At 30.6% G+C, this 57,671-nt stretch carries 52 protein-coding genes and 1 pseudogene (2 of these 53 running past the window's edge); 40 read left to right on the plus strand and 13 right to left on the minus strand.

Translation table 11 applies throughout. The features are described from left to right. From LQK79_RS02410 to LQK79_RS02420, 3 genes are all read left to right on the plus strand, one after another. Positions 1–1,169, plus strand: partial view of a hypothetical protein gene (locus LQK79_RS02410; RefSeq protein ID WP_231015381.1) — the 3' portion only. It extends 328 nt beyond the left edge of the window; the window shows 1,169 of its 1,497 coding nt (coding positions 329–1,497); its start codon lies off the left edge, out of view; it ends in the stop codon at positions 1,167–1,169. Between the two features lie 260 nt (positions 1,170–1,429). Continuing rightward, on the plus strand, positions 1,430–2,110 hold the full coding sequence (locus LQK79_RS02415; RefSeq protein ID WP_053241165.1) for a DUF5680 domain-containing protein: 681 nt from the start codon (positions 1,430–1,432) through the stop codon (positions 2,108–2,110). Between the two features lie 13 nt (positions 2,111–2,123). Next, a complete protein-coding gene (locus LQK79_RS02420; protein WP_053243269.1) occupies positions 2,124–2,993 on the plus strand; it encodes a methionyl aminopeptidase in 870 nt (289 codons plus the stop codon). Between the two features lie 130 nt (positions 2,994–3,123). Here the strand turns inward: LQK79_RS02420 and LQK79_RS02425 are convergent, their stop codons facing one another. Further along, a complete protein-coding gene (locus tag LQK79_RS02425; protein ID WP_231015383.1) occupies positions 3,124–3,471 on the minus strand; it encodes a DUF4363 family protein in 348 nt (115 codons plus the stop codon). A 92-nt stretch (positions 3,472–3,563) separates the two neighbouring features. Continuing rightward, the gene (locus LQK79_RS02430) at positions 3,564–4,283 is read right to left on the minus strand and encodes a DUF421 domain-containing protein (RefSeq protein WP_053241167.1); all 720 of its coding nucleotides are present in this window, start codon (positions 4,281–4,283) and stop codon (positions 3,564–3,566) included. A gap of 370 nt (positions 4,284–4,653) precedes the next feature. Between LQK79_RS02430 and LQK79_RS02435 the strand changes: the two genes are divergently transcribed. The 13 genes from LQK79_RS02435 to LQK79_RS02495 all read left to right on the plus strand — a co-directional run bounded on the left by LQK79_RS02435 (position 4,654) and on the right by LQK79_RS02495 (position 18,552). Next, a complete protein-coding gene (locus tag LQK79_RS02435; RefSeq protein WP_053243270.1) occupies positions 4,654–5,220 on the plus strand; it encodes a MarR family winged helix-turn-helix transcriptional regulator in 567 nt (188 codons plus the stop codon). After that, complete coding sequence (locus LQK79_RS02440; RefSeq protein WP_231015384.1) at positions 5,213–6,151, plus strand: ABC transporter ATP-binding protein; 939 nt, start codon at positions 5,213–5,215, stop codon at positions 6,149–6,151. The genes LQK79_RS02435 and LQK79_RS02440 overlap by 8 nt, the downstream gene beginning before the upstream one ends. A 10-nt stretch (positions 6,152–6,161) precedes the next feature. Further along, a complete protein-coding gene (locus LQK79_RS02445; RefSeq protein WP_053241168.1) occupies positions 6,162–6,905 on the plus strand; it encodes an ABC transporter permease in 744 nt (247 codons plus the stop codon). Beyond that, positions 6,905–7,627: an ABC transporter permease gene (locus tag LQK79_RS02450; RefSeq protein ID WP_231015386.1), complete on the plus strand. Its 723-nt coding sequence runs from the start codon at positions 6,905–6,907 to the stop codon at positions 7,625–7,627. The genes LQK79_RS02445 and LQK79_RS02450 overlap by 1 nt, the downstream gene beginning before the upstream one ends. Further along, entirely contained in the window at positions 7,628–7,888 is a 261-nt protein-coding gene (locus tag LQK79_RS02455; RefSeq protein WP_231015389.1) for a hypothetical protein, read from the plus strand. A gap of 68 nt (positions 7,889–7,956) precedes the next feature. Further along, positions 7,957–9,315: an MATE family efflux transporter gene (locus tag LQK79_RS02460; protein ID WP_053241169.1), complete on the plus strand. Its 1,359-nt coding sequence runs from the start codon at positions 7,957–7,959 to the stop codon at positions 9,313–9,315. 235 nt (positions 9,316–9,550) lie between these two features. Next, positions 9,551–10,462 (plus strand): polysaccharide deacetylase family protein, encoded by a 912-nt coding sequence (locus LQK79_RS02465; RefSeq protein ID WP_231015391.1) that lies wholly within the window; start codon positions 9,551–9,553, stop codon positions 10,460–10,462. Between the two features lie 20 nt (positions 10,463–10,482). Beyond that, positions 10,483–11,274, plus strand: coding sequence for an N-acetylmuramoyl-L-alanine amidase family protein (locus LQK79_RS02470; RefSeq protein ID WP_053241170.1), 792 nt, complete (start codon positions 10,483–10,485; stop codon positions 11,272–11,274). 466 nt (positions 11,275–11,740) lie between these two features. Continuing rightward, complete coding sequence (locus tag LQK79_RS02475) at positions 11,741–12,427, plus strand: ABC transporter ATP-binding protein (RefSeq protein WP_053241171.1); 687 nt, start codon at positions 11,741–11,743, stop codon at positions 12,425–12,427. Between the two features lie 19 nt (positions 12,428–12,446). After that, entirely contained in the window at positions 12,447–14,915 is a 2,469-nt protein-coding gene (locus tag LQK79_RS02480) for an ABC transporter permease (protein WP_231015392.1), read from the plus strand. A gap of 104 nt (positions 14,916–15,019) precedes the next feature. Next, positions 15,020–15,715: a response regulator transcription factor gene (locus LQK79_RS02485; RefSeq protein WP_053241172.1), complete on the plus strand. Its 696-nt coding sequence runs from the start codon at positions 15,020–15,022 to the stop codon at positions 15,713–15,715. Positions 15,716–15,720: 5 nt separating this feature from the next. After that, positions 15,721–16,959 carry a HAMP domain-containing sensor histidine kinase gene (locus tag LQK79_RS02490; RefSeq protein WP_231015394.1) on the plus strand — a complete coding sequence of 413 codons (1,239 nt, stop codon included), beginning with the start codon at positions 15,721–15,723 and terminating at the stop codon, positions 16,957–16,959. Positions 16,960–17,055: 96 nt separating this feature from the next. After that, complete coding sequence (locus LQK79_RS02495) at positions 17,056–18,552, plus strand: leucyl aminopeptidase (RefSeq protein WP_269144038.1); 1,497 nt, start codon at positions 17,056–17,058, stop codon at positions 18,550–18,552. Between the two features lie 262 nt (positions 18,553–18,814). Here LQK79_RS02495 and LQK79_RS02500 read toward each other — a convergent pair whose 3' ends face one another. Next, on the minus strand, positions 18,815–20,242 hold the full coding sequence (locus tag LQK79_RS02500) for an MFS transporter (protein WP_231015398.1): 1,428 nt from the start codon (positions 20,240–20,242) through the stop codon (positions 18,815–18,817). A gap of 118 nt (positions 20,243–20,360) precedes the next feature. Between LQK79_RS02500 and LQK79_RS02505 the strand changes: the two genes are divergently transcribed. Then, positions 20,361–21,218: a LysR family transcriptional regulator gene (locus LQK79_RS02505; protein WP_231015399.1), complete on the plus strand. Its 858-nt coding sequence runs from the start codon at positions 20,361–20,363 to the stop codon at positions 21,216–21,218. Positions 21,219–21,600: 382 nt separating this feature from the next. Here the strand turns inward: LQK79_RS02505 and LQK79_RS02510 are convergent, their stop codons facing one another. Genes LQK79_RS02510 through LQK79_RS02520 form a run of 3 tightly spaced genes read right to left on the minus strand, consistent with a single transcriptional unit; the run spans position 21,601 to position 23,642 of the window. Further along, positions 21,601–22,821, minus strand: coding sequence for an MFS transporter (locus LQK79_RS02510; RefSeq protein ID WP_231015400.1), 1,221 nt, complete (start codon positions 22,819–22,821; stop codon positions 21,601–21,603). Positions 22,822–22,859: 38 nt separating this feature from the next. Then, positions 22,860–23,366 (minus strand): GNAT family N-acetyltransferase, encoded by a 507-nt coding sequence (locus LQK79_RS02515; RefSeq protein WP_231015402.1) that lies wholly within the window; start codon positions 23,364–23,366, stop codon positions 22,860–22,862. 42 nt (positions 23,367–23,408) lie between these two features. Beyond that, positions 23,409–23,642 carry a hypothetical protein gene (locus LQK79_RS02520; protein WP_407928500.1) on the minus strand — a complete coding sequence of 78 codons (234 nt, stop codon included), beginning with the start codon at positions 23,640–23,642 and terminating at the stop codon, positions 23,409–23,411. Positions 23,643–23,882: 240 nt separating this feature from the next. On the opposite strand from LQK79_RS02520, the gene LQK79_RS02525 reads away from it, so the two are divergent. The 4 genes from LQK79_RS02525 to LQK79_RS02540 all read left to right on the plus strand — a co-directional run bounded on the left by LQK79_RS02525 (position 23,883) and on the right by LQK79_RS02540 (position 33,118). Further along, entirely contained in the window at positions 23,883–27,113 is a 3,231-nt protein-coding gene (locus LQK79_RS02525) for a DEAD/DEAH box helicase (RefSeq protein WP_231015404.1), read from the plus strand. A 344-nt stretch (positions 27,114–27,457) separates the two neighbouring features. Continuing rightward, positions 27,458–28,681, plus strand: coding sequence for an exonuclease SbcCD subunit D (locus LQK79_RS02530; protein WP_231015405.1), 1,224 nt, complete (start codon positions 27,458–27,460; stop codon positions 28,679–28,681). Continuing rightward, a complete protein-coding gene (locus LQK79_RS02535) occupies positions 28,668–32,162 on the plus strand; it encodes an AAA family ATPase (RefSeq protein WP_231015407.1) in 3,495 nt (1,164 codons plus the stop codon). Before LQK79_RS02530 ends, LQK79_RS02535 begins: the two co-directional genes overlap by 14 nt. A 107-nt stretch (positions 32,163–32,269) precedes the next feature. Continuing rightward, positions 32,270–33,118, plus strand: coding sequence for an AlbA family DNA-binding domain-containing protein (locus LQK79_RS02540; protein WP_053241179.1), 849 nt, complete (start codon positions 32,270–32,272; stop codon positions 33,116–33,118). Between the two features lie 192 nt (positions 33,119–33,310). On the opposite strand, the gene queF is transcribed toward LQK79_RS02540, so the two are convergent. The 3 genes from queF to LQK79_RS21155 all read right to left on the minus strand — a co-directional run bounded on the left by queF (position 33,311) and on the right by LQK79_RS21155 (position 34,819). Next, complete coding sequence (gene queF, locus LQK79_RS02545; RefSeq protein WP_231015409.1) at positions 33,311–33,808, minus strand: preQ(1) synthase; 498 nt, start codon at positions 33,806–33,808, stop codon at positions 33,311–33,313. 59 nt (positions 33,809–33,867) lie between these two features. Further along, entirely contained in the window at positions 33,868–34,344 is a 477-nt protein-coding gene (locus LQK79_RS02550; protein WP_053241180.1) for a QueT transporter family protein, read from the minus strand. Positions 34,345–34,585: 241 nt separating this feature from the next. Next, positions 34,586–34,819, minus strand: coding sequence for a beta-propeller fold lactonase family protein (locus tag LQK79_RS21155; RefSeq protein WP_407928507.1), 234 nt, complete (start codon positions 34,817–34,819; stop codon positions 34,586–34,588). 236 nt (positions 34,820–35,055) lie between these two features. Here LQK79_RS21155 and LQK79_RS02555 point away from each other — a divergent pair, with 236 nt between their 5' ends. Continuing rightward, the gene (locus LQK79_RS02555; RefSeq protein WP_231015410.1) at positions 35,056–36,543 is read left to right on the plus strand and encodes an MBOAT family O-acyltransferase; all 1,488 of its coding nucleotides are present in this window, start codon (positions 35,056–35,058) and stop codon (positions 36,541–36,543) included. An 11-nt stretch (positions 36,544–36,554) separates the two neighbouring features. After that, positions 36,555–37,604: a hypothetical protein gene (locus LQK79_RS02560; RefSeq protein WP_053240734.1), complete on the plus strand. Its 1,050-nt coding sequence runs from the start codon at positions 36,555–36,557 to the stop codon at positions 37,602–37,604. Between the two features lie 40 nt (positions 37,605–37,644). Here LQK79_RS02560 and LQK79_RS02565 read toward each other — a convergent pair whose 3' ends face one another. Further along, positions 37,645–38,832 (minus strand): metal-dependent hydrolase family protein, encoded by a 1,188-nt coding sequence (locus LQK79_RS02565; RefSeq protein WP_053240733.1) that lies wholly within the window; start codon positions 38,830–38,832, stop codon positions 37,645–37,647. A 315-nt stretch (positions 38,833–39,147) separates the two neighbouring features. On the opposite strand from LQK79_RS02565, the gene LQK79_RS02570 reads away from it, so the two are divergent. The 17 genes from LQK79_RS02570 (at position 39,148) to LQK79_RS02650 (ending at position 53,702) form a co-directional block, all read left to right on the plus strand. Further along, a complete protein-coding gene (locus tag LQK79_RS02570; RefSeq protein WP_231015411.1) occupies positions 39,148–40,020 on the plus strand; it encodes a cation diffusion facilitator family transporter in 873 nt (290 codons plus the stop codon). 70 nt (positions 40,021–40,090) lie between these two features. Further along, a complete protein-coding gene (locus LQK79_RS02575; RefSeq protein WP_053240731.1) occupies positions 40,091–40,603 on the plus strand; it encodes an RNA polymerase sigma factor in 513 nt (170 codons plus the stop codon). After that, positions 40,600–41,046, plus strand: a complete 447-nt coding sequence (locus LQK79_RS02580; protein WP_053240730.1) for a hypothetical protein — start codon at positions 40,600–40,602, stop codon at positions 41,044–41,046. The genes LQK79_RS02575 and LQK79_RS02580 overlap by 4 nt, the downstream gene beginning before the upstream one ends. After that, entirely contained in the window at positions 41,036–41,560 is a 525-nt protein-coding gene (locus LQK79_RS02585; protein WP_053240729.1) for a hypothetical protein, read from the plus strand. Before LQK79_RS02580 ends, LQK79_RS02585 begins: the two co-directional genes overlap by 11 nt. Beyond that, positions 41,553–41,861 carry a LiaI-LiaF-like domain-containing protein gene (locus tag LQK79_RS02590; protein WP_231015413.1) on the plus strand — a complete coding sequence of 103 codons (309 nt, stop codon included), beginning with the start codon at positions 41,553–41,555 and terminating at the stop codon, positions 41,859–41,861. Before LQK79_RS02585 ends, LQK79_RS02590 begins: the two co-directional genes overlap by 8 nt. A 166-nt stretch (positions 41,862–42,027) precedes the next feature. Then, positions 42,028–43,032 carry a 3-oxoacyl-[acyl-carrier-protein] synthase III C-terminal domain-containing protein gene (locus LQK79_RS02595; RefSeq protein ID WP_231015415.1) on the plus strand — a complete coding sequence of 335 codons (1,005 nt, stop codon included), beginning with the start codon at positions 42,028–42,030 and terminating at the stop codon, positions 43,030–43,032. 18 nt (positions 43,033–43,050) lie between these two features. Continuing rightward, complete coding sequence (locus LQK79_RS02600) at positions 43,051–44,589, plus strand: methyl-accepting chemotaxis protein (RefSeq protein ID WP_231015416.1); 1,539 nt, start codon at positions 43,051–43,053, stop codon at positions 44,587–44,589. Positions 44,590–44,747: 158 nt separating this feature from the next. Beyond that, positions 44,748–45,638 carry a hydrogenase small subunit gene (locus tag LQK79_RS02605; RefSeq protein ID WP_231015418.1) on the plus strand — a complete coding sequence of 297 codons (891 nt, stop codon included), beginning with the start codon at positions 44,748–44,750 and terminating at the stop codon, positions 45,636–45,638. 111 nt (positions 45,639–45,749) lie between these two features. Continuing rightward, on the plus strand, positions 45,750–47,165 hold the full coding sequence (locus LQK79_RS02610) for a nickel-dependent hydrogenase large subunit (protein WP_231015419.1): 1,416 nt from the start codon (positions 45,750–45,752) through the stop codon (positions 47,163–47,165). Further along, complete coding sequence (locus LQK79_RS02615; RefSeq protein WP_231015420.1) at positions 47,162–47,602, plus strand: hydrogenase maturation protease; 441 nt, start codon at positions 47,162–47,164, stop codon at positions 47,600–47,602. Before LQK79_RS02610 ends, LQK79_RS02615 begins: the two co-directional genes overlap by 4 nt. Before the next feature lie 11 nt (positions 47,603–47,613). Next, entirely contained in the window at positions 47,614–47,985 is a 372-nt protein-coding gene (locus LQK79_RS02620; protein ID WP_269144039.1) for a cytochrome b5 domain-containing protein, read from the plus strand. A 16-nt stretch (positions 47,986–48,001) separates the two neighbouring features. Then, the gene (locus LQK79_RS02625; protein WP_231015422.1) at positions 48,002–48,262 is read left to right on the plus strand and encodes a hypothetical protein; all 261 of its coding nucleotides are present in this window, start codon (positions 48,002–48,004) and stop codon (positions 48,260–48,262) included. A gap of 25 nt (positions 48,263–48,287) precedes the next feature. Then, complete coding sequence (gene hypF / locus LQK79_RS02630) at positions 48,288–50,516, plus strand: carbamoyltransferase HypF (protein WP_331000628.1); 2,229 nt, start codon at positions 48,288–48,290, stop codon at positions 50,514–50,516. Positions 50,517–50,696: 180 nt separating this feature from the next. Next, positions 50,697–50,933 (plus strand): HypC/HybG/HupF family hydrogenase formation chaperone, encoded by a 237-nt coding sequence (locus LQK79_RS02635; protein WP_053240721.1) that lies wholly within the window; start codon positions 50,697–50,699, stop codon positions 50,931–50,933. Continuing rightward, positions 50,908–51,972 carry a hydrogenase formation protein HypD gene (gene hypD / locus LQK79_RS02640; RefSeq protein WP_231015424.1) on the plus strand — a complete coding sequence of 355 codons (1,065 nt, stop codon included), beginning with the start codon at positions 50,908–50,910 and terminating at the stop codon, positions 51,970–51,972. The genes LQK79_RS02635 and hypD overlap by 26 nt, the downstream gene beginning before the upstream one ends. Next, complete coding sequence (gene hypE / locus LQK79_RS02645; RefSeq protein WP_053240720.1) at positions 51,965–52,966, plus strand: hydrogenase expression/formation protein HypE; 1,002 nt, start codon at positions 51,965–51,967, stop codon at positions 52,964–52,966. Before hypD ends, hypE begins: the two co-directional genes overlap by 8 nt. A 154-nt stretch (positions 52,967–53,120) precedes the next feature. Continuing rightward, positions 53,121–53,702 (plus strand): class I SAM-dependent methyltransferase, encoded by a 582-nt coding sequence (locus LQK79_RS02650; protein ID WP_198149874.1) that lies wholly within the window; start codon positions 53,121–53,123, stop codon positions 53,700–53,702. A 123-nt stretch (positions 53,703–53,825) separates the two neighbouring features. Here LQK79_RS02650 and LQK79_RS02655 read toward each other — a convergent pair. The 3 genes and pseudogenes from LQK79_RS02655 to LQK79_RS02665 all read right to left on the minus strand — a co-directional run. Further along, a pseudogene (locus tag LQK79_RS02655) lies at positions 53,826–54,280 on the minus strand (flavodoxin); the annotation flags it as partial. 93 nt (positions 54,281–54,373) lie between these two features. Beyond that, on the minus strand, positions 54,374–55,003 hold the full coding sequence (locus LQK79_RS02660) for an HAD family hydrolase (protein WP_231015425.1): 630 nt from the start codon (positions 55,001–55,003) through the stop codon (positions 54,374–54,376). A 15-nt stretch (positions 55,004–55,018) separates the two neighbouring features. Continuing rightward, positions 55,019–57,671, minus strand: partial view of a sigma 54-interacting transcriptional regulator gene (locus tag LQK79_RS02665; protein ID WP_231015426.1) — the 3' portion only. It continues 95 nt past the right edge of the window; only the last 2,653 of its 2,748 coding nucleotides appear in the window; its start codon lies off the right edge, out of view; the stop codon is at positions 55,019–55,021.

Genomic DNA, 57,671 nt, shown 5'->3' on the forward strand with positions numbered 1-57,671 from the left:
AAATATATCATAGTGGAACAAAATACAATGGAAAACTAGCATGGGTTTTAGAAGATTTAAAGAATAAAAGAACTGTAAAACTTGAGCATGATAATATATATAAAGATGGCATAGACGGGATTTTTACAGATATCAACTCTAAAGTAAATATGCCTAAGAAGCTGTATATTTCAAATAATTTTAGTCTTAAATTTGATTCTAACGGAAAAATTATATCTTTTGATACATATCTTTATGGAAAAAATGATAAAGGTAAGCTCCAGAGTTATTTAATTAGTTATGATAGCATTAAGTCAGGAAATGTAACTGTACTTTTAAATGGTTATGTAAATGCGAATTATAGCAAGGATAAACTTTTAGCACCATTAATTGAGACAATGAAGGTAATTCCACTTAAGAAGACAGTTAGCAGATGGAATGAAAAACAATATGGCATTCTTTATTATGGCAAGCGAAGCTTTGGATATAACACAAATGGCATTGTTTATATTGATTCAAAGAGAAATATGAATTCAAATGTTAATGCCTACTCAGAAATAATAGGATATATTGTTTCTGTATTTGTGCCAGGGAAAGAGAGTATAGATACTCCTGTAAGATATAATTTAGTAGATAATATATATAATACTAAAACATCACAATCTTCAAAGGGAAAAGATGATATTGCTGATGAGTCTTATAATGCTACAAATCAATTTTATTTATCCAAAAAGGTTGGATATCGTTTAAAAGTAACAGCAGTAGCATTAGGAAATAGAGCTTATTCACTAAACAAAACTACTGATGGGGGAGTCACATGGAAAACTATAAATGAGGATCCATTTTCAGGAGTTATAGGTTCGGCAGCTGGAATAACTTTCTTGAATGATAAACTTGGATTTTTATGCTTATCCTATAATGGTGGAGGTAATGGACAATTATATCGTACAGAAGATGGAGGGATATCTTACAAAAAGATTGATTTTCCAGAGGTAAAAGTATCGTTAAATAATGGTCAAACTTATAATCCTTTTGATTTACCTGGAATGCCTTATAAGAAAGATGGAAGTCTTAATGTTTTAGTGGGACAAGGATCCGATGGAGATTATAATGCAGGATGCAAGGCCTTGTATCAATCAAAAGATGATGGAATAACATGGCGCTATGTAAAAGAAGTTCCTAAAGCTTAATATCTAAAATTATAAAATATTAAATATATTTTTTATATGAAAAATGGAGATAAAGGCAAAGAAACTTAGAAATATATAAGCTGTATAAAAATGGAATAAAGATTACAGAGTTTTTAAATGAATATAGCCTTTCAGAAGACAGCATAAGGAAAATTGTGTTAGACTAAGTGATATGCAACTGCTAGTTGTCAGAGTTGTTATGTTAAATTGGTAGAAATATGCTGATAGTAATAGTATACTGATTTTAGAGGTGAAGAAAAATGAGTTTTCAGAAACAGCTGCAAGCACTCAGAAAATCAAGGGGATTATCGCAGGAAAAGCTAGCTGAAGTTTTAGGGGTATCCAGGCAGGCAGTTGCAAAGTGGGAAGCTTCTCAGTCATATCCTGATATTGCTAGATTAATTGCATTAAGTGAGTTCTTTAATGTAAGTATTGATGAACTAGTGAATGATTATGAGGAAAATTGTCGTTTAAATATAGAAGAGAACAAAGTTAGTTTTACTGATGAAAAGGTAATAGATTTTTTAATAAGGGCTAAAAAATCAACGTATGCAGGAAAAGGCGATGAAACTAAACCTTCAAGGCCTAATTCCCATGACCTTGAGTATATAGAAGACGATTTGAAATATATTGATACATATTTAGGTGGAGAACAATTTTCAGGAGAAGAAGCTTTGTGGAAAAATAATGTTCCTTTTTGGGCCATGAATTATACAGGAAGAGTTTTAAGTGAAGAATTTTCTGGAAATTTTTTAAAGGAAGTATTGAGATTAGTAACTAAAGCTAATCCTTATCGCGGACCAATTATATATCAAAGAGGGCAGTATAAATATCACTGTATTATTAACGGAGATTTTAAATGGTTTCAAGGATATGAGGAAATTTACTATAATAATAGTAAGACCTATGAATGTTTTTTTCATGGTGGAAAAATTGAATAATGGAGATAATATTATGAAATTAAGTAGAAATGATTTATGTTGGTGCAGAAGTGGATTAAAGTATAAGAATTGTCACTTTGAATTTGATAAGAAGTTAAAAAATTTAAAGAGACAAGGAGTCATAATACCAACGAGAAAAATGATAAAAAATAAAGAACAAGTTGAGGGAATAAGAAAAAGTGCAATAATTAATAATGGTCTTTTAGATTTAATTAGCGAGAATATTAAAGAGGGAATGACAACAGAAGAGATAGACAAATTAGCATATGAATACACAGTAGATAATGGAGGAATCCCAGCAACTCTTAATTATGAAGGATATCCTAAAAGCATTTGCACATCTATAAATAATGTAGTATGTCATGGAATACCAAATAAAGATGTGGTGCTTAAAAGTGGAGACATAGTAAATGTAGATGCGACAACTATACTAAATGGATACTATTCAGATGCATCAAGAATGTTTATGATTGGTGAGGTAAGTAAGGAAGCTAAAAAACTAGTTGAAGTAACTAAAGAGTGTTTAGAAAAAGGACTTAAAGCAGTTAAGCCTTGGGGATTTTTAGGAGATATAGGGGCTGTAATTCAGGAGTATGCAGAAAGTGAAGGTTGCTCAGTAGTTAGAGAATTTGGCGGTCATGGAGTTGGAATAGATATTCATGAAGATCCTTATGTTTGTCATGTAGGAAAAAAGGGAACTGGAATGGTTTTGGCACCTGGAATGGTGTTTACAATTGAACCAATGATAAATGCTGGAGGACGTGAAATAGTTATAGATGAAAGCGATGGATGGACTGTTCTAACAGCTGATGGCTCGCTTTCAGCACAGTGGGAAAATACTGTTCTTGTAACTGAAAATGGCATAGAGATAATTGCAAAGTAACAATTTAAAAAACTCTAATAAATCTTGGTGAAAAAATCACAAAATACTTACATGTTTCAATTTGCATTTTTTCACTTTAGATTTATAGAATTTTTTTAATACAACGAAGCATTGTTAATTCGCAATTATTTTATTTACCTAGATCATTCCAATGTTCTTTTGCCGAACTTAATTCAATTAATGCTGAGGATTTATCTTTAGCAGCAATAGAGGCTTTAAGACGGGCAATATTTAAAGAAATATTATTTATTTCAGTTCTTTCAGTGCTGAATTGAATTCTCTTAATAACAATTTCCCAAGCAGAATCTAATTTTTTTGTGTTTTGTTCTGCTAGTTTCCAATTCTCTGATAATACTGCTTTTGTGGTTATATCAATATTTTTTATGACATCGTCGTAGCTTCCTCTAGGTTTCTTAAGAAATGGACCACTAAGCATGATTAGTATAAAAAAGATTAAGATTAAAATAGGAATTAACATAGCAAATAATTTTTTCATTATTGCACCTTCTTTTATAAGAATACATCAATTTTCAAGTTTGAAATAAGGCGAAGTTCAGTTAGAGTATAATTTTAATATGGACCTTTAAAGTCATGATTTTTTTGTATTTTATCTTTAAATTTATCTATGTATAGAGAATCTGAGGCTTCATAAGTAGCTAAAAAAACATCAGAAGGGTCATTTACGCCTTGTTTCTTTAGTTCTGACTTAAGCCATTGGCGATTGCGATTAATTTGTTTTAAATTTAAATCTACAACAACGCCATCATAAATTAAATCTATACCTATTCCAATTTTAGTTGATGGGATATTCATATCGTTTGCAGTTGCAGGCTGTAATCCAGGTTTTTTTAAAACAGAAAGCTCACCGTTTGCTTCTAATATTGCAAAATGAACTTCGCTTATGTCAAATATATTCTTGCATCTTAATTGCTGCTGTAGATTTGCAGCAGTGTATCTTAACTTTTGCATATTTTTTTCTAATATTTTACCATTCATTATTATTATAACTGGTTCTCCTTCTATATATCTTGCTGCAGTTCTTGATTTTGTTGTGAGAAAATCAATAGCTAATCCAGCAGCTACCCAAGTAAAAAGTCCGACCCAATGAGGCCAAGCCATGCTTGATAAATCAGTTGTCATGCTGCCTGCTATAGATCCAATGGTAATTCCTAATATGTAATCAAATGAGGTAAGTTGGGATATTTGTTTCTTGCCCAGAAGTTCAGTAAATATCAATAATGATAAAAAAGCCATAATTGCTCTTACAAATACTACAAGCCCTTCGTTCAATGATATCACTCCATATTTAAGTTTTACTATATTATAGTAGGATAACACAAAATTGTCATGATTATTCACGTAAAATTATTATTAGTTTACATAAAAAGAAAAAGACAATATACTGACTTTATTTTTGCGCAGATTTATAATAAAAGTAAATACATTGTCTATATAAAAAGTCAAATTTATTGCTTTGGCTAGAACTATATGCACAAACTTTATTTTTGAGACGTAAAAAATAGCCTGTATATTAGTGAATGAAGAAAAACAATAAAAATATTTGACAGTATATTGACTTTTATTAATTAAGATGATACTATTAATTTAGACAGTAAGCTTACTATTTTATAGGAGGATTTTTATGAGTAAATTTGAAGAGATGGATAATTACAGAGAAATATTTTTAATACAGCAAATTTATACAACAATATTTTCTCTTACAAATAAGATGCAGGTGCATGAAGCTAAATATTTTGATAAATTGTCTTCTAGGCAACTCATGGCAATAATGGCAATTTACCATTTACCAGAAGGGAAAGCAACACTAAATAATATTGCTAAAAAGCTTGGGACTACTAAACAAAGTGTAAAGCAAATTATAACAATATTAGAGAATAAGGGTTATGTTATTACGATGCCTAGTGAAAGTGATAAACGGGCGGTTAATGTGAGTGTTACAGAGGCAGGACGTGAGGCAACTATAGAAAGCGGAAAAAAATCTACATACTTTTTTGCAGAACTTTCAAAGTCTCTTACAAGAGAGGAAATGGAAATATTGTGGATGCTTTTAAAGAAGATGTACCGATTTGATGGTGAAGAAATGGACGGTTTTGAAGAAAATGCAAATGCAAATATAGGAATTGAAGAGAAGAAACTAGAAAAGGAAAATGAAAAGTTATTAAAAGAGTTCGGAAGAATAAGAAATGGAGGAAATAAAAATGAATAATACGCTTACAGTTAAGAATTTAGAAAAAATTTATGATGGCAAGAAAGGTGTTAAAGGAATAAGTTTTCAGGTGAAGGAAGGTGAAATACTTGGTCTGCTTGGGCCAAATGGAGCAGGAAAAAGTACAACTATTAATATTTTAGCTACAATACTAAAAGCGGACAGCGGAGAGGTAAATATACTTGGAAAGGACTTTAGAAGGGATGCAAAGACTATAAAATATGGAATTGGAATAGTTCCGCAGGATTTAGCTATTTACGAGGAAATTTCCGCTGAAGCAAATGTGCGATTCTTTGCAAGCTTATATAAATTAAAGGGTAAACAGCTTGAAGATAATGTAAAAGAAGCACTTGAATTAGTAGCACTTTATGACAGGAAAGATGACAAGCCAAAGACTTTTTCAGGAGGAATGAAGAGAAGACTTAACATAGCTTGTGCTATTGCGCATAAACCAAAGCTTATTATTATGGATGAGCCAACAGTAGGCATTGATCCTCAATCGAGAAATCATATATTAGAATCTATTAAAAGGCTTAGGAAAAATGGAGCAACTATAATTTATTCTACACACTACATGGAAGAGGTAGAAGCAATTTCAGATAGAATTATAATTATGAATGAAGGGAAAATTATTGCAGAAGGTACCAAAGAGGAACTTAAAAAAGAAGTTGATGATCAGATAACCTATTCTATTAAGGTCAGCGATGTAAGTAAGTTAAAAGATGATGAATTTGATAAAATAGAAGGTGTATTAAAAACAAAAATATCAGAAAATTCAGTAAAAATAACTGCAAAAAAATCTAAAAATAGCTTTAATAAAATAATATCAGAAATAACTAAAACAGATTGCACCATTGAAGGTATGACAAGTACAGAAGCCTCTTTAGAAACTGTATTTCTAGAACTAACAGGAAAAAAATTAAGAGATTAGGGGTGGAAACATGAATTTTATAAATATAGTTAAATTTGATATTAAGAATACTCTCAGAAATCCAATGCTATTAATTATAAATACTTTACTTCCTATAATATTGCTTGGAACTATAGGTTTTATTGCAAAGGAAGGTTATGGTTCGGAAAATGTAACTTCTTATGACTATTATGGAATTACACTTATGATTTTTATGGGTATGATGCTTTCTATGACGGCAACAAATGTATTTATGGAAGAAACCGTGAGAAAGGGAAATACAAGAATTGTATATGCACCTGTTTCTAAAACAGAAATATATTTATCTAAAATTATAGTTAGTTATATTGTTGGTGCAGTTTGTTATAGTCTTATAATGCTTGGTGAACAATATCTTTTTCACATCAATTTTGGAGGAAAAAATATTTTATATATTTTACTGTTAATAAATGCACTAGGATTTTTTGGCAGCTGCTTAGGTGTACTATTTTGCTGCATTTTTAAAAGTGAACAAGGAGCAAATGGAGTAATGCAAATTCCTATTTTAATATTTGTATTTTTGGGCGGTGTATTTTTTCCTATAGCAAGCCTAGGGAAAACCGTAGAGGCATTATCTAATATATCACCTCTAAGATGGATTACGCAGTGTGCTTTTCAAGTAATTTATGATAATAACTTTAGCATATATTTGCCAACCATAGTTATAACATTGCTTGCAGCAATAATCTGCATTATTCTATGTCAAATTATTTTTAAACCGGAGGAATATGTATAATGAATTTAATTAATTTATTAAAGAATAATTTTAGAAGAATCATGGCACAGAAGGCTGTTATTATAGTAGCAATTATAGTTGTACCAATTATGATCGGGCTTGGAGTGCTATTTTCGGCAAAAGCACAGCCTAAAGCTCAAATTGCATTAATAACTAGCAGCAGCAAAGCTTTTCCTAAAAATGATAAGGTTCAAATTGATGTGATGACTAAAAAACCAGCAAAATCTAAATTGCTTCTTGGTGAGTATGCGGCTATTGTAGAGGAAAAAAGCGATGAAAGCTATAAAATAACTACCTTAAAAAATAAAGAAGATAAGAAAAAAATAGAACAATTTTTAAAAACAGATAAAATTACAGAAACTGAAAAAGATAGAGAAAATCAAAGAGGAATTGGAACTAACATATTAGGCTTTGTTACAATGATTATTTTAATGCAGGGAGTAGCTTTGACTTTACTTTTCTCAGAAGACAAGCTTTTAAATACCTTTAGAAGAATTTTAACGGGTCCAGTAAGTGAAAGACAATATATTTTAGCACAAGGAATATTTACATTTGTATGTTTATATGTTCCAAGCTATATTGCAATTGTAATAACAAAGGTATGTTTTGGAGTAACGATGGGCTTTGATCTTCCAATGCTTGCTGTATTAATTGCAATTTTAAGTTTACTTTCTACATCTCTTGCCTTATTTTTTACAGCAGCTATTGAAAGAGAAACCTAAATGGCAGCGACTGGTATTTACACGATAACATCAATACTTGCAGGCTGCTTTATTTCCTTCACTGGAAGCAATAAAATTCTAGATACCATATGCAATGTAATACCTCAAAAAGCATACATGACTATGAGCCAAGGAATAGAAAATGGAAGCAGCATTTTTAAGTTTAAGGGTGAACTTATATATTTATTCGTTTGGATTGTAGCTCTTTGGTTTATAGGAAGTTTTATTACTAATAAAAAAGTGAAAAAAGGTGTTTATTAAAGGAATTAGTTAAAAAATATGTTACAATAATGTAGTAAATACTAAAGTGAAAATGGAGAATTATTATAATGACAAAAGATATGACAATTGGAAAACCAACAAAGCTAATACTTCAATTTTCTGCACCAATGCTAATAGGTAACATATTTCAGCAATTTTATAGTATGGTAGATAGTATTGTAGTAGGAAAGGGAATAGGCGTTAATGCTCTTGCAGCTGTTGGTTCTACGGGATCTATTAATTTTATGATTATTGGATTTATAATTGGACTTGCAAATGGTTTTGGCATATTGGTATCTCAAAGATTTGGAGCGGGTGATGAAGCTGGAGTAAGGAAAACAGTTGCAATGTCTGTATATTTATCGCTTTTTATTGCTATTATTGTAACTATTTTAAGCTTGTTAACCTCAATGCCACTTCTTAAATTACTAAATACGCCATCAGATATAATAAAGGATGCTAATCTTTACATAAGTATTATTTATGCAGGCATCATAGCAACTATATTTTACAACTTGCTTTCTTCAATCTTAAGGGCGTTTGGAGATAGCAAAACACCTTTTTATGTAATGATTATTTCATCCCTAGTTAATATAGTGTTAAATATTATGTGCGTTATGGGATTCAAATTGGGTGTTGCAGGATCGGCTATTTCAACTGATATTGCACAGGTTTTATCATGTATTCTTTGTTATAGAGTGGTTCGTAAACATGAAATGCTTAAAATTGCAAAGAAGGATTGGAAGCTTAATCTTAAGGTGTGCAAGAAGTTATTTATTTTAGGGATTCCAGCTGCAATTCAAAATTCTGTTACTGCGGTTGGAGGCATGATTTTACAAACAATTGTAAATGGTTATGGTTCAGTATATGTTGCAGGATACACTGCTGCTATGAAAATTGCGGCGTTGGCAGAACAACCCGGGGTTACCTTTGGCTTTGCCATGTCCACTTTTACAGGACAAAACTTAGGAGCTAAAAAGTACGATAGAATTCGTATAGGAATTATAGATTGTATTAAAGTATCTACGACAGTAAATATTTTTATTAGTTTGTTTTTATTTTTCTTTAGACATCAAATTGTCTCATTATTTGTAGCATCAAATCAAATAGGAGTATTTAAGGTATCTGGACAATTTTTAGTTGTTATGTCCTTGCTTATATGGGATTTAGGTTTGTTATTCATATATCGTTCTGCACTACAAGGAATGGGGAATACCATGATTCCTATGATATCAGGTGTGCTTGAATTAGTTATAAGATTATCTGTAGCTATTATTTTACCAAGGTACTTAGGTTTTTTAGGAGTTTGTATTGCAGAAGTATCTGCTTGGGCAGGAGCGGAGTTATTACTCATGATTGCTTATTATGTAGCATATCATAAATTGAATGTTAAAAGTATTACAGCTAGTGAACAAAGTTGTATTTAAGATAATTTATTACTATGTTTTAAGTTTAAGCCGCATAAGCATTAAGTTTTTCTGATGCGGTTTTTTTTGTGTGTGCAGAAATTAAGGAAGAAGGAGAATCTATGTTAAATAGTTAAATGAGTTTATTGATAGATATAACCTAATATGTTACCTATTGGTAACCATTTAGTAACAATTAAAATATTATTAAGGTATATAATATCAATAGTCGCTATATGCATTTGGAGGGATTAAATTGCTTAAAAAAAATATAATTTTATGTATGGCCTTGACTGCACTCCTGTCTGGCTGCATGGGAGTAAATCAAAATGCAGCAAAAAATAATAAACATACGTCTGTTTCAAGTAATAAGGGGATAAATAAAACTCTTGATAATAAAAGATTAACAGAGCCAAAGAAAGTAACATCTACACCAAAGACATTTACACCATTAGTGATATCTAATACATCATCGCTTAGCACTAAAGCTATATTTTGGTCATGGCTTTATTCAGCAAGGGATAGCGCAGCGTTGCTATCTAAATATAAAGGGTATGGATTTGGAGATACTTCAAAAAAAGTTATTTATCTTACTTTTGATGAAGGATATGAAAATGGATATACTCCCAGCATTTTAGATACTCTAAAGAAAAATGATGTTCATGTTACTTTTTTTGTGACTAAGCCGTTTGTAACTGGCAGTTTTAAAGGAGTTGCAGATGCTGATTTATTAAAAAGGATGATTAAAGAGGGGCATCTAATAGGAAATCATTCTGTACATCATAAATCTATGCCTACATTTACGAATGAGACTACTTTTGATGCTGAAATTACTGGAGTAGAAAAAGCTGTAAACAGTATCCCAGGCTGTAAAATGTCAAAATATTTTAGGCCGCCAGAGGGTACGTTTAGTGAGTTATCACTTTATTATACTCAAAAGCTTGGGTATAAATCTATATTTTTTACTCTTGCACATGAGGACTACAATGCAGATAAACAGCCTGATCCAGAGGCGGCTAAGAAAATGCTTCTAAAAAATACCCGTGGTGGTATGATTTGTTTACTTCATGCAATGTCTAAAACCAATGCCAATATTTTAGATAGCTTAATTAAAGAATGGAAAAATAGGGGATATGTATTTAAAACTTTAGATGATCTTCCAAATTAACAAGATAGGGGAGTTTTTAAATGAATCAAAGGCACAGTATATATAAAATTAAAATTGGAAGTTTGGCTTTTTGCTTATTGATGATTTTTTTATTATCTTTATTAAGTACTAATAATAGAGGGATTAATTTATTTAGCAGTAAAGTCAGAAGCACTAATAAAATTCATAAGGCTATTAAAATAAATAAAAATTCAGTATTAGCTGAGTCATCAAAGTCATTAAAGGTATTAAAGCAAAATTTTGTTGTATGTATTGATCCTGGTCATGGAGCATATGATAATGGAGCTAAGGGTATTAATGGCATATATGAAAAAGACGTAGCTCTTAAAGTTGGACTAAAAGTCGGACAAGCACTGGAAAAGAGCAATATAAAAGTCGTATATACCCGTAAAGATGATAAGACAGTTTTAGGAAAAAGTGAAATACAAGATTTACAAAAAAGAGTACAGATCTCAAGTAATAATAAGGCTGATGTTTTTGTTTCCATTCATTGTAATGACTTTGTTAATCAATCAATTAGGGGAATTGAATTATGGTGTAATTATCCTAATACAAGGGATGAAGAGTTAGCAAAAGATATTGAAAATGAACTTTGTCAGTTAAAATATACTAAGGAACGCAAGGTTAAGTATAAAAGCAATCGTGGAATATACGTGCTTAAAAATAATAAGGCTATATCTACACTGGTAGAGCTTGGGTATTTAAGTAATAAAGATGATTGTAGTTTTTTATCTTCTGATAGTGGACAAGCTAAGTGTGCTGAGGCTATAGCAAAAGCCATTCTAAAATTTAAAAAAGACGTGCGGAAATAATGTGATTTGTACATCTATAGAAAAGAAGCAAAAATAACTTTAAGGTGCTGTCGCACTAAATATAAAAAATTGCGAGCTAATTAAAGTGAAGGTTTTTAACTTCACTTTGCTCGTTAAAAGACTAACTTTTTCATATAAATGAAAAAGTTAGTTTTTTAATGCGCAGAGCCAGTTAAAACCCTTCACTATTATGATTGCTTCGCAATTTTTTTAGTGCGATAGCTCCTTAAAATATATATTTGGAATAGTATTATCTATTTTCCATACCTAAAGAATTGATAATCTTACAATCCAGTAAGTTAACTACTTTTTATTGTAAGCCATAAGTCATGGAGATAAGGGTGCACAGCGTATATAATAAAACCAAGTTATGTTTTAATAAGTGTAAAAATTAATACTTATTTAAAATATATCCTAAAATTAAAGAAAAACAAAACGGCTTTGAAAATATGTGAGGAGAGTAAATATGGAGATTTTAAAAGTAGAAAATTTAAGCAAAACTTATGGAAAAGGAGCAAATAAAGTAGAGGCACTTAAGAATGTTAACTTATCCGTTAATAAAGGAGAATTTTGCTCTATTGTTGGTGCATCAGGTTCAGGAAAAAGTACGCTTTTGCATTTGCTTGGAGGGCTTGATAGACCAACTAATGGTAGAGTCATTATTGATGGTGAAAATATTTATGATTATAAGGAAGAGAGATTGGCGATTTTTAGAAGGAGAAAGATAGGTTTTATATTTCAGTTTTTTAATCTTATACCGGTTTTAGATGTAGAAGAAAATATAGCTCTTCCAGCACTAATGGATAATGATAAGGTAGATAAGGCATATTTAGATGAAATTATTGATGTGCTTGGATTAAAGGAAAGAAAAAATCATTTGCCTTCGGAACTTTCAGGAGGACAACAGCAGAGGGTGTCAATAGGAAGAGCGCTTTTGAATAAGCCGTCTATAATATTTGCAGATGAACCTACAGGAAATTTGGATAGCAAAAATTCAAGAGAAGTGATAGAACTGCTTAAATTTACAGCAAAAAAATACAACCAAACTTTAGTATTAATTACCCATGATGTAAATATAGCAGCTTTATCGGATAGGATTATTACTATTCAAGATGGTGAAATAGTCTCAGACGAGTATTTAAAGAATAATTAGAGGGGAGAGATAGAAAGTAATGATTAGCGGTTATAAGCAGCTTACGGGAAGGTATCTAAAAGCTAATAAAAGGAGAAGTATACTTACTATTATTGGTATAATTTTATCTGTGGCATTGATTTCTTCTATAGGATTTTTTCTAAAAGGGCTACAGAAGGCGGAAATAGAAAGTATGGAAAGTCAGTATGGTTCATGGCATGTAGCATACCAAAAGGTAGATAATAATTTGTTATCTAAGATAAAAGGTAATCCTAAAGTGTCTATGAGTGGACTTTTTGAACAAGGAAAAGAGATAAAGCTTGAAAAAGGAGTTTCAATTGTTCCAGATATAGCAACGGATAGGGCGCTAGAACTTTTACCATATAAATTAAAAAGTGGAACCTTTCCAAACAATGAAAAAGAAATTGCCGTGGAAAAATGGATTTTGAAATATTTAAAAAAAGGTGCTAAGCTTGGAGATACAATAGAATTAAATAATAAAAAGTATAAATTAGTTGGAATTTTACAGGATAATGCTCAAAGCCAGGATGAAAATAAAGGAATAATGCTTTGCAAAAGTAATAATATAGATATAAGTAAAGCAACGTTACTTGTAAGAATAAATTCTAAAGCTAACCTAAAAAAAGCAGTTAATGAATTAAAAAGTTTGGGAACTAAGAAAGCAGTTATAGATAATAGGCATGTTGTTGATTTAGAGGGGGGAGGAGACGATGCAAATACTAAGGCTATGTATAGCGTTGTTGCTGTAATTATTGGAATAGTACTAATTGCAACAATTGCTGTAATATATAATTCATTTCAAATAAGTGTTGTGGAAAGAATAAAGCAATTTGGGCTTTTAAGAGCTGTGGGTATGACACCAAGGCAGCTTAGGGTTATTGTTTTAAGAGAAGCCTCTATTTTAGCTGTAATTTCTATACCAATTGGATTAATATGTGGAATTATAGCTATTAATGGTATTAGTATCGCATTTAAATTAATAGGTGCAGATAATTTTACATTGATGAAAATTTCTATATCTCCATCAGTAATATTAATAAGTGCAGTAATAGGAATTATCTCTGTTTATTTATCAGCCCTGCTTCCAGCATACTTTGCAGGAAGAATTTCACCACTTGTTGCAATAAGTAGTAAAGCATCTATAACGAAAGAAAAAATAAAAAGAAGAAAAAGCACAATATTAAAGACGATTTTTGGTTTCGAAGGCAATTTGGCATCAAAAAATATCAAACGAAATAAGAAAAGGTACAGAATAACAGTATTTTCTATAGTAATAAGTGTGGTTTTATTTGTAACTTTTAAATCTTTTATGGATATGGCTTTGAATTTTAATAGCACCTCAAATGAGTTAAGCAAAATTCATTTTTCTGTTGAGGAAAATGGCAAGAATTCTACAGGAAAGACTATAGATGATGATATTATAAATTCTATTAATGGTTTAAGCGTCGTAAAAAAAGTTTACAAAGTATATGATAAGTCAGTTTTTAAGGAATATGTAGACACTAATAAAGAAATAGATGATGTTAAAGATCTTGGAAAGTTCTATGAGAGAGAAGAGTTAAATGGTAAGGAAAAAACAGTACTTGAGCAGGGAACTGTATCTATATATGATGATAATTCCATGGAAGCAGCTAAAAATTATCTAGAGAAAGGCAGCATTGATGTAAATAATGAAAATGGAGTTATCGTTATAAACAAAAATATTATATTAAATCAAAAAACTAAGAAAAACTATAAAGGAAAAGTTTTAGATATAAAGCCTGGAGATGAAATAGATCTAAAATATATAAACAATGAAAAAGGAATTGGATCAACAAAGAAGGCTAAAGTAACTGCGGTTTTAAATGATGACCCATTTGAACCTGATTTAGCCTGTAAGGGAGTAAAGCTTATAACAACTGAAAAAGTGTTAAAAAACTTAACAGGTGCTAATAGCATTAAACCTGTGGCGCTAAATATTGAATTAAAGGATGTAAAGTCAGAAGAAGAAGCTAAAACTCAAATTCAAAATGTAGTAGCAAGTAATCCAAATTTGCAGGTTATAAACTATATAGACATGAACAGAGAAGTAGGTTCTGCATCGTTAATGGTTAAAATATTGATATATGGCTTTGTAATTGTAGTATCTTTAATAGGAAGTGTAAATATAGTAAACACTTTAACTACAAATATAATTTTAAGGAAAAGAGAATTTGCAGCTTTGAAGGCTATAGGTTTTACACAAAAGGGACTTAAGAAAATGATTGTATTAGAAGGAATCTTATATGGAGTAGTTGGTACTGTATACGGTTCAGTAATATCATGTGGACTTTCGTATCTTATGTATAAAGGTATGAGTGGGATACAGGAATCTCAGTGGAGTATACCTTGGACAGCGATTGGGATAGCGGGTTTGGCAGCAATAATAATAGGGTATCTATCTGTACTTTCACCACTGGCAAGAATAAACAGAGAAAATATAATAGAGACAATAAGAGAAGACAGTTAAATAATAGGGAGTGTTTCATTTAAAAGAATAAATGGGACACTTCTTATGTTATAATCTAAATTAGGAAAAACTGTAGTCTTTACTTTAAATTTGAGGTGGTTAAAATGTTTAAAATACTATTAGTAGAGGATGATGAGGCTTTAGCACTTGGAATAGAATTTACACTTCAAGAAGAAGGATATAAAGTTTTTAGGGCAGGAACCCTTAAAGAAGGAAAAAGTATATTTGAAACTGAAGCGTTAGAATTGATTATTTTAGATGTAAGTTTACCAGATGGAAGTGGATATTCTTTATGTAAATATATAAGAACGAAAAGTGAAGTGCCAATAATGTTTCTTACTGCTCTAGATGAAGAAGTTAATATAGTGCTTGGATTAGAAATTGGTGGAGATGACTACATGACAAAACCCTTTGGAGTGAGGGAATTTTTGTCTAGGATTAAAGTATTAATAAGAAGAAATAATAAAAATCATACTAATAAGAATAAACTCACTAGTGGCGATATTACTGTGGACGTATCTACAGCTGCCGTTAATAAAGGTGAAAATAAAATTACACTTACTGCTCAGGAATATAAACTACTTTTAATATTCATGAATAAGCCCAACACACTTCTTAAAAGAAGCGAAATACTGAAAGAACTTACAGAAGATGAGGAGGTTTTTTTTGACGAAAATACACTTTCTGTTTATATTAAGAGAATTAGAGAAAAAATAGAGAGAAATGACAAAGAACCTAAGTATATAATAACTAAAAGAGGCTTAGGGTACATGTGGAATAAGCCAGTTGCTAAGGAGTAGATGAAATGGGAAAGTATTTTGTAAATCCGGAATTAAAAAAAAGCTCAATTATTCTTCTTTTTATAAACTGTATATTTTTAATTACCACTTTAGCTATAATAAAAATAAATAATGATAATTTAAAAGAGGGATATATAAAGAGTATTGGAGTTATAACTGAAAAAATAAATGAAAAAAATCCTGAATTACTGCAATATATAATTCCATCAGTAACAAAAGAAGCTCAAACCAAAGATGCAGAAAGTGGAATAAAAATTCTTAAGCAATATGGACTTACTAAGGATTTAGAAGATAGGCTTTTTCCTTATGTTAATAAAGCTATTTTAAATAATATATATTGTATTATTATTTTATTTTTTATTATGTCAGCATTGCTTTTTCTTATTAACTATTTTGAGTATGCTTATTTTTATGAAAGAATACGAAAAATTACAAAAGCAGCTAAGAAGGTAATAGAAGGTCAGTATGATATTGCAATAGATGAAGATAAAGAAGGGGATTTTTCAAAACTTGCAAATTCTTTCAACTCTATGAAGGGGGTAATAAGAAATAATATCGATTCGTTAAATAAAGAAAAACAATTTTTAGTTAATTTGTTGTCAGATATATCTCATCAATTAAAAACTCCACTTTCATCAATGATTTTATACAATGATATTTTACTTACCAAGGAACTTTCAAAAGAAAAAAGACAGTTATTTCTGGAAAACAATAAAAAACAGCTGTACAGAATGGATTGGCTTATAAAAAGTATATTAAAGCTTGCAAGGTTAGATGCCAGAGCAATAGAGTTTTCAAAAGAAAGTATAAGCTTAAATGAAACTATTGAAAATTCAATTGATGCGCTTAGAGAAAAAGCAGGTGAAGCAAAGGTTTCTGTGATTTTCAAGAAAACAGATGATATAAATTTTGAGCATGATAGAAGATGGATGGAGGAAGCTTTTATCAATATAATTAAAAATGATATAGAGCATACACCAGGTGGTGGAGAAATAAAAATTGACATAATAGAGAACTCTATTTATGTAAGAATTGAAATAGTTGATACAGGGGAAGGTATAAGTAAAGCTGATTTACCCAATGTATTTAAAAGATTTTATAAGGCGAAAAATTCAAGCAGCAATTCGGTAGGAATAGGGTTATCTCTTTCAAAGTCCATAATTGAAGCACATAATGGTATAATTGAGGTACAAAGTAAGCTTAAAATTGGAAGTAAATTTATTATTACTTTTCTTAAGTACTAGATTATGCTTTAAAGGAATATCAATAAAAATTTATGTTGTTAATGGATTCTAAGGATTATATGATTAACTCAATGGCATTTATGGAAAGATTATTAATTGAAATTTAATTTAAAGAAAGGGGAAAAACGTATGAAATTTGGAGTTAATACAATAAAAATTGGAACAGCGGATGCAGTTATAGTTCCTGTAACATACAAAAATTTTGATAAAGCAAAAGGTTTTGAAAATACAGTTAGGCATTTGTTTGACACTGAAAGATTCAAAGCAGAGTTTAACGAAATATTTACTTTGTCTTGTTTAAAAGATGATAATTACCAAAACTTAGTGTTTATTGGACTTGGTAAGGAAAAAGAGGTAACAAGTGAAAAAATAAGAGTTGCCTTTTCAACAGTAATTAAGAAATGCAGAAAACTTAAAGTAGAAAAAGTATATGTAAACTCTATATATGTTGAAGGATTAGGCTTTAATGAGTTAGTAAATGCTATGATAGAAGGCATTGGTTTTGGAGACTATAAATTCAATAAATATAAAAGTGATAAAAAAGAGCAAAAGGATATAGAAATATGCATAGGAAATGTGCCTTCTTCAGAAAAGGGAAAAGAGGTTAAAGAGTACATTGCAGAAGCTGCCACTTTAATTGAAACGACTTTATTTGCTAGGGATCTTGTAAATGAACCAGCTAATATTATGACACCGAAGGCTCTTGCAGAAGCAGCTAGTGATGCAGGTAGAAAGTGTGGTTTTGAAGTAGAGGTATTTGATAAAGCTCAAATTGAAGAACTTAATATGAAGGCATTTTTGTCTGTAACTGCTGGCTCAGAAAATTCTCCAAAACTTATAGTAATGAGGTATTTTGGCGACAAAGATAGCAAAGAAATATTGGGTTTTGTAGGAAAGGGGCTTACTTATGATTCTGGTGGATATTCCATAAAAACTAATAGTGGAATGGTAACAATGAAATCAGATATGGGTGGCGGAGCAGCAGTTATAGGAGCAATAAGCGCAGTAGCTAAAAGAAAGCTTAAAGTAAATGTTATAGCAGTAGTTGCAGCTTGTGAAAATCTTATTTCTGGAGGAGCGTATAAACCAGGAGATATTATTAGTTCTATGGCTGAAAAAAGCATTGAGGTTTTAAGTACAGATGCAGAAGGAAGACTTACTCTTGCTGATGCTGTCTATTATGCAGTTTCAAGGGAAAATGTTACTAAGATTATTGATATAGCAACGCTTACGGGAGCAGCCTTAACTGCATTGGGTATAACTACTACAGCTGTTGTAACTAATGATAAGGATTTTTATAATGAACTTGAAAATGCTTCTTATAAGTCTGGAGAAAAAGTATGGATGCTTCCAGCTTTTGATGAATACAAAGAGCTTATAAAATCTGATATAGCTGACCTTAAAAATGTTGGAGGCAAATTTGCAGGAACAATAACAGCAGGACTATTTATAGGCGAATTTGTAAAGAAAAAACCATGGCTTCATCTAGATATAGCAGGAACAGCATGGAGAGACAATAAAGAAGGCTATTTTTCAAAAGGTGGAACAGGTGTAGGAGTTAGAACGCTTTATTATTTAGCTAAAAATGAATAAATAATTTGTGAGCTATAGAACTAATCTATAGCTCCTTTTTTATGAGAATTTTAAGTTCAAATGCAGATAGGCTTTGGCTTTTGTTTAAAAAGGTAATTTATATAACTTGTTAAAAAATACCATAATATATAAAGTTATATTATTATATATTTTCATACAGAAAATTTCATGAAAGTATATAGTAATTTTATTATTTGAGATTTGGGTTCTTCTTTATTAACTTCATCTAAAATTAGTTAAGAATTTTCTTCAATTATTTCTTTTAAGCCTTATTATCTATGCACATTTCATTTATACGTGAATGAGGAAGTAGAAATACAATAATAATTGCTACTATTAAAATTAAAATTCCAAAATAATAGGTATCTCTTTGTGCAAGTAGATAAATTTCTTTATGATTCAAATTTGTAGATTTGTTGTAGAATAGTTGTCGGCATGTTAAAATCACAGTACTGCAAGCAACTCCTAAAACTTGTCCTAGATTACGCATAGTTGCTAACATTCCAGAAGCAATACCTGCATTTTTTCTAGGAGCTGAATTTAAAATAGCAGTATTTATAGATGAAACACTAAGACCATTCCCTATTCCCATAAGGAGCAATGTGAAAATCACCATAATATAACTAGATGATTGCTTTAATGAACTCATAATAACACAACTAACGCATATAAAAACCAAACCAATACCTGCGGGTAATCGTGTACCACGTTTATCAGTAAGACTTCCTCCCAAAGGGGACATAACCATCATCATAATTGGAGATGCTAGCATTATCATTCCAGATTGATCTGATGGTAACTTTAGTATATCTATTAAATAAAATGGTACTAAATAAGTAATCAACTGCTGCACCATATATGAAAGCATACAAACTACATTTGCCATGGAGAATATTTTATTTTTAAATAGGCTTAAATAAATTAAAGGTGACTCTACACGTTTTTCATGAATTATAAGTAAATTTAAGGTTAAGATACTAAAAATCATACAACCTAAAAAATAAATTGACATCAATCCCCAACTGCTACTAAAATTAAATCCAATTGAAAAGATGCCTACTGATGTTGCAAATAAAATTGCACCGAGCCAGTCCATATTTTTTCTTTTAGAATTTTCATTTCTATCATCGTCCATAACAACACATGTTAAAATAAAACCTAAAATGCAGAATGGTACATTAAAATAAAAAATTGAATGCCATGAAAAATGAGTCAATAAAAATCCACCAATAGTAGGACCTGCCGCTAATCCTATAGAAATAAATACAGAATTAATTCCAAGAGCCTTACCACGATCAGTTGAATCAAAAGTTCGACTGATAATCGCTTGAGTAATAGAAATCATAATGCTATAGCCGATTCCCTGAAAACATCTAAAAAATATTAACAAGCTTAAATTTACTGATAATATGGGAGTTATTATACATATTGTACCAAAAAAGAAAAAGCCAATTTTAAATTGTTTTTTATATCCATAGAGCTCTGCGGTTCTTCCAAAAATCAATAAAGTGCAACAGGGGATTAGAGAATATACTAAAGATAACCAACTAATACTATTTTGATTTGTACCAAATTCTTTTGCTAGTATTGGAAGAGCAAGATTCAAACTATTTATAGAGAATGATACAACCAAATTTGCCATACTAGTTACAGCAAAAATAAACCATTTGTTTTTGTGTAATCTTTTCAATAAATGCATCTCCTTTTTAATACTTCATTGATTTATTATAGTATACATGCTATTATTTGTTAAATAGATGTTATTGAGGATATTAATTCGATTTTCGAATTGTAAAAGGAGGCTTAAAATGGATACACAAAATTTACGTACTTTCATTCTTCTTTCAAAATTTAAGAATTTTACTATTACTGCTGAAAAACTATTTGTAGCACAATCAACTGTTACAAATCGTATTTCCGAATTGGAAAGAGAGGTTGGTAAAAAATTATTTATTCGAGATAAAAAACATATTCATCTTACTGAAGAGGGTACTTTATTCGAAAGTTATGCAAAGAGAATTTTAGAATTGGAGGAAAGTGCCATACAAAAAATAAATGAAACAAATTTTTATAAAAATATAATTAGAATAGGAAGTGCTAATACTATTTATGAATGTCATTTATATCCTATTATTCAATCCTTTTTGATTTCGAATAAGGATACTTCAATTAAAATAGTACTGAATCATTCCCAGGATTTGCTTCAAATGTTAGAAGATCAAATGCTTGATATAGTTTTTTCATATGCATCCTACGATAAGTATGGGTATCAATGTATAAATTTTGCCGTAGATGAGTTGATTTTGGTTACTAGCCCTGAAAATATTGAGTTTACAAATGGCATATATAAAAAAGATTTGTTGAAAATAAATTACCTAATGTCTGACCTCGCCTTACAAGAAACAGGACACTTCATACGATCGTTGTTCCCTCCTTATTATCAATTTAAATTTGAGATTGATAATAGCACAAAGCTATTACAATATTTACTTAACGGTATCGGTTATAGTTTTCTGCCTAAAAGTATTGTAAAAATGTATATAGAAAATCATTCTTTAATTTCAGTTCCCTTAATAGATTTTAATACACCGCTGATTAACAATTATTTAATTTATAGGATTAATGATAATGTAGCAGAAAAGTTTTTGTCAATGTATTTGCCTTAACGTGTATATCTCTACTTTGAATTTTAGTGAAGCAATTCTTTTTGCGTTATAATAGTATATTACAAATACCTATTATCGAGGAGAAATATAATGAAGGTAAATAGTATAATTACTGCAGCAAACACCTTGCTGCCACTTTTTATAAGTTTTTAGATGAGCTTGCTCGGCAGTCTGAATTTAGGAAGAAATCCTTACATAAGGTACCAAATTTAGTGGCAAAGGATAAGAAGCTTATGGATTTCATTTCGATAAATCGGGAAAAGATGTGGTGCATATCAATTTAAATTTTTTACCATTAAGTTGATGAACAATATACAAAAAATTAGTCTTAACTGCAAATGCGGATCATACTCATGCCATCGCCAATATATTGAAATTTGCATTACTGTTTATGGAAATCCTTTATCATGAAAGAAAGTATCGCTGCAATAGTACAAAATATCACATCTACCAGCCATATTAAAGTATAACTTTTTGTAGCTAAAATACTAATACCTCCAAACCATGAACTGAAAAAACTTCCTATCTGATGAACAAAAAAGGAAAAACCTAATAAAGTTGATAAACGTACGGAACCAAATTCTTTATTAACAATTCCTGCGGTAGGTGGTACAGTAGAGTTTCCTGTCATACCCATAACAATTATAAATACACATACCGTTAATATTGTTTTAGGTGCAATCAAGAAAAGTACAACTGCTATGGCACGAAGTCCATACAAAGCAGAAAGCACATTTTTCATCTGCAACTTACTACAAAGTACTCCGCTCAATAATGCTCCTACCATAGTAGCAATACCATAGATTGAAAAGGCATATGCAGCAGTGCTTTTGGAAATGCCACATGAAACAATTTGAGAGTATAAATGTGTTTCTATGATAGTCATGTTAAAACCACATGTAAAGAAAGCAATTGTCACTAACAAATATGTACGACTGTGAAAAGCTTCTTTAAAAACTACCAAAACAGAAACTTTTTCCTCTAACTTTTTTTCTTGATGTCTTAATGGCTTATTTTTATCATAAAATATCCAGATGGAAATTGGCAAAAGTATAAGTGCTGGTACGCTTAAAAATATCATTGTTCCCATTAAACCTGATACTATAAGTAGACTTTGAATCAATGGCGAAAAAATAGTACTGCCAATGCCACTGCTTGCTGTAACTATCCCCGAAACCGTAGGTGCAATTTTATCTGTAAGCTTTGGAGTAATAGCTCCCATAATAATTCCAAAGGAAAGTGCTCCAGAACCTGATGGAAGCAGGATACCTAGAAAAAGTATTAACATCCATATGGACTTAGCGAATGGAACTCCCAACAATCCAATTACTATTAAAATAATGCCACATCTGATTACAAAGGCACTTGATTTCTTTATTGATATAATTCCAAAAACTGGGGACATTATGCCATACATCAATTGTGCGATTGCTAAAACAAAACTAACTGTGGAATAAGAAACACCACTATTTTCAATAATGGCATTAATCATGATACCATAGTTACTTCTAATTCCACTGTTGACAGCAAAAAGACCACAAGCTGCTATTGTAATTATTACTACTGGAAAAATTCTTTTCTTTTGTTTAAGTATTACGCCCATATGTTCTGTTTTCCTCCTTAAAATACTTGCTTATTGAACTACATTCTATCTTTATTTAATACTTTTTCATAGCAGTAGAATGACTTTTCCTTTCCTAAAAAGCTCATTTCTCCAACTAAGTTATAACTACACTTTTTAAATAATGCGTTCATCTTTGTATTTATTGAATAGGTATCTGTTTTTAAATATCTTATATTGTTTTGTAAAGCTAATTTATCAGCAAATTTCATTAATTCAGTACCAATTCCACTTCTTCTATAGTTCGGGTTTACCGCCATTCTATGGATAACCATACAAACCTCATTTAATGACCAGTTTAATCCAGTATATTCAACTGGTTCTACTTTATTAATGCATACGAAAGCAACCAACTTTCCCTCTCTCTCGGCTACATATAAATCACCTTTTTGGATATCATTAATAAAATCTTTTTCCCGAGGGTAATTTTCATCCCACTGAGTATTGTTGTAGTTTTGCATTTCTGTAATAGTTTCCTTTATAATTTGCATAATTTCTTTTATATCTTCCATAACTGCTTTTCTCATTCTAAAATCCTCCTAAGAATTTTTTATTTCTTTCCAATCATTTCATGATTCAATAATTTTCTGTATAGCCTTAGTCGTTGTAGTCTTGTCTACTTTTAGAAGCTTTGATAAACCAATTTGATTAACTCCTTGATTTTCACATATTCTTGTTAAAAATGTAAATTGACCTTTTTGTAAGTTTATTCCTTTAAATTTTATGTCACTTATAGAATGAATACATCGTGAAAGAGTTCCTATTTTCCTTAATATATGGTATCTAGAGTTTTGATAAGTCACCACTTCCTATAAATATAGTTGAAATTTCAACTATATTTATAATAGCATACAATAGTTGAAATTTCAACTATATTTTTCAATGATAGAGGTAAATAATTCGTAGATTCTTTTTTACCATCATATTTTATGCTAAGTTAAATGGATTATCTTGATTTATATTCAATACTATGGATTTTAGTGAAGCAATTCATTTTGTGATATAATAATGTATTACAAATACCTATTATCAAGGAGAATACAATGAACAAAAATGAACTGCTCCAGATGTTTAACACCCAAACTAGTGGAAAGAATGGTACTAAGGGAATTAGAGTTTTAAATAACGATTTAGTTTCAGCCTGTGATATTCATGATGAAGATGATTTGATATATGTAAGTGGAAAGGTTATATCGGAAAGCCTTTTTAATGAATATGACACTGAAATAGAAATAGATGCTTTGAACAAGAAAATAGTGTCAACCTACTGCACTTGTATGGATTATGAGAATAATGAAGGTAAAAAGGATAATTACTGCTGTAAACACCTTGCTGCCACTTTTTATAAGTCCCTAGATGAACTTGTTCGGCAGCCTGCATTTAAAAAGAAATCCTTAACTAAAACCCAAAATTTAGAAGATGCCCTTAGTATACTTTTGGGGGATGAAGAAGGAAAAGAAGACTTAAAAATAGAGGTTTATATAAATAGAAATGAATGGAATAGTCAGCTTTCTTTTGAACTAAAAATAGGGCTTCACTCAATGAATTCTGGCGCTTTGTATGTATTAAAGGATATAAATAGTTTTTTTGCAGCTATTTATCACAATGTACCAATAACCTATGGTAAAAATCTTACATTAAATTTGAAGAAGCAAAAGTTAGAGGCAAAGGATAAGAAGCTTATAGATTTCATTCAAATGCTTGTAAACATTGATGGGAGTTCTGGTTACAAAAGCAGAAATAAAAAGCTTGCTGTTGATGGAAAATACGTACATATACCAGATTATCTTGTAAGAGAATTTTTTGAAACTATAAAGGAACATAGAGTTTATTTAAATGAAGGTTTTAAATTTAGAACCATTGAAGCTGAGATAGTAGAAGGTAATCCGGATTTGCCTTTTCAAATAAATAATAAAAATGATGAGTATATTTTAGAAGTGCCAGGAGGAATGCCTCTGACTTTAAATTCAAAAGGCACGGCATTTTTATATGGACTTACCATATATATTCCAAGTTATGAATACTGTGAAAAATTAGAGCCATATTTTCGTGTATTTAATAAGGCTAACTCTATAATGCTTCCAGCAGCAAGAGAAGATACAGTGCTCAGAAAGCTTATCCCAAAGTTGAATTTATTATCTCAGAATATAAAATTATCTAAGGCTGTAAGAGATAAAGTAGTCATGGCGAAAAGTGAATTTAAATTTTATTTTGATAAATCGGGGAAAGATGTGGTGCTTACTACAAAGGTTAAATATGGAGAATTTGAATTTAACATATTTGAAGATTGCACAGAAAAAGTTATATATAGGGATTCTAAAAAAGAAACTGAAGTGTTAGAAACCGTAAGGACGCTTGGTTTTGAAAGAGAAAAGAATAAATTCCATCTTAAATGGGGCGATGATTACATTTTTAGATTTTTTAAAACTGAAATAGATAGGCTCCAAAGGCTGGGAGAGGTGTTTTATTCTGAAAATTTCAAGGGAATAAAAAATATCAATTCTAAAAACATAGTTGGAGATATAAGAACTGGAAAGTACAATTATTTTGAAATGGATTTTAAAATAGATGATGTACCTCCAGCAGAAACAACAGCAATACTTAGAGCTTTTAGGGATAAAATTAAATATTACAGACTTAAAAGTGGAGAATTTCTGGATTTAGAGCAGCTTGAACTTAAAAAATTCCTAAAGCTTCTAGATGCGGTTTCACCAAAAGAAGTAAAGGATAATCACATAGAAATATCTAAAAGCAGGGGAATATATCTTGATGAGTATCTTGAAGAAAATAAAATTAGATACATTAAAGGTAAAGGTGAACTTAAAAAAATAAGAGATAAGCTAAAAAATATAGATGAATTGACTTTTAAAGTTCCTAAAAATTTAAAGGGCAGCTTAAGAAAATATCAAGAGGTTGGTTTTAACTGGTTTAAAACTCTTGATTATCTTGGTTTTGGAGGAATACTGGGAGACGAAATGGGACTTGGAAAAACCTTTCAAACCATTGCATTTTTGCTATCTAATTTAGGAAAAAAGTCTTTAATCGTAGTTCCAACCTCCCTTGTATACAACTGGAAGCAGGAATTTGAGACCTTTGCTCCTGACATGAAGGTTGCAGCGGTAAATGGGAGCAAAGGGGAAAGAGAAGAGATACTCAAAAATATAAAAAAGTATGATGCAGTTATAACCACCTACAATCTTTTAAAACGTGACCTAAATTTATACAGCAGCATTGAATTTGATTACTGCATAATTGATGAGGCACAGTATATAAAAAATTCACACTCTCAAAATGCATTGACAGTTAAAAAAATAAAATCTAAAAATAGATTTGCATTGTCTGGAACACCAATAGAAAATTCTGTTATGGAGCTTTGGTCTATATTTGATTTTTTAATGCCAGGATATTTATACGATGAAAAAAGATTCAGCGTTAGATACTACAAAAAACTCAAAGAAGAACCAGAGGTTATCGAGGATTTAAATAGACTTATAAAGCCATTTATTTTGAGGAGAAAGAAAAAGGATGTTGTAAAAGAACTTCCAGATAAAATAGAAAAAATAATGACAGTTGATATGGAGGAAAAGCAAAAGAAGGTTTATTCCACATATGCAAAGCATGCAGTTAATTTAATTCAAAAGAAAGTTAAGGAAGAAGAATTTAAAAACAGCAAAATAGAGATACTTGCTTACATAACAAAGCTTAGAGAAATTTGCCTTGATCCATCGGTTGTTATGGAAAATTACACAGGAACAAGTGCTAAAATTGAAGCACTCACAGAGCTTCTACTTCACAGCATAGATGAGGGGCACAGAGTTCTTGTATTTTCGCAGTTTACCTCTGTCCTTAAAAATATAGCTAAAAGAATAAAAGTAGAAAATTTAGATTACAGTTATCTCGATGGAAGTGTACCATCCGAGAAGAGAATGGAAATGGTTGAAGCCTTTAATTCTGGGCAAAATTCTGTTTTCCTTATAAGCTTAAAAGCAGGGGGAACTGGACTTAATTTAACCTCTGCCGACGTAGTTGTGCATTTTGATCCTTGGTGGAATCCAGCAGTTGAGGATCAAGCAACAGATAGGGCACATAGAATAGGACAAAAGAATGTAGTTGAAGTTATAAAATTAATTGCAAAAGGCACTATTGAAGAGAAAATTGTAATTTTGCAAAAGGAAAAGAAAAAGCTTGCGGAAAGTCTTTTAAGTGATGATCTTTCTAAAGGTGAGAATCTTTCAAGTTTAAATGAAGAAGAAATTTTAAAGTTGTTTAAATAAAGAGAGCAGTAATAATAATTTGATATGTTTAAGCCAATGCACAATTCACAGTTCACACTGCACAGTGAAGGTTGATTTATCTTCCTTACGTCAGATAAATCTAAAATTATATAAAAACATAAAGACTATGTTCAGCTGACTGAACGAGTCAATAGGACTTTATTTTAAACTGGCGTCAGCAATAAGTTTTAGATTTTCTGTAGCAAAGTGGAAGAAAATCATCCTTCATTGTACTCTGTGCTCTGTACTTTGTACTCTTAGTATTTTTTTGTTACTTGTAAAAACTAAAAAATAGCTAATATAAAAATTGCAAGCATTATTATATAGAAAGTGAGCTGATTTAATTGAGAATACTCCACACTTCTGACTGGCACCTTGGTAAAAATTTAGAAGGCTGCAGTCGTATGGATGAGCAGGAAGCTTTTCTTAAGGATTTCGTTGAAATTGTGCAGGAAAATAATATAGATATAGTGGTTATTGCAGGAGATATTTATGATAATTCAAACCCTCCAGCAAGGGCGGAAAGAATGTTTTACGATACACTAAAGAAAATATCGGCAAATGGTGAGAGAACAACTCTTGTTATAGCTGGAAATCATGACAATCCAGAGAGGCTTGTTGCGGCAGGACCTCTTGCAAGAGATCATGGGATTATAATGGTTGGCACACCAAAATCTATAGTCCAGGTTGGTGAGTATGGAAACTCAGAGGTTTTAGAATCGGGAGAAGGATTTATTGAATTACAAATAAAAGATGAAAAGGCTGTAATTTTAACAGTTCCATATCCAAGTGAAAAGAGATTAAATGAAGTATTGTACGGAGAAATGGATGAGGAAGAGGAAAAAGCTAAAACCTATGGTGAAAGGATAAAGGCATTATTTGATAAGCTTGGTTCCAGATTTAGAGATGACACTATAAATCTTGTTGTGTCACATCTATTTACAATGGGCAGTGAAGAAGCTGGTTCAGAGAGAAACGTTCAGCTTGGCGGAAGCTTTATTGTAGATGGAGGATGTTTTCCAGAAAAGGCTCAGTATATTGCACTTGGACATGTACATAAACCTCAATTAGTGCCAGGAACAAATAAAAAAGCTAGATATTCTGGTTCACCACTTCAATATAATAAGAAGGAAATCAATTTTAAAAAGAAATGTTTTATTGTAGATGTAAAAGCTCATGAAGAATGCAAAATTGAAGAAGTTGAATTTAAAGTTTATAAGCCAATAGAGGTTTGGAAGTGCGAAAGTATAGAGGCGGCTATTGAAAGGTGTGAAGAAAATAAGGATAAGGACTGCTGGGTATATCTTGAGATAACAACGGATAGGTACATAAGAGAAGATGAAATAAAGAAAATGAAAAGCACTAAAAAAGACATACTTGAAATTATGCCTAAAATAGTTGGAAAAGACGATGAAAAGTTTGATGTAAATAGCTTTTCGGAAAAATCCTTTGAAGAAATATTTAAAGAATTTTATTTGAAAGAAAGAAAAGTTGAGCCGCAGGAAGAGGTAGTGGATTTGCTAATGTCTATTGTAGATGAGAAGGAGGGGGACAATGAAGCCAATTAAGCTTAAAATAAAAGGATTAAACAGTTTTATAGAAACTCAAGAAATTGATTTTGAAAAGCTTACAGAGAAAGGTCTTTTTGGCATATTTGGACCTACTGGAAGCGGAAAATCATCAATTTTGGATGGAATTACTCTTGCACTTTATGGTGAGGTGGCGAGAAAAAGCTCAAATTACATGAACACTAATTGCAGCAGCTTAAACGTAAGCTATGAATTTCGAATATCAGGCAGTGAAGTGAAGAGGTATGTAGTAGATAGAGAATTTAGAAGAGATAACAGAACAGGAAGCGTAAGAAGCAAGTCTGCGAAAATAGTTGATATAACGGATGGAGCTGAAAACATACTTGAAGAAGGTGCAAAGCTTGTAACTGAAAAGTGCGAAGAAATAATAGGACTTAAACTAGAGGATTTTACAAGAACTGTAGTGCTTCCACAGGGAAAATTCAGCGAGTTTTTAAAGCTAGAGGGAAAAGACAGAAGAAACATGCTTGAAAGGCTATTTAATCTTCAAAAATATGGCGATGAGCTTTCGTATAAATTGATGTCGAAAATTAAAGCAGAAAGACAAAAATCAAATGTACTTGAAGGTCAGTTTAAAGGCTATGAAGATATAAGCGAAGAAAAACTTGAGGAGATCAATAAAAAACTTTCTGAAAGTAAGGAAAACTGTGAAATCTATAAAAAGGAACTTAAAACTGCGGAAGAAAAGTTTAATGAGGCTAGGGAATTGTGGCAGCTTCAACATGAATTTAAGGCTAATACTTTAAAGCAGGAAGAACTTAAAAAGAAAGAACCTGAAATTAAGGAAAAGCAAATTAAAGTCATTAAGGGTGAAAGTGCACTTAAAGTTAAGCCTTATATTGACAGCTATGAAAAGACTATTCAGGATATAAAAAATTCAAACAATAAAATTGAAAGCTTAAAAAATAAAATAGTAATTATAAAAGAAAACAAGCAAAAGATAAGTGAAAGTTTTAATTACATAAGTGAAAAGAAAGATAGAGAACTACCAGAATTAAGTGTGAAAAAGCAGAAAGTTATTGATGCTATAGCTGAAAAAAGCATATTAGATAGATTATTAAATGAGAAAATTGCCTTGGAAAAGGAAGCTAATAATCTTGAAAATTCAGCACAAAAGACAGAAAAAGATATTGATGACAATAAAGCTGCTATGGATAAAACAGCTAGTACTATCGGCAGAGGAGAAAAAAAGTTAGAGGAATTAAAGATTTCAGAGGACTACAAGAAAAAGGTTAATGAAGGTATAGTTATTTTAAATGATTATAAAAATGGCTTTAAGAGAAAAAGTAGTTTAGTTAAAGATATTGAAACTGCTAAGCTTACTATAGAAAATTCAAATAAGAAATCTGAAATTTTATCTAAAAGCATTAAGGAAAAGGATGAAACTTTAAATACTATAAAAACTAAGTTAGAAAAGATAAATGCAAATTGCCCGGGAAATCAAGATACGCTTTTAAATCTTCAAATAAAGCTGGCAGAGGTAAAAGATAAGTGGAACAAACATGAAGAGTACAGCAAAAGCTTAAATAAGTCTGCTGAAAATATAGGCTCTTTTAAAGAAAAGCTAAGTAAATCGAAATTGCAAAAGGAACTTATAGAAAATAATATAAAAGAATTTGAAGAAGCTATTCATAAAATAGAAACTGAGAATTTAGCACAAACTTTAAGAAAAAATTTGATCGATGGTGAACCTTGTCCTGTATGTGGAGCTGTTCATCATATTACAGAAAACATAAAAATTGTGGATTTAGGCAAGCTTGAAGAATTTAAGAATAACTTAGAAAATAGTAAATCACAATATGAAAGCTTAAATTCTGAAATTATAAAGCTTGAGGCTAATATTAAAATAGAAGAAGAAAATTCACAGGGTTATAAAGAAAGAATTAATTTGCTTGGAGAAGAATTTAAAGCTTATTCTGTATCTGAAATTGAAGGCGAATTTAAAAAGTTAAAAGATGAATTAGAAAAATTCAATGCAGAAAAAGCAGAACTTGAAGGCAAATTAAATTTATTAAATAAAGAAAAGAACTCACTTGAAATTGAGTACAGCAGAGAAGTTACTATTAAAAGTGAAAATGATGCTCAGTTAGAAAAATTAAATGGTGAGCTTGAAACAGTAAGTAAAGAGGTAGAAGAAACTCAAACCAAACTTCAATTTTTAAAGGATGAGCTTAATATTGATGATTTCAATGAAAAAAATAAAGAAATTCTTGAGAAAGAAAAAGAAAGAGCTAAAGTTGAAGAAATCTTAAAAAAACTTAGGAATAATCTTAATTTGATGCAGGAAAAAAAGGAAAGCTTGAATAATAATCTAGGAAAGCTAAAAGAAAAACTAAGTGAAAATAAAACTGCTGTTTTGGAAAGAAATAAAAATATAGAAGAAAAACAGGCAAGTATAATAAGCAAGGTTGGAAATGAAACGAACTTAGAAGGACTTCAAATACAAATAGATGAGGCAATAAAATTAATAACTGAAAATTATAGAGCCGTGGAAAAGCAGAAAAATGAGATAGAGGAACAGTATAATGAATGTAATAATGATATAGTATCTGTTCAAAGCAATCTTACAAATTTAACAAGTAGAAGTTTAAATGACAAAGAAAATCTTAATAAAGTACTTGAAGAAGAAAAGTTTGAAGATGTACTTGAGGTTAAAAACAGTATCATGAGGAAAATTGAAATTGAAAAGCTAAAGCTTGAAATTGAAGAATACAAAAATGTAGTTTTAAAGCTATCTGGTGCTTTGGAAAATCTCAAAAACAAGATAAGTGGAAGAAATTTAACAGAGGAAACCTGGCTTGAAATACAAAATGCAAGGCTTGAAAAAGAAAGTAAATTAAAAGAGTTTGAAGCTGCTGCGGTAAAATTTCAAGAGGAAGTTAAAAGGATAAATGAAAAGCTTACAGAATTAAAGGAGCTTGTTAAGCAAAGACAGGAGCTTGATCACAAATTAAGCCTTTTGGATGATCTTGAAAAGTTATTTAAGGGAAAGAAATTTGTTGAGTTTGTGGCTGCAAATCAGCTTAAATATATATCCATAGAGGCAAGCAAAAGACTTGAGGAAATTACCTGTGGCAACTATGGATTAGAAGTTGATGACAACGGAAAATTCATAATAAGGGATTATAAAAATGGCGGAGCAGAGAGAGATGCTTCTACATTATCTGGAGGCGAGACTTTTGTAACCTCACTAGCTTTAGCACTAGCACTGTCCGCACAAATACAGCTTAAAGGAACTGCACCACTAGAACTATTTTTCCTTGACGAAGGTTTTGGAACTCTTGATGATAACTTACTTGAAGTTGTAATGGATTCTTTGGAGAAAATTCATAATGACAAGTTATCTATAGGATTGATAAGCCATCTTGAAACAATAAAGGAGAGAATGCCAGTAAAGCTTATTGTAAGCCCAGCTGAAGCTGGTATGGGAGGAAGTAAAGTTAGGATAGAGACGAATTAAATTTGCATTGAGGTTTGAATTAAAATATAATCTACTTAACACAAATGGTAAGTTACTTGAAACTTTTCTAAGTTTACTTGAAACGGGGAAAGGAGGATTAATCTTATATGAATACTAAGATGTCATTAGAAGAAATTATAAATATTGGTGAAGGCCAGTACTTTGATAGAAAATCATCAAAAATACAAATAAATAAGTTAGCAGAAACAATAATTGCATTTGCTAATGCTGATGGCGGAACAATGGCTATAGGTATTGAAGATGGCAAAGTTGTAGGTATAAATAGTCAGGGAAATATAAAAATAAATGATTTTATACAGTGTAGTTTTGATAAATGTATACCGGCTGTTAAAGTAACTTATGAGTTTATTGGTATAACTAAAGAAAATGGAGTTAAAGACAAAATACTTCTTATAAATGTTGAACCAAGCATAGATAAGGTACATAAAACTACATCAGATGAAGTTTTATTAAGAGTTGGAGATGAAAATAAAAAGCTTAATTTTGATCAAAGATTAAATCTTGAATATGATAAAGGTGAAAGACTTTTTGAAGATAAGATAATAGAAGAGTGTACTATGGAAGATTTAGATGGAGATGTACCTAAAAGTTATGCACAAGCAGTTAAATATTCAGGAAATGATTATGAAAAACTTCTTTATGCAAGAGGATTAGCTAGGAGAAGCAAAAATGGACCTAGAATAACTATTGCAGCGGTGCTATTATTTGCTGAGAATCCAAGCATATTTTTACCTAATGCAAGAATTAGATTTTTTAGATATGAAGGAAGCAGTGCTGAAGTAGGAGTTGGCATGAATATTGTAAAACAGGAAACAATAGAAGGAACGATTAAAAAAAACTCTAATAAATCTTGGTTAAAAAATCATAAAATACTTAGATATTTCAATTGTCTGAGCATTTTTCCAGCGAGTAAACATGCACGGGGCATGGGCTAATATATATATATGCGTAATACAAGTTAAAGAAGGATAATGGGATTATATCCCAAACCTCGTGTATGATCGTTATCCTTCTATACCCTGAGCAGGTACTCACTTAAATTCACCACTTAGATTTATAGAGTTTTTTTAACGCGACGAAGCATTGTTACTTCGCATTCTTTATATTTAGTGAAACAACCAGTAATATTATCGGTTATCTATTTTCTCCGGGTACATATCATGATAAAATAGTCTCTTCTCCGCCATTTTTTTCCACTTAGTGCCTTCCATACCGTAGTTAGCATAAGGGTCAATAGAAATTCCACCTCTAGGTTTAAATTTCCCTTGAACTTCGATGTATCTAGGATTCATGAGTTTAATTAAGTCTTTCATTATTATGTTTACGCAGTCCTCGTGAAAGTCGCCGTGGTTTCTAAAGCTGAAAAGATAAAGTTTTAAAGATTTACTTTCAACCATTATTTTATCAGGAACATAGGATATATAAATAGTACCAAAATCAGGTTGACCTGTTATTGGACATAAAGTTGTAAATTCAGGACAATTGAATTTTACAAAATAATCATTGCCAGGATGCTTATTAACAAAAGTCTCTAATATCTCTGGGTTATAATTGTAATTGTATTTTGTGCCTTGATTTCCAAGAAGGGTTATTCCTTCTTTTTCTTTTTCAGTTCTACCTTCCATATAAAAAATCTCCTATCTATTTAAGTTTGGTATTCTTCAATGCTGTTACCTGGCATTTTTTAAATTTTGTCTTTTAGCTGCTTTAATAAAATAACTCCTAAAATTGCAGGTATAATTTGACCTATACACAAGCTTATAGCTAGTACGGTATAAGGAACATTAAGTGTAAAAGAAAGCCAAATTGGAACTAAAAGTCCGGGACCAAGTATTATAGGAAGTATTATAAACCAATCATTCATTCCAAGTCTTTTTATAGCATATACGATGCTGCTGGTTATTATTCCAACAAGACATCCACCTATAATATCGTAAATCCCCATACCTCCCATAATAGTATTGGATATGAGGTTTGCGAGACCTAGCGGAACTATTAAAACTGGAGTTATTGCACTAAGTGAATACATAGCTGTAGCTAGTCTTATTTGATACTGACCAAAAGAAAATCCTTGAGTAAAATACATAATAACTGTATAAAGAGCTATTACAAGTCCAGAAAATGCTATTTTTTTAGTTGAAGAAAAATTTTTGTTTGACATTTTTGCCTCCTAAGTGCAGCGTTATAACATCCTATACACAAAAAAGGCAAATAAAAAAGCGCATAAGCGCTCTAAATAGACATAATAAATTATTTTGTCTTAAGCCCTAGTTTTGTTTATAGACAGGATGGTACGAACGAACTGTCTTTATTAAATTATTACCTCAAATATTATAATATAAATTTAAGATAATTACAAATGCTTTATAAAAATTTTATGCATATATAATTATTATCAGGAGCTACAATGCAGCAGTGAATAGATAGTCCTCATTTTCATCTATTGAAAAGGAAGCACAACCATCAATATTTCCTGAGCTTAATACAGAATAAAGATGAGTATTATTTTTATTTATAATTAGGTATCTTGGATTTTCAAGTTTTGCTACTAATTTTAGATTTTTAGGCTTGCCTAATAAAGCATCAAAGTTAAAACTATAGATGCCTTTACTTTTGCCAAAAGTATAGGTCCCAATATAAGCTGTAAGCTGTGTTTTAAATCAATTATAGAAGTTATATAAGCAGTTGATTTTTAATTTTTAAAGTGGTAAGCTAAGAATTGTGTTATCAATTTGTTATCAGTTTGTTATCAATTTGTTATTAATTATGTAATCTTTAATTCATAAATATAAAATAAAATAATATTGGGCTACATAGGATAAAATTTTTAAACCATAAAAAGTCATAATTTAAATATTGATGTAGAAATTAGGTGTTTAATTTGCAATTTAATTCATTAGAGTTTTTAGTATTCTTTTTTTTAGTAACTACTGTTTACTACATAATACCACATAAAGTAAGATGGATATGGATTCTTATATCAAGCTATTACTTTTACCTTCAAACGTCTCATCCTAAATATATCATATTACTTTTGGGAACAACATTTATCAGTTATTTAAGTGGATTGCTTATTGAAGCATCGGATAAAAAGCAAAGTGAAAAAGTAAAAAAAAGTGTTTTAATAGGAAGTATTTTATGTAATATAGGGTTCTTATTTTTGTTCAAATATTATGATTTTTTTATGGATATTGCCAAGCAAGCACTTGCTTCAGTGCATATTTATATAAATATGCCTAAATTAGGACTTGCATTACCTGTAGGCATATCATTTTATACCTTTGAGGCAGTAGGATATATTATAGATGTGTATAGAAGGAAAATAAAAGCAGAAAAAAATTTGGCCAAGTATGCACTGTTTATAGCATTTTTTCCTCAATTGCTTGCAGGACCTATAGAAAGAGCAAAACATATGCTTAGTCAATTTGAAGCAAAACATTCATTTAATTATGAAAAAGTAAAAAGTGGGTTACTTTTAATTTTGTGGGGTCTTTTTCAAAAATTAGTAGTTGCAGATAGGTTAAGTAAATTAGTAGATACAGTGTTTTCTAATCCGGATACTTATAAGGGATTCAATGTAGTTATTGCATCTATATTCTTTACATTTCAAATTTATTGCGATTTTTCAGGATATTCAGATATGGCAATAGGAGTAGCAAGAGTTTTAGGTTTTGAGCTTACAAGAAATTTTGAAAGACCATATTTTTCAAAATCAGTGAGAGAATTTTGGAGGAGATGGCATATTACACTTTGCTCATGGTTCAAGGATTATCTTTATATACCACTTGGTGGCAATAGGTGCAGTAAAATAAAAAATTATAGAAATATTATGATTGTATTTATTGTTAGTGGACTATGGCATGGAGCTGCTTTAAATTTTATAGTTTGGGGAACTTTACATGGAGTTTATCAAGTTGTAGAAAAGATTTTAGAGCCATTAAAAAATAAAGTGGTACAAAAATTAAAAATTAATGATCAGGCTATTTGGTATAAATGTTCTCAAGTTTTAATAACTTTTATACTTGTGGACTTTGCATGGATATTTTTTAAAGCTAATACCCTTTCAACAGCTGTTAAGTTAATAAAAAATATGTTTTATTTTAATCCTTGGGTATTTACAGATGGTTCTCTTTATAATTTAGGACTTACTTATAAAGAGTTTATCATTTCTTTGCTTGGTATAGCTGTAATTCTTGCAGTGAACTTTTTACAGAGGAAGAATATTTTATACAAAGAACTGAAGGATAAAAACATAGCAGCAAGATGGTCTGTATATTTAGCGATTGTGGTAATTATAATAATATTTGGAGTTTATGGACCTGAATACAATCCTCAGCAGTTTATATATTTTCAATTTTAGGAGGAATACCTGTGGTTAAAAAAGTAATTATAAAAGGTTTAACTTTTGTTGTATTATTGATTTTTATTATGATTATTGTAAATTCTATATTTGTGGTAAAAACAAGTCAAAGAGGTAAATTAATTGATGGATTATACAAGAACACTAATGATAGCTACGATGTAGTGTTAATGGGGTCAAGCCATATGAATGGCGGTATTGATCCAAATGTTTTATGGCATCAATATGGAATAACAAGTTATAATTATGCAACAGGTGGTCAGCCTATAGATGTTACATATTATTTATTAAAGGAAGTTTTAAAAGTTCATAAAAATCCTATAGTGGTAGTTGATCTTTACTATTTAGGATTGACAGATGAATATGGTGATGAAGGTTATATAAGAAATGTACTTGATAATATGAAATTTTCTCGTAATAAGCTTGATGCTATTGAAAATTGCATACCATTTAAGACAAGAATTAGTTATATATTTCCAATACTAGAGTATCATGAAAGATGGAAAGAACTAACTTCAGATGACATAAATTATGATGCCTCTAAATACTATTATGAGAAAGGTTTTGAGGCTGGAACTCTTAGGTATGGAAAAAATAATTCAAAGGTGGTAAAAACTTCTGAAACATCAGAAATACCGGCTAAAACGGGAGAATACTTAAACAAAATTATTGAATTATCCAAGTCTGAAGGATTTAAACTAGTTTTTATTGATACTCCTTATGATTACCAAAGCGTAAAAGAAATGAAAAATTGGGTGCAAGATCCGCAGAAGATGGTTAATAAGGTGAAGGAAATTGCCCAAAAGAATAATATTCCAGTTGTAGATTACAATGATGAGGATAAGTTAAAAGCAATAAACTTTGATTTTAAAAATGATATGAACAACTCCAGTCATTTAAATATATGGGGAGCTGATAAGGTTACTAAAGATTTTGGTGCATTTTTAAAAGAAAACTTTAAGCTTGTAAATCATCGCAATGACAGCAAATATAAGCAGTGGAATTTGGATTATAAAAAATCACAGGCGGCTTCGATTTTATACAAAAATGATAAGAAATGAGTTACATTCATTAGAGTGTAACTCATTTCTTATTTGAAAATTAAAATATTATTTTTTTACCATCCTTATAAACTTCAGCAACATTCATTAAAGTATCAATGTTAAGAAGAGGATTTTCGTTTAATACAATAAAGTCAGCAGTTTTTCCAGTTCCAAGAGTACCAAAATCAGCATCAACTCCTAAAAGTTCGGCAGCAGATTTTGTTGAGGCAACTATTGCTTCCATAGGAGTTAATCCAGCTTTAACCATTAGATTTAATTCAAAAGCAGTTTTTTCTGGTCCATTAAATGGAGTGCTTCCATCAGTTCCCATAGCAATTTTTACGCCAGCAGCCTTTGCTCTTTGGAAGCTTCTTGTATGATCTTCAATAACGCGCTTTGATTTTTCTACCATGTAAGCTGGTATGCCGGCTTCTATACCATTTTCAACAATAAAATATGGAGCATTCAGTGTAGGAACTAGATATGTTCCTTTTTTTAACATAAGATCAATAATTTCATCGGTTAAATAAATTCCATGTTCTACAGAATCAATGCCAGCCAAAACAGCATTTTTTATTCCTGTAGCACCTTGTGCGTGAGTTGAGGTTTTCTTACCTACTTTGTGAGCTTCTATAACAGCAGCTTCTATTTCATCTTGGTTAAGCTGTGGTGAACCTGGTTCTACACCTGGAGTCATAACGCCGCCTGTTGCCATTATTTTTAGAAAATCAGCGCCTGCTCTAAGTTGTTCTCTTGCAGCTTTTCTTACCTCGTCTACGCCGTCACATTCTCTTCCCATTTGCCAGCCATGTCCACCTGTCATGGTTAAGCATTTACCACATGCAAGGATTCTTGTACCTTCAATAAGACCACTGTTAACAGCATCTCTAATATCTATGTTTATAAAATTTGGGGCTCCCATATCTTTTACATATGTAACACCGGCTTTTAAATATTTTTTCGCATTTGCAGCTGCATGAAAAGCAATTGTAGCATCAGATTGTTTTTGCGCGAATGGATCACCAACTGGTTCCATAGTTATATGTACATGACAGTTAATCATTCCAGGCATTATGGTTTTTCCGGATAAGTCAACAATTGTTGTATTGCTTTCTAAATGAAAGTCATCAGCAGAACTTACCTTTTTTATTTTATTATTTTCTATAAGTAAGCCTGAATTTTTTATTGCAGCACTTCCTGTTCCTGATATAAGGGTAGCACCTTTAAAAAAAGTTTTTGTACTCATATTTTTGCCTCCTTAGTTTTTTTGTGATATATTCTTAAATAATCTTTTGAATTTTAGATGATTTAGCTATAAATTCGTGAAACGACTAAAAAATTATTAATTATCCTTATAATAGCATAATTTTTTTTTGTGTACAATCATATAATTCACAATTATTTATTTTAGTCCTTGTTTTAAATAGGGACAAAAGAAATTACTTATTTAAAACAAAGCTCATCTATAATGACATAAATTTTTATCAACATTTTTTTTATCTAGCTTTATTTTAAAAATTTATAGGAATAATAACTGTATAAACTTTTAAGGAGTAATGTTATGGAAGAAAATTATAAAAATCTTAAAATTGCGCAAAGAGGTGCAAGCATTAGTTTAATAGTATATATAATTTTATCAGCCTTAAAGCTTTTTATGGGATATCTAACTCATTCAAAAGCTCTTACGGCTGATGGACTCAACAATTCAACAGATATAATATCATCATTGGCTATCATAATTGGTCTCAAGATAGCTAGAAAGCCTGCTGATGAAGATCATAGCTATGGTCATTTGAGGGCTGAAACAATAGCAGCCCTAGTGGCCGCTATTATAATGATAGCAGTAGGTATTGATGTAATTTATAATGGGATTTATTCAGCTGTTTTTTTCAAGGCTAAAGCTCCTGAGATAACTTCAGCGGTAATTGCGGTTATTTGCGCTGCAATAATATATTTTGTCTATGTGTATAATAAAAAAACTGCAATTAAGATAAATAGTCAGGCCTTAATGGCAGCAGCAAAGGATAATCTTTCAGATGCCCTTGTAAGTATTGGAGCTGCCGTTGGAATAATAGCTTCACAATTTGGATACCCATGGATAGATCCAGCAGCATCAATAATTGTAGGAATTATAATATGCAAAACTGGGTATGAAATTTTTAAGGAGTCTGTGCATAATTTAACTGATGGTTTTGATAGGAATAAGCTAGATGAAATGGTTAAAAGTATAAATTCAATTAAAGAAGTTAAAAAAGTTAGAGACATAAAGGCTAGGGTTCATGGAAATAACATTTTGACAGACATTGTAATAGCTGTCGATCCAAGGCTAACAGTTGGTGAAAGCCATAAGACAACAGAGCAAGTAGAAATGGTTCTCAAAAGAGATTTTAATGTAAGACATGTTATTGTTCATGTTGAACCGGAAGATAGATAGTTTATTTGATTTTCATTGAAGTGTTTTTTATTTCTTAATCGTTATAATAAGTGTAAGGATAAAAAAGGCGGTGATAATCATTGAAAATGAACAGTTTGCAAACTATATAAAAAAGTACGAGCGGTTAATCATTACTATTTGTTTATCCTTTACTAAAAATTACTTTGATGCTGAAGATTTAGCCCAGCAAACTTTTTTAACTGCTTATAAAAACTATGAAAAGTTTGATGGTGAAAATTTTAAGGCTTGGATTACTAAAATTGCTGCAAATAAATGCAAAGATTTTCTTAGAAGTCCTGCAAGGGCAGTACATAACTTGTCTGATGATGATTGTGAGTATTTGGAGGATTGTGGAGATCTACCTGAAGATATTGTTATGAAAAAGTATGATGCAGACAAAATAAAAAATTTATGTAACAAGCTAAAAGAACCTTACAAGACGGTGGCGTTAAGTTATTTTTGTGAAAATATTAAGCTGTCAGATATATCTAAAAATACAGCTCAAAATCTAAAAACTCTTCAAACTCAGCTTTATAGAGCAAAAAAATTGCTTAAAGCTTTATGGAAGGAGGAAGTTATATGAAAAGTACATTATTTGATGAAAATGGTCATTTAAGTGTAGTGACTATAGAAAAATTAAAAATAGGAAATTTAAGTGATGATGATATGCTTTTAGTATCTGAACATATTTGTGATTGCGAAAAGTGTGCAGATTGCTTTGCAAATAGCTTTGATGATAATGAACTTGTAAATGTTCCTTTAGGTTTTGAAGAGGAAGTTCAAAGTAAAATAGAAAAAAATAAACAAGTTAGAAGGGATTTTATGTTTTATTCGTTTAAAGTGGGAATTGCAGTTTGTGTTGCAATTGTAATTACTTTTTCAAATATATTTAACATTGTTAGTAATGAGCACATGAAAAAATATGTGAATACTCCGAATTTAAATATAGTAAGTTCCATTAATACTAAACTAACTGATTTTTCTCAGAAAATAATTAATATGGAGGTTTTTAAGCATGCAAAATAAAAAAAGTAAATTTTTGGCTTTCATTTTTTCGTTTTTTCCAGGGGCGGGGCACATGTATTTGGGATTTATGAAAATAGGTATTTCGTTTATGGCAGAGTTTTTGTTCGTTGTATTTCTTGCAAATATTTTAAATATAGGCTCACTTCTTTATATTGCTCTTTTGATTTGGTGTTATGCATTCTTTGATTGCTTAAATAAGTGTAATTTAAGAGAAGAGGAATTTTTGAATATTAAGGATAGATATTTATTAAATGCTGATGATATGCTGAAATTTGACAATAATATACTTAAGAAAAGAAGATTATTTGTAGGAATAGTGATTTTAATTTTAGGATGCTATGCGTTGTGGAATACTTTTATGAACACTTTAAGCCAATTTATACCACAGGAAATATATGAGGTTATTTTTAACGTGTCAAGAATTGTCCCTAGAATAGTAATAAGCGCTGCAATAATTATTATAGGAATAAAGCTTATTATAGGAAAAAAAAGGGAGAGCGATAGTGATGAATAGAAAACATAGAGTAGGCACATTTACGACGGGATTATTGCTTATAATCTTTGGTGTATTGTATTTGCTAAAAATATTTTTTCCTAGCATAAATTACTATTTTATATTATCGCTTTGGCCTCTTATTTTAATCTTTATAGGAATTGAAATAATTACTGCTTATATAATGAATAAAGATGAAAATATTAAATATGATACAGGAGCTATAATTTTATCAGTGTTTTTAAGTTTTTTTGCAATGGGTATGGCATTTATGCAGTTTATAGCCGAGCATGCTGATAAGTTTATAAGCATTAATTTTTAATGAACTAAAGGAAGCTGTGTTTGTAATTTATCTTTAGTGCTAATACATCAATATCTGGTAAAAGAATTATTTTTACCAGATATATTATTTTTTTGATTAAATAAACGAAAAAGTAATTAGTAATGCCATTTGTTATTTTATGAAAATATAAAGAAGGAGACTTTACATGTATAGAAATGTTCATATTGTTGGAGTAGGCACATATCATCCTAAAAGAATAGTTGAAAACGAGTATTTTAAAAAACATTTTGAAAAATACGGAATGTCTAGACAAGCCGAAATTTTAACTGAAAGATTAGGAAGAAATACTAGGACTTTAGGAGAAAAGGATGATACCAGTTTAAGTATGGGATTAGAGGCAGCGAAGAAAGCTTTAGATAATGCAAATTTAACGGCACTTGATATTGACGGGATTATATCAGTTTCAGATACTCCGGAGTATCTTTTGCCTTGTTGTGCAGTTTTGATTCGAGATGGTCTAGATGCTAAAAATGCAACAAATGTGTTTGATGTGAATAGCAATTGCATAGGAATGATAACGGGAATAGATGTTGCTTCAAGGTATTTAAAGACTGATAAAAAGTATAAAAGATTCTTGGTTGTTGGCGCAATGTTAATGAGTCCATTTGCTAGAGAAGATGATATAGTTGGCTATGCATGTTTTTCTGATGGTGGAGCTGCTGTGGTTCTAGAGGTAAAGGAAGAAGAAGAAGAAAGAGGAATGCTTGATTATAAAGTTTTAACTGATTCATCTTTTAATAGATACACGAGATTCCCAGTATGTGGATTATCTAAAATTACAAAAAGCGAAATCAAAGAATATGATAAAAAGTTTATGTGGGAACCATTTGACTTTGATATTTTATCCGATGAATGGGTAAAACTCTTAACTGGATTGCTAAATGATAATGATTATAATCCGGAAGATATAAGCCATTACTTTATGTCACAATTTTCAAAGGGTGACTTAGATTTAACATTGGAGAAAATGGGAGTTGAACTTTCAAAATCTACTTTTGTAGGCTATAAGTATGGTTACACTGGCTGTACAAGCCCTTTTATGGCATTAGATGATAGATTAAAAATAGAAGGCTTTAAAAAAGGAGATCTTATTATATTCTGTTCAGTAGCTGTAGGATATACAATGTCTGCTGTTTTATACAAATGCTAAGAGTTTGGAGGATAATTTATGGAAAATAGTACAAGGCTAGTAGTCAAATATCAAAAAAAAGTTTTGAAAATAGTAGTAATATTGTATTCAATAAGTGTAATTTCAGCTGATTTTTTTCTTATGCTTTTAAGGCTTATAGGCGTTTATAGTGGAAGAGAAATGAAATGGAATAATCTTTTTATATTTGCAGGTGTTATAGCGATAGAATTAATTGTATTAATTTTTATGTATAAACAAACAACCAAGCCTGAAAAATGGCAAAAGTATTTTAAGGCTTTAAATATGATATTAATTTTAATATGTTACATAAATTATATATTTTTAAGCGTATTGACACCATCGAAAGAGATTTGGGTTTTAGTGTTCTACTTTATTGTTTTAGCAGCATTGTTTTTAGATGTTAAGATGGTAGTATTATCTATTGCACTAAGTTTAATATGTAATGTTATTTTATTTAAAATAGATTCTTTTTTTGTACCAGACAAGCAGTTTATTTTAAGAGAAACTGTTGTAAGATCTATTGTTATATGTTTTGTATCATTTGGAATCTTGCTGCTCACATATCTAGCAAGCGATATACTTAAGAAAGTTGATGCTGAGGAAAAGGAAGTAAATGAAAAAAATAAGAAGGTTTCTGGTCTTTTTAATAAAATATCACAATTTGCAGAAATTATATTAAATTCAAGTGACGCATTGGCGGCTGCTATTGAAGAGGAAAATAGCGGAATACAGGAAATCGCATCAAATAGCCAATACATAAGTAATAGTACCAACGGAGTATTAGAAAAATCAACGAAAAATACAAAGATATTGGATGAACTATTAGATGTAAATAAGGGAGTATCTTCAAAAACTAAAATGCTTCAAGAGCACTCATCAAATTTAATTGATATGTCAAACAAAAATGAAGAGGCTTTAAAGAAGTTGCTTGAAATAATTGAGATCATAGATAAAAGTTCAGGGCATAACTATGCTTCAGTTGTAAAACTTGAAGAAAAGTCCAATGAAGTCTATGGAATAATATCTAATATAAATGATATTGCAGAAGAGACAAATTTATTAGCACTTAATGCGAGTATAGAGGCGGCAAGGGCAGGGGAAGCTGGTAAAGGATTCGCAGTTGTAGCTAATGAAGTTAGAGAACTTGCTGAGAATACAAGAGGATCACTTGAAAACATAACAACTATAATTAATGAATTCAAAAATGAAATAGATACAGTTAAACTGTCAATTTCTAAAAATAATGAAAAAGTATCATCTGGTAGAGAAATAGCAAGTTCAACTGTAGATGATACAATGAAAGTAATAGAAAGGCTGAAACAGATCGGAGAAAATATAAATGACATGAATGATTTAATGTATATATTACTAAACAAGACTGATAGTGTGGCTAAATTTAACCTGGATGTTATGGACTCAGTAAAAGATACTATAGGTAAATTTGATACTATCACGGAAGCTATAAATCAAACTGCAGCTACTAGTGAAGAAATTATAGCAAGCTCAGAAGAGCTAAAGGCGACAGCCGCAGAAATGAATGAAATAAAACAAAATTAATTAGATAGATGTAAGGGTTACATTCCAAAAGCTTTGTCATTTGGGAATGTAACCCTAAATTTTATTTGAAATAATGTAGTTTGAATATAATATAGGCATATTAAAAACAAGTTAAATATATAAATAGTATAGATGTATCATTAATTTATGGAGTAATTATGAGTGTAAATATCAAAAGTCAATGTCCAATGATCAAAGAAAAAGAGTTAAGTGCAAAAAGTCTAGCTCAGGAAGCATCAGCGTTAATTAATGATGGCCAAGTAAAAAAGTTAAATGCCATGTGGCTTGAAGTGACTGGGTGTTCAGGAAATATCATTTCTTTTTTTAATAGCGAAAATCCAGGATTAGATTACATTTTAAAACAGTTAGTTAATTTAACTTATAACAATACACTGATGACTTCAGAGGGAGAATTTGCTTTTGAAACTTTTTTAGATACACTAAATACTGAATTTATATTGTTGCTTGATGGTGCTGTATCTACTAAGGAAAATGGTGCCTATAATATAGTGGCTAATTATAATGGAAAATCCATTACGGCATTAGAGGCTGTAAAAATGGCTGGAGAAAAAGCAAAGTATGTTTTAGCTGTGGGAACTTGTGCATCTAATGGAGGCATTTCCGCAGCTAAACCTAATCCATCTTTAAGTAAAAGTGCAGCAGATGTATTAAGTCGTGAGGTCATAAAATTGCCAGGATGCCCCTGTCATCCAGATTGGGTTGTTGGAACTATTGCACATTTAGCTGCTTTTGGAATGCCTAAGCTTGATAGTGAAGGTAGGCCAATCTTATTTTATGGGTCAACTATTCATGACAATTGCACAAGAAGAGGATATTTTGATAGAGGAATTTTCGCAAAAAAATTTGGTGAAGATGGATGCATGTTTAAATTAGGCTGTAGGGGTCCTGTAACTAAAACAGATTGTCCAAGAAGAAAGTGGAATGGATATGTAAATTGGCCAGTTCAAGATAACACCAATTGTATTGGATGTGCGAGTTCAAGATTTCCTGATGGAATGGAACCGTTTATAAGACAGAGTAGAGAGTAGAGTGAAGCTGAGCATTTTAAATTTAAAGCTTTATCCAATGGAAGGAGGATAAAGCCACATTCATTGTACTCTGTATTTTGTACTTTGTTCTCTGAGATAATGGAGGGTTATATGAAAAAGACAATTACAATTGATCCTATAACTAGAATTAGTGGATTCTTAGAAACTAAGGTGAAAGTTGAGGAAAATACAATTATAGATGCTGAAACAAGTGGTCTTTTATTTAGAGGCTTTGAAAAGATGCTTAAGACGAGGCGGCCTTTAGATGCGATATATTTTACTGAGAGGATTTGTGGAATATGCTCTACAGCACATGCAATAGCATCTACAATGGCATTGGAAGATGCATTAAAGGTTCAGGTAAGTCTAAATGATCTATATATAAGGGATTTAATTCATGGGTTTGAGTTTATTCAAAATCATTTGAGGCAATTTTACAATTTAACAATTCCAAGTTACGTAAGGATGCCTCAGGTGAGTCCGCTTTATTCAACTCAATACAATGATTATAGAATTCCTGAAGAAGAAAGTAAAAGCATTGCAACCCACAGTATTCAAAGTATTAAATATAGTAGATTGGCACACGAGGGGTTAGCAGTACTTGGGGGAAAGGCTCCTCACTCACATGGCATTTTTGTTGGTGGAGTTACAGTAAATATAGATTCATATAAATTAGAAAAGGTTAAATCAATAATATTAGAATTAAAAGAATTTATTAATAATATTATGATAGCTGATATGGAAGCCATTTCTAAGTATTACTCAGACTATTTTAAAATGGGTGAAGCCTATAATAATTTTATGAGTTATGGTGTTTTTGATAATTATACTGATTCTGAAATAAGTTATGTAAAGCCAGGAGTAATAATTGATGGGAAAAGCCAAGTTTTTGATAAAAATAAAATAACAGAAAATATACTTCATAGTTGGTATGTCAGTGATAAACAAAATGAGAATCCATCGGAAAATAATGTCGATGAAATTAATTTAACTAAGGAAAAAGCATATAGTTTTATTAAATCACCTAATTATGCTGGATATTCTATGGAGGTTGGTCCTTTGGCTAGATTGAAGCTTTCCGGTGAATATAATGGTGGAAGCTCCTGTATGGATAGAAATGTGGCAAGAGTACTAGAAACTAAAAAGATAATAGGAATTATGGAAGCTCTAACAAAGAGAATTAAATTACTTTCAAATGATCAAGGAATATATGATATTCCAGATGAGAGCTTTGGCATTGGCTTAACAGATACTACAAGGGGAGCTTTGGGGCATTGGGTTAAAATAGAAAATAAGCTTATAAAGTATTACAATATCATAACACCAACTGTATGGAACATGAGTCCAAAGGATGAAAAAGGCAGATTTGGAGTTGGAGAGAAAGCCTTAATTGGAACAAAAATAAAAGATATAAAAGAGCCTGTGGAAGTTGGAAGAATCATGAGATCTTTTGATCCATGCGTTTCTTGTGCAACTCATTTGATAAGTGATAAATATGAGCCAATTGATATAAAGGTAATAGTATGAAAATCAAGGTTATTGCAGTGGGAAACACTTTGATGGAGGATGATGGTGTTGCTATTGTGGTTTTAGAAAAACTTAAGAAAAAACTTATAAAAAGAAATATAGGAGTTGTAATAGGAGAGACAGATCTTGGATATGCAATTTCTTCAATAGAGGATGGTGACTTTGTATTTTTTATAGATGCAGTTTATTATGGCACAAAACCAGGAGAAATAACTGTAACTTCATTAAAAAAATATGAACATAAAAAGAAGAATTATAGCCAACATGGTTACAGCGTAATGGATTTAGTAAAGTTATACTTTAAAGCTGTTAAGGGATATATTATAGGTATTGAAGTAGCAGAGATTGATTTCAAGTATGGCTTAAGTATTATACTTAAAGATAATATTGATATAATTTCAAAAAATGTTTTTAAAGAAATTACTTCTAGAATCTAGGAGGGATTGGCTTGAAAAAGATATTAAACAAAATTGACCATTATACATCGTATATGATGAAGACATCATGCCCATATCTAAAAAATTACTATGGAAACCTTATAAGAAATGAAGTTGAAAAATTAATGAACTACGATAAATTAAGACAAAATGAGAGGCAATTTACCTTGGAGGAACTTTCAAAATACAATGGGACTAATGGAATTCCTGCATATGTAGCTGTTGATGGAATAGTATATGACTTAAGTTTGGTTCCATCCTGGGGAGGGGGAACTCATTTTGGCTTATATGCTGGAAATGATTTAACCAAGCAGTTTAATTCTTGTCATGAAGGCGGAATAAAAATATTAGAGGGACTACCTAAAGTAGGAGTAATAAAATAAATAAGGAGATGGTTTTATGCATGACACTATATTGTTAAGTAAGATATCACAGGGACTTGCCGAGTGCTGCAAACGGGGAAAAATTACAAAAGTAAATAAAATGGCTGTTATTGTAAACAAGGATAGTCACGTAAATTCTAATAATCTTTTTGAATATCTTAGAAGTTATAATGATGGTCTAATAGATGCTTGCACAGAGATAAAAATAGAAATTGGCGATTTGCCAGATGAAACTGCAATTATTAGAAATATAGAGGGTGACTTAGCTGAAGGATAATCCAGAAAAAAGATATTTAATAAACATATACGGAATAGTTCAAGGCGTTGGTTTTAGACCATTTGTATATAATGCCGCTAAAAAATATGGAATAACTGGATGGGTAAATAATTCTGGTGGAGCTGTTACTATTGATTTAACTGGAGATATATGTAATGTCAAGAAGTTTGTAATTCAAGTTGTCAAAAATCCACCATTTCCGGCGGTTGTAAATAAGGTAAGATGTGTATCCTTACAATATTTACATTATGATGATTTTAATATAAAAAGAAGTTCTAAGGAAAGTGATACAGTAAAATTTATACCACCAGATATGGGTACTTGTGAAAATTGTCTTAAGGATATTATGGATAAAAGGGGAAAGAGATATAGGTATGCTTTTGCAAATTGTACTAAGTGTGGTCCGCGTTATTCTGTAATAAAAGAACTGCCTTACGATAGAAGAAGAACAACTATGAACAGTTTTGAAATGTGCAGCAGCTGCAAGGATGAATACACTACTCCAAGAGATAGAAGATTTCATGCTGAGACCAACTGCTGCCAGAAATGTGGTCCTTCATTGGTTATTATTAATAATAAGGGTGAAATTCAAAAATGTGAAGATGTAATTGATGAAACTATTGAGCTCATAAAAAATGGTAAGATAGTCGCAGTAAAAGGAATAGGAGGTTTTCATTTAGTTTGCAGTGGAAGAAATAAAGTAGTTATAGGTGAACTTAAAAATAGGAAAAAGAGACCAAGTAAGCCTTTGGCAGTTATGATGAAGGATATAAATACCGTAAGAGAATTTTGTGAGGTAAATGAAAAAGAGGAAGAGATTTTAAAGAGCAGCAAGAGACCAATTGTAATTTTGAGAAAAAAAGAAAATATAGATCTCCCAGAAAATATAGCACAAGGACAAAAAAAGCTTGGTATTATGCTTCCGTATACTCCAATACACTATTTACTGCTAGAGCAATTAGATGTGCTCATAATGACTAGTGGAAATATAAGTGGATGCCCAATTGAATATAAAAACAGCAGCGCACTTAAAAATCTTAAAAATGTAGCAGATTATTTTTTAATGCATGATAGAGAAATTTATGTTCCAATTGATGATTCAGTTGTAAAAGTATTTAATGGGGAAGAATGCATTATAAGAAGAGGAAGAGGCTATGCACCATCGGCAGAACATATGGAGGTACAAGATAATATTGTTGCCTTAGGGGCACAAGAAAAAAGCAGCATTTCCATTTCCAAAAATTCTTATGTTTATACAAGCCAATATTTGGGCAATTTGCAGGACTTTAATTGTTATAGAAACTATCAATATGTTATAAAGCATTTAACTGGAATATTGGATGTAAATCCTAAGATATGGGTGTATGATATGCATCCTCTTTATGTTTCAAGTGCTTATAAAAAAGAAGGAATAAAAATAAGGGTACAGCATCATCATGCACATATGGTTAGTTGTATGGCAGAACACAATATTTCAGAAAAGGTTATTGGAGTTATATATGATGGAACTGGTTTTGGACTAGACGGAAATATATGGGGAGGAGAATTCTTCATTGGGACAAGAGCGGACTTTAATAGGGTAGGACATTTCGAATATGTAGATATTCAGGGAGGGGATGCAGCAATAAGAGAGCCTTGGAGATGTGCTGTAAGTTATTTGTATTTTTGCGGGTATGATGGTAAATTTATAAAAAATATTGATAAGAACATACTAGATGCGGCTATACAGGCTTTAAATTCATCACTAAACTGCTATAAATCATCGAGTCTAGGAAGATTTTTTGATTGTATTGCAGTTTTAATAGGCCTTAAAAATTTTATTACATACGATGCGGAAGCAGCCATAGCTTTAGAGAATATAATAGATGAAAATGTAAAGGAAACTTATAAATACAAAATAAGAAATGAAAACAATGTTTTTTTAATAGAAATTAAAGATATACTTCAAGGAGTACTTAATGATATAAATTGCAAACTTAACGAAGGTACTATATCGGCTAAATTCCATAATACCATTTCAAAACTCACTTGTGATTTAGTTTTAAAGTTGTCTAAAATATATAGTATATCAAAGGTAGTTTTAAGTGGAGGAGTATTTGAAAATGAGCATTTGCTTAAGGCAGTATATTATGAACTAAAAAATAACGGACTAGAAGTTTTCTTCAACTCAAAAACGCCAATAAATGACGGCGGTATTTCATTTGGGCAAATTGCAGTAGCAGAAGCAGTAACTAAAAAACAGAGTAGAGAGTAAAGTGAAGGTTAATTTTCTGCTGAAGCACAAAATTTAAAATCTAATGGGCTTAAGCCCAAAACCATAGTATATTTCTTTAGCGAAGCTAAAATTATAAGTTTTAAGACTTATACGACGTAAGGAGGATAAATCATCCGTCATTCTACTCTCTACTATCTGCTCTGAAGTGGGGTGATTAAAGTGTGTCTTGCAGTACCAGGAAAAATTAAATCTATTAATGAAAATTTAGCAAAGGTTGATATTATGGGAATAGAAAAAAGTGTAGACATTGAACTTATAGAAAATCCGCATGTAAATGACTATATTTTAATACATGCGGGTTTTGGAATAGAAAAAATTGATAATGAGTATTTTGATTATCTGGAAAAAGTATTCCAAGAGGAAGTGGAAAATGAACAAAAAAGAAATTGTACTTGACCTTGTTAATAAAATTAAGAATTCTAATGTAGAAGAATTTAATATAATGGAGATATGCGGTACACATACACAAAGTATATCAAAAATGGGGATAAGAAATTTATTTTATCCAAAGATAAATTTAATATCAGGACCAGGTTGCCCAGTTTGCGTTACTTCGGAAGGTTATATAGATGCAGCAATTGAACTTCTAAATAAGGAGAATATTATATTAACAACCTTTGGAGATTTGATGAAAGTAAAAGGCAGCGAAGAAAATTTAATAGATAAGAGGCAAAAAGGCAAAAGGATAAAAATAATATATTCTCCTTTAGATGCGCTTAAAATTGCAAAAGAGAATGAAAGTTTTGAGGTTGTTTTTTTAGCTGTTGGATTTGAAACTACTGCTCCATTAATAGGACTTGCTGTGAAAAGAGCAAAAGAAAGCAATATTAATAATTTCTCTATTTTAAGTGGCTTAAAGATTATGAAACCAGTTATGAAGACTATATTAAATGATAAAGAGTGTGGAGTGAATGGAATTATATGTCCAGGACATGTAGCAGTCATAACTGGAGCTGATTACTTTAAATTTATTAAGGAACAATATGATATCTCAGCAGTCGTAACTGGTTTTGAAAGCTTAGATATTTTATCTGCAATATATTTTTTAATAAGTCAAAAGCAAAGTAAGTTTGAAAATTTATACAGAACCTGTGTGACTTCAAGTGGAAATTTATTTGCAAAGGAAATTATTGAAAGCTGTTTTTTAAAAGATGATTGTACATGGAGGGGAATTGGAAAAATTAATAAATCTGGTTTATATCTAAACAAAGGTTACGAAGAATTTGATGCGTTAAAAAAATTTGAACTATCAATAAAAGAAAATCGAGAAAACAGCTGTGTATGCGGTGAAATTATATTAGGGAAAAAGTGTCCAAGTGATTGCAGCTTCTTTGGTAAAAAGTGTACTCCATCTCATCCAATTGGACCATGCATGGTATCTTCAGAGGGATCATGCTCTATTTATTTTAGATACAGGGGGGAAAACTATGAATAAAACAATTAAATTATTTCATGGTGATGGTGGTAAATATACAAGTGAATTAATAGAAAATATTTTTTATAAGCACTTTAATAACAGCATATTAACTAGTGGAATAGATTCTGCTTTATTTAATGTAAATAGTGGCAAAATGGCATTTACTACAGATTCATTTGTTGTAAAGCCTTTATTTTTTTCGGGAGGCAACATTGGAAAGCTTGCAGTTTGTGGAACTATAAATGATTTATCTGTATCTGGAGCAAAACCATTATATTTAAGCGCAGGATTTATAATAGAAGAAGGCTTCTCAATAGAAATCCTCGATTTAATAGTTGAGGAAATGGCAAAACAATGCAAACTTTTAGGTGTCAAAGTTGTAACGGGAGATACAAAGGTGGTTGAGAAAGGCTCTGCAGATAGAATATTTATAAATACTGCTGGAGTTGGTGTTATACAAAACAATTACGAAATGAAGAAGATTGAAGCTGGAGATAAAATAATTGTAAGTGGAAATATAGGAGATCATGGCACAGCTATAACGCTTGAAAGATATGGTGTGGATGTAAAGAGCAATATTAAAAGCGATTGTGCTTCAGTTTACGAGATTGTAGAGGCAATTAAAGAATATTATCCTTTTGTGAAAATAATGAAGGATCCAACTAGAGGGGGAATTGCTACAATATTAAATGAAATTTCAAGCATATCGGGGTTAGGTATAAAACTTGTAGAGGAAAATATTCCAATTTTAAGAGAGGTACAGGGAGTAAACAAGATGTTAGGTTTAGATCCACTTTATATGGCATGCGAGGGACGAGTTATAATTGTAGCGAAAAGTGAAGTTGCTAAAGAGATTTTGGGCAGGCTGCGCAGCTTAAAACAATGCAAAGATGCAAGTATTATAGGAAGTTTTACCGAGGATTCGGAACGTATTGTGTATGTAGAAAATTCATTTGGTGGCGAAAGAATTCTAAATACTTTAGACGGTGAGATGTTGCCGAGAATATGTTAATAAGGTTGATTAATTTCTGGTTACGTGTTTTTCTGGAATAAACTTTATAAAATTAAAGAAAAAGAGTATAGTGAAATTAAGAAAGAAATTAATACTCTTAGGTGTTATATAGAAATATTCAACGTGTAGGTGGATATAATTGGAGGAATATATTGTGAACAAAAGTTTTATAATCAGTGCTAAAGTTAAAAATATCGATATGAAGTTTAAAGTGGTACCTGAGCTTTTTTCACCTCAAGGTATTGATAAGGGTACTTTAGCAATGTTGTCTGTAGTAGATTTTACTGAAGGTGACAGGGTATTAGATTTAGGATGTGGTTATGGCGTAGTAGGTGTTTTAGCGGCCAAAACTATAGGTACTTCTAATGTAGTCATGTTAGATAAGATGAGTGCAGCAGTTAAATGCGCCAAAGAAAATGCTTTGCTAAATGGCGTATCTGAAGTTAAAGTATACCAAAGTGATGGGTTTAGAGATTTGCCAGAAAAAGATTTTTCATTGATACTATCCAATCCACCGTATCATGCAGATTTCAATGTCCCAAAGGAATTCATTGAAAAGGGCTTTAACAGGCTAGTCATTGGTGGAAAAATCTATATGGTCACTAAAAGAAAAGACTGGTATAAAAATAAATTGATATCCATATTTGGTGGAGTGAAAATATGGGAAATAGAAGATTATTTTGTCTTTATGGCGGTGAAAAAAGATAGTCACTATGCTAATGCAAAGCACCGCTAAAATCTTTCACTTTATTTTAGGTATTTTCAATGGATTTAATGGACTTATTGCATTTTTGATTATTTTAAATGCAATATCTTCTTCTGTAGATATTTTAAATTTATTGGTTTTATAAACCGATTTTTTAATCCAGTTTTTAACTTGCTGATTATCAAAATTACTCATGGCTGCAAATCCAGAAAGGACTCTTGATTTTGGGCATTCTTTCTTGATGTTAATTTGAATTTGTCCCAAGCCACCACCGCCATGAGTGCAAAATGGAATAATGGTTTTCTCATGTAAATCAACGTCTTTTAAAAAACTTAATATAGGTGGAGCAAATGATTTAAACCAATTTGGGGTTCCTAAAAAAATGTAATCATAGGAAGCAACTGATTCATTGCCGGATAGTAGTTTAGGGCAATATAGCCTATCTCAATTTCACGCCTTACTTCCTTTGTTGCTGTATTATAATTGAAGGCATAGTGTTTTTCAGAAATTAGTTCCCTAACATCTCCTCCAGTTTGTTTGGCTATTTCTTCTGCTAACCTTCTTGTTGTATTAGAAAAGGAGTAAAAGACCACTAATATTTTACTCATGTTTACCTCCAAAATTCTTGTCTATATGGGTATTTCACCTTTGATTTATAGAAATTTTTTAATGTGAATAAGCATTGTTACTTCGCAATTTTTTTAGATTATTGAAGTTATTTCAATTAAATCATTGATTTTGTAATCTGCTTCAGTTTGATTAGCATAATAATCTTTTTGTGCTAAAGCTGCTACAGTTAAACCAGCTGATTTTGCAGAGCGGATTCCAAGCATAGAATCTTCAACGGCTAGTACTTCTTCTGAAAGTGAATTTAAAGCATTAGTAGCCAAACGGTAAATTTCAGGATCTGGTTTGCTTTTTTTACACTCATCTCCACTTATTACAAAATCAACATAAGTTTTAAGTTCACATTCTTTCAGCATTCTTAAAATTTCACTTTTAGCTGAAGAAGAAGCAATAGCTATTTTTATTTTTTTATCTTTTAATTCTTTAAAAAGTTTTTTTACAGAAGGATTTAATAATTTGGGAAAATAAGCTGGATGCTCATTGCAGTATTTAACATATTTTTCTTGCAAGGTTTTGCGTCTTTTAGTATCTTTTGGAACTAGCATTTCCCAAATCATTGAGTTGGTTAAGCCTATGAAATCATCAATTTGTTTTGAACCTGGGCTTATTTCAAGTTCATTAAAAAATTTCATCCTTCTTTTAAAATAAAAGTATTCGGTATTAACTAGAACACCATCCATATCAAAAACAACTGATTTTTTCAAAATATTTACCTCCATTTAATCATTAAATACGATATCACAAATTAGACGAATTTCCAAATCTGAAATTTTTATAGTATACTCCTTTTCAATTTCGTTAAAGGAAAAGTGAATAATCTCCATTTTTCTTTTTTGTTTTTGCATGAATTCTTTAATATCTTCTTGCATGTCAACTTCTTCTTTTCGGAGTATTCTTTCAACCATGCAGGAGCAATGAATGTACAATAAAAATCGTTTATTATTAGATAATTTTATATCGAACTTTTCTTCCATTTTATCAACAGCATCTTGTACGAAAGTTAGTACCTTATTTACATCTAATATTGTGAGCTTTCCAATAATTCTTTTTAGTGAAAATTTAAATACTAAATCCTTTTTCAATTGTGTTTCGTTAATTTTAAAATTACAATTTAATATGTTAATAAAATCCTCAATATCTTCCCCGCTGATTAGATGGTCTAAACCAATGTAAGGAACCCCTTCAATTTTTGGATCAGCAGTTCCTATGATAGCTAGTACTTCATAGATTTGAAAAGGCAGCTCTTTTTGCTTATTCTGTTTCAATCTACGATAATCATAAGGTACAATAGAGACTAAAGGACTCGAATGATTTAAACTATTATGAAGTATTTCTTGAATTTGAATTGCACTCCCCATGCCAGTATAACAGCATGTCAAAATTGCTTTTTTCTTTTTTTCTGCTGGATAAACTAGTTGTTTGTTAATTTTAATGCCCTTCAAAAATTGCTCACTAATTTCGCCTATATTTTTTTTCTGCAGAAGTAAACTGCCAATTTCTAAGACTAAAGGAGTGGAAACAAAATCTATCAATAATAAAGGTCCTTTAAGCTTGTTTTTTAAACGAACATTTAGTTCAGATAGGGAGCCCATATCTACTAATAAAATTAGTCCTTTTTCTATGTTGTTATTATCAATGAAATCCAATATTTTACTTTCAATATTATCAATTGTAGTATCAATTGGCATATCAATAGCTTGAAAAAAGTTTTTCTTTAACATTCTATTTGCTACATTTGCTATACTACTTGCTGTCGAGTAGCCATGAGCTAGAATAATGCTTTTGATTTCATTTTTTACATCCTGTATATTCATGCCGTTTAAATAGAAAGAAATTAAAATTAAATCTTCATCTAAAATCGGGAAATCTAATCTATCGCTTAAGTGTGACAGCATACGTTTAGCTAGCCATAAACTATTTCCCATATGCATATCAATAAAATTAATGAGTTTTGGACGAATACTATACCATTCTGAATGGTTGATTAAAATTTCACGTTCTTCTTTAAAATAAAGCAAATGTGCTATTGATATAATTTTATTTCCATCTTGCTCAAAACCGTAGTTTTCTTCCATATATTTAAAGGTTGATCTGATATTAAAAGTTAGTATTGAAAATAAAGATTCATTGTTATTTACTTGTGAATTAAATACTAGATCATCTAATAACAAGTTAACATTATTCATCATATCATTAATGTAATATTCGCTTGTGATTCCACCTGATTCAAGACGCTTAAATCCATCTATAAATTGAAAATAGGTTGATTTAAGATTTACCTGTTCTTTGTTATTAGCTGCTAATAATTCTGGTTTTGTAAAATCATAGGTTCTGTCCTGATATCTATTAGAAATTTGATGATATAAGCTTTCTTTTAACTGATCTACACTGCCGGTTGGCAGATCAGAAATACGGACTTTAATTATTTTTTGATTTTTTATCTTTGCATAACTGCTTCCACAACTGTATTTAATAATATTTTTAATTTTCCCAACATTACCTTCGAAATTATTAAAAAGTAAAAATGAAATTACTTGTTTAGAAACCTGAATGATACGTTGCATAATTTTACTTTCTTGTAAAAAAAAGTTATCAATTAAATGGATCTTTTCATGTTTAGGTCTTTCTGAAAAGCTTGGAATATTGATAATAACAGGTAATCTACGAATAAAAGTAGGTAAAAAAGCTGATTGAATAGATTCAGTAGTAGCAAAAATCAATCGTACTTTAGCTCTTTTTTTAATGCTGTTATCGCCGATAGGAGAATATTCTCCTGAATCCATAAAAGTAAAAAGCTTTTCTTGTCCTTCTTCCGTTAAACGGTGTACTTCGTCAAGAAATAAAATTCCACCGTCAGCATTTTCTATCAAACCTTTTTTGTCTTTATCTGCTCCGGTAAAAGCGCCCTTAGTATAACCAAATAATAAACTAGACAATAGTTCCGGGTTATGGTAGTATTGTGCACAATTTAAAGAAATAAACGCAGAGTTCTTATTAATAATTTTTTGTTCTAAGCAGTAGTTATAGATGCACTTTGCAAGATATGTTTTACCTGAACCACTAGGACCTAAAAGCATTATAGGAAGACCATTACCAGGATAAAGTGCTGCTGTTTTTATTTGCTCGATTTGCTCTTTTAGACTTCCTTTAGAGCCAATTACATTGCTCAAGACATCTCTTTTTTGTGTTTTAGGATCTTCTCCTAATAAATCTTCCAGAGTATTATATTCATTATGAATTGGTGGAAAATATAAATTTGAAAATATAGCTTTGTCCAAGAATATTACTGGATATTCTTTAATCTTGATAATTGTGCCTTGTTTTACCTCTTTATTAAGATAACTACTAACAGTACTTCTATTTAAACGTACG

The organism is Clostridium guangxiense (assembly GCF_021043395.1).
GTDB lineage: Bacteria > Bacillota > Clostridia > Clostridiales > Clostridiaceae > Clostridium_S > Clostridium_S guangxiense.

Bases quoted from the DNA above. Each gene is read 5' to 3' on its own strand.
- LQK79_RS02415 (WP_053241165.1), top strand. From the start codon at position 1,430: ATGAGTTTTCAGAAACAGCTGCAAGCACTCAGAAAATCAAGGGGATTA.
- LQK79_RS02420 (WP_053243269.1), top strand. From the start codon at position 2,124: ATGAAATTAAGTAGAAATGATTTATGTTGGTGCAGAAGTGGATTAAAG.
- LQK79_RS02425 (WP_231015383.1), bottom strand. From the start codon at position 3,471: ATGTTAATTCCTATTTTAATCTTAATCTTTTTTATACTAATCATGCTT.
- LQK79_RS02435 (WP_053243270.1), top strand. From the start codon at position 4,654: ATGGATAATTACAGAGAAATATTTTTAATACAGCAAATTTATACAACA.
- LQK79_RS02440 (WP_231015384.1), top strand. From the start codon at position 5,213: ATGAATAATACGCTTACAGTTAAGAATTTAGAAAAAATTTATGATGGC.
- LQK79_RS02445 (WP_053241168.1), top strand. From the start codon at position 6,162: ATGAATTTTATAAATATAGTTAAATTTGATATTAAGAATACTCTCAGA.
- LQK79_RS02450 (WP_231015386.1), top strand. From the start codon at position 6,905: ATGAATTTAATTAATTTATTAAAGAATAATTTTAGAAGAATCATGGCA.
- LQK79_RS02455 (WP_231015389.1), top strand. From the start codon at position 7,628: ATGGCAGCGACTGGTATTTACACGATAACATCAATACTTGCAGGCTGC.
- LQK79_RS02460 (WP_053241169.1), top strand. From the start codon at position 7,957: ATGACAAAAGATATGACAATTGGAAAACCAACAAAGCTAATACTTCAA.
- LQK79_RS02470 (WP_053241170.1), top strand. From the start codon at position 10,483: ATGAATCAAAGGCACAGTATATATAAAATTAAAATTGGAAGTTTGGCT.
- LQK79_RS02475 (WP_053241171.1), top strand. From the start codon at position 11,741: ATGGAGATTTTAAAAGTAGAAAATTTAAGCAAAACTTATGGAAAAGGA.
- LQK79_RS02480 (WP_231015392.1), top strand. From the start codon at position 12,447: ATGATTAGCGGTTATAAGCAGCTTACGGGAAGGTATCTAAAAGCTAAT.
- LQK79_RS02485 (WP_053241172.1), top strand. From the start codon at position 15,020: ATGTTTAAAATACTATTAGTAGAGGATGATGAGGCTTTAGCACTTGGA.
- LQK79_RS02490 (WP_231015394.1), top strand. From the start codon at position 15,721: ATGGGAAAGTATTTTGTAAATCCGGAATTAAAAAAAAGCTCAATTATT.
- LQK79_RS02505 (WP_231015399.1), top strand. From the start codon at position 20,361: ATGGATACACAAAATTTACGTACTTTCATTCTTCTTTCAAAATTTAAG.
- LQK79_RS02510 (WP_231015400.1), bottom strand. From the start codon at position 22,821: ATGGGCGTAATACTTAAACAAAAGAAAAGAATTTTTCCAGTAGTAATA.
- LQK79_RS02515 (WP_231015402.1), bottom strand. From the start codon at position 23,366: ATGAGAAAAGCAGTTATGGAAGATATAAAAGAAATTATGCAAATTATA.
- LQK79_RS02525 (WP_231015404.1), top strand. From the start codon at position 23,883: ATGAACAAAAATGAACTGCTCCAGATGTTTAACACCCAAACTAGTGGA.
- LQK79_RS02535 (WP_231015407.1), top strand. From the start codon at position 28,668: ATGAAGCCAATTAAGCTTAAAATAAAAGGATTAAACAGTTTTATAGAA.
- LQK79_RS02540 (WP_053241179.1), top strand. From the start codon at position 32,270: ATGAATACTAAGATGTCATTAGAAGAAATTATAAATATTGGTGAAGGC.
- queF (WP_231015409.1), bottom strand. From the start codon at position 33,808: ATGGAAGGTAGAACTGAAAAAGAAAAAGAAGGAATAACCCTTCTTGGA.
- LQK79_RS02550 (WP_053241180.1), bottom strand. From the start codon at position 34,344: ATGTCAAACAAAAATTTTTCTTCAACTAAAAAAATAGCATTTTCTGGA.
- LQK79_RS02565 (WP_053240733.1), bottom strand. From the start codon at position 38,832: ATGAGTACAAAAACTTTTTTTAAAGGTGCTACCCTTATATCAGGAACA.
- LQK79_RS02570 (WP_231015411.1), top strand. From the start codon at position 39,148: ATGGAAGAAAATTATAAAAATCTTAAAATTGCGCAAAGAGGTGCAAGC.
- LQK79_RS02580 (WP_053240730.1), top strand. From the start codon at position 40,600: ATGAAAAGTACATTATTTGATGAAAATGGTCATTTAAGTGTAGTGACT.
- LQK79_RS02585 (WP_053240729.1), top strand. From the start codon at position 41,036: ATGCAAAATAAAAAAAGTAAATTTTTGGCTTTCATTTTTTCGTTTTTT.
- LQK79_RS02590 (WP_231015413.1), top strand. From the start codon at position 41,553: ATGAATAGAAAACATAGAGTAGGCACATTTACGACGGGATTATTGCTT.
- LQK79_RS02595 (WP_231015415.1), top strand. From the start codon at position 42,028: ATGTATAGAAATGTTCATATTGTTGGAGTAGGCACATATCATCCTAAA.
- LQK79_RS02600 (WP_231015416.1), top strand. From the start codon at position 43,051: ATGGAAAATAGTACAAGGCTAGTAGTCAAATATCAAAAAAAAGTTTTG.
- LQK79_RS02605 (WP_231015418.1), top strand. From the start codon at position 44,748: ATGAGTGTAAATATCAAAAGTCAATGTCCAATGATCAAAGAAAAAGAG.
- LQK79_RS02610 (WP_231015419.1), top strand. From the start codon at position 45,750: ATGAAAAAGACAATTACAATTGATCCTATAACTAGAATTAGTGGATTC.
- LQK79_RS02615 (WP_231015420.1), top strand. From the start codon at position 47,162: ATGAAAATCAAGGTTATTGCAGTGGGAAACACTTTGATGGAGGATGAT.
- LQK79_RS02625 (WP_231015422.1), top strand. From the start codon at position 48,002: ATGCATGACACTATATTGTTAAGTAAGATATCACAGGGACTTGCCGAG.
- hypD (WP_231015424.1), top strand. From the start codon at position 50,908: ATGAACAAAAAAGAAATTGTACTTGACCTTGTTAATAAAATTAAGAAT.
- hypE (WP_053240720.1), top strand. From the start codon at position 51,965: ATGAATAAAACAATTAAATTATTTCATGGTGATGGTGGTAAATATACA.